Consider the following 55,244-nt stretch of genomic DNA (forward strand, 5'->3'; position numbering starts at 1 on the left):
GTAAGTCCATCTTAAACCTCAGCTATCTCTAGTTTGATTGTTCCAGTCTCTACACCAGTCGGCCTTTCCACATTGAGTACACGTATAATCACCAGTGGCAGCACCAAAATTGTACTCTTTACTAAGGTTTGGATGATCACAAGGCTTATCCCACAAGTTTCTTTTACCTTTTTTGCTTCTTCCAATTGCATGAGTTAATCCTTACTTTTTGATTGCGGGAGCATAACGCCCTCCACAAACGCGAGCTACTTGTTGCGAGTCAAGCGCCCAAAGGGCGCGTTTTTGACGGCGCTTGTTAGCCACCAGTAAAAGATAATTCATAGCGAGGAAAGCTAAACGATGTACCAAGCAACTGCTATTACGGCTACACCAAATACAAAACCATAAATAAAAGATTTAAAACGAAAATCTAGCGATGATTGTTTGTGTTCCATTTTAATGCTCCTTGAGAACAACAGGTCTAAATTCAAAATTAGGGCTAACGTCAGCCTAAACGGCGAGCAACTTGTTGCGAGTCCAGCGGTTGAAGGCCGTGATGTTTTAGACGTTTGTTATAGCGCGACATTACCAATAAACCCTATAACTACTAATACCATACCTATTAAAACAAGCTTTTCTGAGATTTTTTCCCTGCTGTTTTGCTTTCTTACTTTGAAAGCTTCAGAAAATTTTAAAAAAGCAAACTCAGGAATTAATGCAATCGACAAGACAAATAATACACTACCAAAACCTGAAACTGTTTCAAAAGACACAGCTCCATGCTCATCAATCTTTTGCACTACGCCTACAAAAACTAATACGGCAATAAAGAAAAATACTGCGGAAAAAATTTTATACTTTAATTTCAGACCTAACATTGAAATTACCTTATACGCTATAACGCCGCCAACATGGGCCGGAGCACGCAGTGCGGAGGTCCAGCACCTAAGGTGCGAAATGCTTGGCCTTGTTAGGTCATAGCCGGATTTGAAATCTTAGTATATTCAGCTTTTACCAATTCAAAGCCGTACTTCTTTTCAAGCCTTTTGATAATAAAGTGGCCTCGAGCCATATCTTGGTAATAGTCAGTGAACATTGTATTTAGCGTGGCGCCGGCAACCGCCCCAATAATTGGTACAGCTTGAGCTGCTGCCTTTTCCGTAATAACCACACCAAACCTAGCTGCAATTTTCTCTATTAAAGCAGCTAACCACTTGCCTGTTTGTGTCGGTGTCAGGTTTCTCACAGCATTTGCAGACGCTTGCTTCGCTGCTATTTCTGCAAGCTCCTTGGATAAAACTTGCATTGCCTCAGCAGTGAAGCTCCTTGTCGCATAGTACGCTGTATCGACGGCATCATCCTCCTCAGACGGTCCACCCAAGGCAAACACCTCCAAACAAGCTTGTTTTGTCTCTACTTTATCTAGATCAAAGCCCTCACTTCTTGCTACATCAGCAACCGAACGAAGCATAATTGTTGTTGAAATTGGTAGTTCTATTGCTAGTGCAGCAAAACCAAAAGCTCCACCGACAGCACCTGATATCGCTGCAAAAAGCTTATTTGTCTTAGTTGACGCTTCCCGATTTGGCTCATTGTCTAAACTCCACAGTGCTGCATCAGCAGCCTTGTGAAGTGCCTTTTCTACTAAATTGTGAATTTGTTTTTCTGCCCCCTTAGGAAGCTTCCCCATCAAGTAATCTATTGGTTTTCCTACAACCTGAGTCATTTTTTCTGTAATTGTATCCTGCTCCAATAGATTTACAGCTTTCTCCAAATCTCGCTGATCTCTTTCTTCAAGGCTCATATTATTAATCCTTTTTTGATGACCAGTGGCCTAACTTTTAGCGTCTTATCCGAAGTTCACGACGAATAATCGTCTTTTGAACTGTAGGCGCGTTCTTTATTGGTACAACTGATGCTAATAGAGTTTGTATATTTAGGGAACAGCTGCTTAGAAGATTATTTTGGACAATCTGAAGCCGTTTTTCGCGGGTATAACACCCCAGCTAGCGCAGCACGGTTCCGGATTAGTTTAAAACCTGGTGTCATTCTCACAAGGAATGCCATCATGATCTCCGTCCATTTTAGTGTTAGGGCAGTTTTTCAGAAAATACTCTGCTTCAGGTCGTGAACGCATTTGGCTGCAGTACTGGCGGCCATCACAAGAAAAGCCTGTGCTGGGTTCAAAGCGGATCAGTTCTGGTTCCTGATAAACCGGGGCGTCATGCTCTTCAACTACTGTCGGTTCAGGGGTGGCTTCAATCTCTGTGGGTACGGTGTTTTTTTGGTAGTAATGCCAGGCAATAAACACCAGTAACAGATATACCAGCAGTTTTTTCATCAATGCCTCCATAGCGAGTTTGTTTGCCTACGGTCTTCCATGGTGTTTACCATTAAGAAACTAGTGGTTATAGAGCGTTGTGGCAATAAATTCAGCAGAATTTTTAGTAGTTATGGCTGATAGGTTGGCTTTGGTGAGTATGTGTTTAGGGGGTATTCGAGAAAACGGGAGGGCGTAAAGCCCTCCCCTACGGTATTTTCGACGGGTTGATTACCTTACTATTTCCATTTCGGCCAACAAATTATCAGCGTTATCAACATATTGCATCATCCACAGCACGTAGCGGATATCCACATGGATAGCGCGGGTGATTTCCGGGTTGAAGTACCAGTCTTTGGTGATCGACTCATAAGTCGAGTCGAAGTTTAAGCCAACCAGTTCGCCTTTGCCGTTCATCACTGCTGAGCCTGAGTTGCCGCCTGTGGTGTCGGCGCTGGATAGGAAGTTCACTGGCACTGAGTTAAAGGCTTTTATTTCAGTTTTTGGGCAGCTGAAAATGCCGCAGAACCATGGTTCTTTGCTTTGGGCTGCTAAGTCGGCATAAAAATAGCCTGCAGTTTTACCAGACTGATACGCATCCACTAAGTTTTGTGGTGCGTTAAATGGGTAATCTGCCTGACGTTTGGCGATTAAGCCCTTCACTGACGTAAAAGGCGTTTTATATACACCGTCTTTGGCCGGATAACCGTCCACTGAGCCATAAGTGATACGTAAGGTGCTGTTGGCATCCGGGTAGACTGGTTTTCCCTGCGCTTTGTTGTAGGCAATAATGGCCTGCATATAAGCTGGGCGCACTTGTGACAACTGGCCTTTTAGTTCTTTATCCTGAGCTTCTAAAGCCAGGTTTTTGTCAGAAATAGCCACGGCGATCCGAATAAATGGATCTGCACTTTGGGCAAAATAAGCTGGTGTTTTACCCAACCAGGCTGTGCGGCCTTCGGTGCTGGTTAAGCTACTTTGTGGGTAAAGCGCTGTCAGTTTCTCTGCAACTTGTGCTTGCGTCATGCCAGCAGTTAAACCTAAAGCAGTGTCCAGTTCTGCTACACGCACCGCATCAGGCTGAGCTAAATACTCGGCTAACTGTTCCGACCAAATGGCGATATCCATAGTTGGGTGGAAGCTTTTTTCCATCCGGGCTAAACGGCCTTCAATCATTTTTAAGTCACGTTGCTGAAAGCCCATTTCCCGCTCTGCATCAGGCTTTTGATTTTCCTGCGCTAAGCGATACAGCAGCATAGCAGCTTGTAATAAATCGCTACGTTTAGCGGCTTCAAAGTAATAGGTTTGCTGGGTAAAGGCCTGTTCGGCGTCTATCACCTGCTTTAATGCCTCAATACTTTGCTGATAAGGTTTGCGGGCTTCATCGGCCTTAATCCAATCCAGCAAAGCTTTTTCCTGAGTCTCTTTGATGGCCTGAATGTCCGTTACTTTAAAACCGTCCAATAAACCCTGCAGCTTTTTCATGCGGTTATTGTGGCCTTTGACGGTAGAAGCGTATTTCACTTTTAAATCGCCGTCAGCCGCACCTAAGCTGTCTATGGTGTTGATCATTTGCTGATAGGTTTTAACCATAGCCGGATATTGCCAGTCGGCAGCAAAAGAGATTTCATCCGCTAAACGGTAGCGGCTGGTCTGGCCCGGATAACCGGCTAATAAAATGCCATCGCCCTGCCGTACACCGCTGGCATTTACTTTCAAGAAGTTTTTGCTTTGGTATGGCACGTTATCCACTGAATAAGGCGCTGGTTTGCCGTCTTTGCCAACATAACCACGGATAAAGGTGTAATCGCCTGTATGACGTGGGTATTCGAAGTTATCTATATCACCACCGTAATTACCTACAGATTCTGACGGTGCATACACCAAACGCACATCCTGCAGCATCAGCTGTTTAATCTGGAAATATTCCATACCATGGTGAAAACTCACCACAGAGCAGCGGTAGTTTGCATCGCTTTCGCAGTCTTTAATCAGCGCTTTGCGGTTGGCTTCAATGGCTTCATAACGCTCTTTGCCGGATAAACCCGCAGCCAGAGCACCCGTGATTTGTGCTGTAACATCTGTCACAGCTTCAGTGATATACAATCTTTCCTGCGGTCCTGCTGGCAACTCTTCAGCCATAGTTTTGGCTAAAAAGCCTTTATCAATCAGGTTATTGTCTTTGGTCGAATTATTCTGAATAGCGTTGTAGGCGCAGTGATGGTTAGTCACCACCAGTCCTTTTGGCGATACAAAAGAAGCAGAACAATAACCAAGACTGACAATAGCATTCATAGGGTACTGACTTAAATCAGCCAGTTGTTTACCCGGAATACTAATGCCTTTGGCGGTTAATTCATTTTGTAATTCAGCCAGTTGATGCGGCTGCCATTGGCCTTCGTCGGCTGTAGTGGCGAAACTGAGGCTAAGCGCCAGCGCGCTGAGCAGGTAGGCAGATTTCATAAGATCCCTTGGTTGTCGTTTTTATAATGCAAAAGTTCGGCGCAAATTATCCATGTAAAGCGTTCCAGTGCAACCTTGTTTAGTTCAGCGTGGGAAATTTAAGTCCAGTTGCAGACAAGATTCTTTTATCAGATGGATTGAGCAGCAAGCGGCCTCGTGCTAACAATAGCGACCATAACTACAATAACGCCCCCTAAGTAATTGGAGTTGTAGCGAGGCGACAAGTGCACGAGATCCCAGGAGCATAGTAGTCCTATGTGACTGGGGCGAGAAGCGAAGTCAACAAAGCTGCGGCTTCAAGTACGACGGGATAATATTTTCAGGAATTTAACTATGCAACCATGGAACGAGCGTTTCCCCCGTTTGGCGCAGCTGCATTTTGCGCAGTGGTGTTATTTACTGGCCACTGTATTTTTTCTGTTGTTTTTGCTACTGGGTGCGGATAACTATGTTTTCGCAAAGATTGGCTCAGTATTACTGCTGTTGGCAACAGCTAAAGAGATGTGGCAACGATTTGCGATTTGGTGGCATAGCCTGCTGGGCAAAGCCTGTATTCTGACCTTTTACGCCATAGTACTGAATTTCTCTTTTGCTTATGCCGAATCTATTGTCAACGGAGTGATAGGCATCAGGCCCAATGTAGTGCCTTATAGCGTGAACTTAGCTGCTTTGTTACTAGCCCCTGCCTGGACTTTAATTGGCAGTATGCTGACTCTACAGTTTTACTCCATGCTGCATTTATTTAAAGTCATGTTGTTATTGATGCTGCGGCCTTTTGGAGTTCCGTCCAAACATCTGCTGGATGACGAAGTCTTTCCGGTCTGGACTTTAGTCGCTCGCATTATTTATTTGCCTGTAGTCACCATCATTTTAACTTTCACCTTAGCCAGCTATTTCAGCGGTCATCCGGAGCAGTTTTTAAATTGGGGAGAAACCGGACAACAACAAAACACCGCTGAAGCGGTGCAAAAACAAGTAGAAGAAATAGAAAAACGCGAAGCAGAATTGCAGCAACAGCAGCCAAAAGGCCCTCACAGCAAAGTCCCTGAGTTTCAGGTCTTTATCGATGACGGCTATGTAATGGGCGATCGCGGTTTTAAACTGCCCACTATGCTGTGGCTAAATAAACTGGTAGCGTCTTTTAACTACCATATCGAAAGTATGGGCGCCTCCAGTTGCAAACTCACCCCACCTGAACATCTGGTGCATATCAACGATTACGAAGTACTGGTCATCACGCCTGATGCTACTCAGCCTGTAGGTTATAGCTACAAAGTGCGGGTTTGTGACTCGCCGGCTTTTCCTGCAGGCGTGACAGGCCGGACTTTACTTCCGTCTACTCAAACTGAAACACCAGAACAGAAATAAGCAGAAACACAAAGGCCGGATCTAACTCCGGCCTTTGTCTGCGTGCGTAGTTTAAATCATCAGTCGTTTTGTGCCTGACGAATCTGCTTATTTAACAGAGGAGTTAAGGCAAACATAAAGACACCACAACCTACGCCCACCCAACCTAAAATGGCGAACACATCAGCATAAATAGCCAAGGCTGTGCCTGTGTCTGTACCTGCCGGCATAGAAGCTAAGGTACCAAAACGACCCGCTAACATCTCACCAAAAGCAGAAGCTAAAAACCAGACGCCCATCATTAAGCTGACCACACGGCTGACGGACAAGGTAGTGACGGCTGATAAACCTATAGGGGATAACACCATCTCACCAATTTCCAGCACCAGATAGGCCAGAATAAACCACCAAAAACCAGCTAAACCGTTGGCCTCAGGGTTAAGCGCTGCGTATTGCAACACAAAGTGCGCAAGGCCTGCGAATAACAAACCAAAACCAAATTTGGCAGGGGCAGACGGATTCCAGCCTTTTTTATCCAACACAGGCCAAAGCCAGGCAAAAGGAATAGCCAACGCAAAAATAAACAAGGCGCCTACTGAGGTTAATTGCGAAGCGTTAGGAGTAAAATCGCTGACTAAAAGGTTGAAAGTGTAGCTGTTCATTACGCGGTCGGAAAACGCCAGCCAGGTACCGTAGGTTTGTTCGTACAAGCCCCAGAACACTGCAGAGATGCCAATCAACACCATCAGCACTATCATATTGGCGCGTTCAACTTTGCTGCACTCAACAAAAATAAACTTAAACCACCAGATGAGTAAAGCAATGGTCATCAGAATAGCCACCACTTCAGTGGCGGTAATTTCAGTGCCTTCCGCCAGACCTAAAATGGCAGCCAAAGCGCCAAAGTCAAAACGGGTTTGTAGAATTTGCTGAACCACAACAACACCAACCAAAGCACCAAGATAAATCAGTGTTTCGCGGCGAATGCCAAAACGTTTTTCGTCCAAAAGCTCCGGACGACCTGGTTCAGCCTGGCCTTGTAAATGTTTGGTTTGAGTGACAAACACCAGCCAGCCTAAAATCAGGCCTATACCGGCAGAACCAAAACCATATTCCCAGCCATATTCAATACCGACCCAGCCGACAAACAAGCTGGAGATAAAGGCGCCCATATTGATGCCCATATAAAAGATGGTAAAAGCAGAGTCACGGCGCGGGTCATTGTCTTCATACAAGCGCCCTACTATGGTGGAAATATTCGGTTTTAAAAAGCCGACCCCCACAGCCACCAATGCCAGCGACAAATACATAATTTGCACTGCTAAATGGTCAAAGCCCATTTCATGGGTAGCGGCATGACCACGATAGGCCATACCCAGCATACCCAAGGCCATTAAAGCGCCACCAAAGGTGACGGCTTTTCGCATACCCAGGTATTTATCCGCTAACAAACCACCAACTACTGGCAAGGCATAAGCTAAACCAGCATAAGTACCGAGCAGGATGTAACCGTCGTTATCAGAAAATAAATGGTGTTTGGTCAGGTATAAAAACAACAGGGCTTTTAAGCCGTAGAAAGCAAAACGTTCCCACATTTCTGTGAAAAAGCAGACATAAAGGCCAACAGGATGGCCCAACAGCTGTCGCTGTACAGGAAGAGTTGTAGTAGTCATAGGGATCCGCGGATACTGTAGTTATTAGTTATAAAGTCTTAAAACCGCACTATTAAAGCCGTTGTCCCATGTTGCAGCAAGCTTTTCCTGCCAGCTATTCAGCAAAGCCAGCGGCGAAATTCACTATTAAATGGTGGTTTTTACTGTTTAACTTCCAAGTAAAAACCTATACCACTGATTTATATAACAATTAAAACTGGCCTTAATCTTGTAACCCTTTTGGCATAAGTGAAAAAAGGAGAACGACCATGGGTGCTTTAAGACTGATATTTAATCTGTTTTGGTTTGTGATGGGTGGCTTTTTAATGGGGCTGGCCTGGTGGTGTATTGGCTTGTTGTGTTTTTTAAGTATTGTGTTTATTCCCTTTGGCCGCGCCTGTTTTGTGATTGGTGAAATGGCCTTCTGGCCTTTTGGCAACGAACATGTCAATCGCGAACGTTTAAACCGCATTTCTGATATTGGCACTGGCCCGCTGGGTTTTATTGGTAATGTGATTTGGTTTGTCTTTGCTGGGTTTTGGCTGGCCTTGGGTCATTTGTTCCATGCCGTGGCTTGTTTTATCACCATCATCGGCATTCCATTTGGCTTAGCTCACTTAAAACTGGCAACTTTAAGCCTGGCGCCTATAGGTCGCACAGTGGTCAATAAAGCCTATTAAGCTGTTTTCGAACATGGATGAAATAATTTAAGTTGGGCACTGGTCTTCTTGGCGTTCATTCCTCGGAAAGCCTATTGTGAAGAAGAAAGTGGAGAAGCCTGTGCCTTTATTATCTATTGCTGTTATTGCTTGTATTAGTCTGAGTTTTGCATTGCTTGCATTATCCAGTTTCGCAGGAGTAGATGCTGGGCTGGTGAAAATTCTTGGGTTTTACCAGCTGACTAAAGAAGCAGATTTGCCACTGATTCGACAATTAAGTTCTATTTTGTTTAGCCTGCTAGCACTGCTGCCCTGGCTGACGTTGCACTTTGTGTCGCTGAAAAAACCTCTGGCTTTGTTATTAGTGCTTTGTGCTGTTCCGCCTTTAGTATCACTGACAGGTTCAATCCACTGGATTGAAAGTCTGGGTGGCTTCCCTGCTATTGGTTCTGGTCAGGGCATTATTAAATATGCCACCTTGTTGGCATTAGCCTGGCACTTCTGGCTGCCTGACAATAAGGTTCAGCACTGGGTGCAGTACGCTCCTGTGGCTTTAGTTTTGGTATGGATTGGCGGTATGAAGTTCACTCAGATTGAAGCTGAAGGTATAGCGGATCTGGTGCAAAGCTCGCCGCTGATGAGCTGGTTGTATCTGTGGTTTGATCAGCAAACGACTTCGAATCTGATTGGTATTTATGATCTGCTGGCTTTACTGCTACTGGGCGCTGGATTGTATTACCGCTGGTTATTTTTACCAGGCTGGCTGATGTGTCTGGCGGTGTTTTTGACCACTCAGACTTTCCTGTTCAGTTTCCCGGGAGCATTTTCAGCCCATGGGCTACTAACAGCTTCAGGTCAGTTTTTAATCAAAGATTTATGGTTTATTGCCTCTATGCTGTTACTGCTGCAATGGTATTTAACTACAAAGCAGCCACAGCAGATCAAGCAGAGCTAACCTCAGTTTCGGCAGCTGTATCTCTGGCCAACCATGCTTTTTGCTCTGCACGGTAATAATCCCAGACACAAGGGCAACAGCTGCCGCTGCCACAACAATCGCTGCTCTCTGGCGCTACAGGTTCTTCGGTGGGGATACGCAGCCGAATACCGTCAATAGTGGTAAACATGAAAAACTCCGGCAAAAAAGGCGGCGGCATTGTAGCATTGTGCTTTAACATTCAGCCACTGATGTGCTTTTAAAGCAGAGATTTGATGCAGCAACAAAGCCCTTCTAAACAACAAAAAATCTGGCAAACGGTATTACAAATTCCGGCCGGAAAAATCGCCAGCTATGGTCAGATAGCTGATTTAGCGGGTTTACCCGGCCGTGCTCGCTTAGTGGGTAAAACGCTGGGGTTAGCACCGGATGAACTGCAACTGCCCTGGTACAGAGTGATGCGCTCTGGCGGTCAACTGGCGTTTGCTGCAGGTACACCCCAAGCTTTAGCACAACAACAATTGCTGCTGGCCGAAGGTGTGGTAGTCAGAAATGGGCGGGTTGCTAAAGACTTCTGGTGGCAACCTGATTTATCAGAACTGCTGTTTAAACTGCAGTATTAGTGATACATATAACCCAGCATACCAGTGACAAAACCTGCGATGGCCCCCATAGGAGGAGCCCAGTGCTGCTCTAACCTGACCTGTGGCGCTATATCCTGAAACAGCGAATACAAAATACCACCAGCTGCAAACAACATAATCATAGCCACCAGTGCTGGTGATTCTGCCAGCCAGAAATAACCAATCAGCCCCGCAAGCGGGCCAAAACATGCCATAGCTGTAAAACTTGCCACTATGACCCAGCCTGAATACGTCGAAAATTGTCTGAGTTCACGGTAAGCGTTAAAGCCTTCAGGGACATTTTGCAACGCAATTAAAGCACCCAGTAATAAAGCCTGAGAGCCGCCTGCCGCAACAGCTGCACCTAAAGCCAATGATTCAGGTAAAAAATCGGCCAGCATGGCCATCAGTTGACTGGCAGAGGTTTGGTTTTTGCTGAGCCAGATATCCAGCAACATAAAAACAGCAGCGCCGCCAATAAACCAGCTACAAGCCACTACAGGTGAAAGTGCCTTCATGCCTTCGGGAACCAGCACTAAAGCAATAGCAGATAACAAGGCGCCGGCACCAAAAGCCATAATGCTGTGCCTGAACTCCTCTTCCAGCCAGTCCGACTGAATATGCTCAAACTTGGCCAGCAAAGCCCCTAAAGGCATAGCAAGGCCTGTAGCCAAAGTAAGCAGAATTACATTGAGTAGATCCGACATAAGAATGACAACAACCCTGTCCTGATTTGAATAAAATCAGCCTAGCCGTAAGCGCTTGATCAGTACAGTATTTTGTTGGCGTTGATACCAGTCATTGCCGACCAGTTCCAGCTCTTCAATCAGGCAAGTACCAAAATCAACTGAAGCTAATGCTTTTATTTTCTGCAGGAACAGCTCGGGATTTGTAGGCTGTTGGCTAAAACGTAACACCGTCATATGAGCCGTTTGGATGGCATAACGCTGGTCAATCGAATGCTGTAAAGTCGATTGCCCAAAGGCAGAGCGCAGCTTCGCTCTTAACTGATTTAACTCTTGATCATCAAAAAAGCCCTGCACCAGCACACAAGAAGGCGATGCGGTGATCCCCTGAAAATGCAGACGGAATGGGCCTGTGTTTTTAATCACTTGTTGTACCAAGTCCACATAAGCCGCTCTATCTATCTGCGATAAAGCAAAGCCTGAATAACAGGAAATCAGCGACAAGACCGTCAGGTGTAAATCTGACGCCGGATAATAATACTGTTGTGGCTCTAGCTGCATCAGCTCTGCGAGACTATGCTGGATTTGCTGTTTTACCTGCTCTGAAGGACGGGCCAACAAAGTGACGCCATAACGGCTGTCATCTTTAGCAGTTAACAGAGGGTCAGTTTCAAACTGATGCTGTTCAAACTTGAGCAAAGACTGCTGCCACAAGGCTTGATAGTGCTGTTGCTGCTGCTCTTGCTGCTTAGTCATCATCAGTTGATTAAGTAAAAGCTTTGGAGCGCAATAACCAACGCAGTGGGAGTTGGGATACCAGCATACCCAGTAGCATCAGACCACAGCCTGTCAGCGCCCTGCTACTTAGCTCTTCTCCCAACATCCAGACACCACCTATAGCGGCAAAAACGGTTTCTAAACTTAAGATAATGGCAGCATGAGCCGGATGGGCATGCTTTTGCGCCATCACCTGCAAAGTGTAAGCAATACCGACAGACACCACACCAGCATAGAGCACTGACTTCCAGGCCAATAATGCATTGGTGACAGTGGGTGTTTCAATGCTAAAAGCCACCACCATGCTCAAAGCGCCACAGACCACAAATTGCAGACAAGCCAATAAAATGGGCGGTACTTTTTTACTGTAGTGATCAATAGTCAGTAAATGTGCAGCCCAGAAAAATGCACCTATCAGCTGCAATAAATCACCAAAATTCACTGAAAAGTTGTCACCAACACTCAATATATACAAACCAGAGACAGCAATAGCGCAGCCTAGCCAGATATTGCCACTGATTTTATGTTTCAGAAAAATACCCAACAGCGGCACCAGCACTATATAAAGCCCGGTAATAAAGCCTGCATTGGCGGCTGTAGTGTATAACAGCCCAACTTGCTGCAGTGATGCGGCGATAAAGAGCAGAACTCCAACAGGTAAACCAGCCCACAGCAGTAGTTTCCAGTCCACATCTTGTAGTTTACCCTGATGCCGATACCACCAGATCAAGGGCAATAAACTGAAAGCCCCGATAAAAAAACGTAGGCCGTTAAAGGAATAAGGCCCTAAATGGTCCATGCCCAAACGTTGGGCGACAAAACCTAGCCCCCAGATTGCAGCGGCCAGCAATAACATCAGATTGGCTTGCATGCTCGACTCCCTGAAAAAGCCTATTGAAATTTTGTGCTGTAAAGCACCGGATTAAAGCGTGTCGCCATCGCCATCAACAGCACCGCAATAGCGGCTAATAATAACCAGCTAATGCTAAAGCTTTGGCTAAAGTCACGAATAAAACCAGCAATCAGCGGTGAAAAAGCGGCAAGCGTATAACCTATGCCCTGCACAAAAGCCGTCAGACTAGCGGCTGAAGAAGGCTGATGCTGATGATCCATAGACACAATCAAAGACAGTGGAAACAAACCGCCAATACCTAAACCTAAAAGTGAAGCCCAAACTAAACCCAGCGCAGGTGCAACCACTAAACCTGCAAAACCTGTCGCCATCAACACCAATAAAACCAGCATCACAGGGCGACGATCGGCTTTACGACTGGCAAGCCATGGGCTAATAAAACCAGACACCACTTCCATGCAAAGCAACAACCCCAGTAGCAAACCGCTTTTTTGTTCACTCCAGCCCTGCTCCACATAATAGGCAGGTAACCAGGCCAGCACACAGGTAAAAGCACAAGTGACCAGACCAAAAAACATCGCTAAGGTCCAGGCTCTGCCGTATTTACGAAAGCTCAGAGGTTTTTGTTGCGACTGCACCACAGGCAAGTTTTGAATGGCGTTTTTTTGAGAAAACCACAACACCAAAGCCACTACAGATAAAACCACCCAACCAGATAAAGCCACCCGCCAGCTCTGTGCCCAGTCAGCCCAGAATGCAGCTAAAGACGCAGTTAAAGCAGCACCAGCAATAATGGCCGATATATACCAGCCCATAACTAAAGGTGCTTTGGTGCTGAATTTTTGTTTAATGACACCAGGCACCACAGCCTGCACCATGGCAATACCTAAACCCACCACTATGGCACTTAAGGTTAAATCTAAAGCCCCTACAGCCCAATAACGTTGCGCTGTGGCACCAGCTATGGCGATGGATGCCCAAAAAATCACCTGGTAAGAGCCAAACCATACCGCCAGCTGATGCGCAAAAAAGATGCCTAAACCCATAGCCAGTACAGGCAACATGGTCAGCAACGAAGCCTGAGTAAAAGACAGGTGCAGTTCAGGTTGCATCAAAGGCAATAAAGGCCCGATAGAGGCCATAGAAGGCCGTAAGGTGAGAGCGATCAGCACTAAACTCAGGATCAAAATCCAGGTTTTCGTAGTAAATTTTGTGGTTTCAGTCATATCAGTACCATAAGTCAAATCAGCTGCCCTAGTGCAAAGCAAATCACCTATACAGGGCGGAAAAGCCGCGCACATTAACATAATTCTTACGCCCTGATCGACTCGGAGTAAAAGATCAGAAAACTCTGACTTTATCCTTGCGATCCAAAACAGATCTTTTATACTGTTTTTATATACAGTATTTTGAGATGAAAATCATGAATGCTCTGCTGCAACAACTACAGAACAGACAACTGATCTGGCAGGCCAGTCAAACTGAAGCACCTTATGAACATTGCCAAAGCACAGGCTTTAGCGCTTTGGATAAGCTTCTGGGCGGCGGCTGGCCACAGCATAACGTGATTGAATTACAAAGCCATGGCGCTTGTGCTGAATTGCAATTGATCCAAAAAGCACTGGAAAGATCCGGATCTGAGCTGCTACAAATCTGGATCAATCCACCAGCCACTCTCTGTGCTGAATACCTGCTGCAACAAAAGCGGTCTTTGCATCAGGTATTACAACTGACTGCCCCCCGCTCTGCTGATGCACTCTGGGCGGCAGAACTCTGCTTAAAAAGTGGCAGTTGTATGGATGTGCTGCTCTGGCAAAACAACTTAAATTTAACCCAGCTCAAACGTTTGCAATTAGCGGCGGCACAAGGCCAAAGCCAGTTGTATTTTTTCCGTCAGGCAATGACGGAACAACAACTGCTGCCCTGGGCTTTAAGTTTGCAACTGACTCCGGCCACAGCGGGCTTACAGATCCGTATTCTGAAACGTAAAGGCGGCTGGCAACAACAGGAATTAGTGCTGCCATGGGCAGAGCTGTATCCGCAGTTTATAAAGCCAGAGTTACAGCAAAAGCACTATTCCAAGCCACCTTTATCCAGAGTCAGCTGAGGCTATTTCTCATGTCCGCCCGGATGGAATTTTGGTTGTATTTATATTTCCCGCAATTGCAGCTGGATAAATTACTCTTGCTGCAAAACACAACAACAGCCTTATCTGGTCAGGGCAAAAGTCATCATCTTGATTTAACAGCTCCGCTAGCGATAGTAGGCGCTGACCATCAGTTGCTGCAACTCAACTCTGCAGCAAGGCAGGCGGGTTTAGCTTTGGGTATGGGATTGGCGTCCGCTGCCTCGTTATGCCACCAATTGCAATTGGTGCCCCATCAGGCTGAGCAAGAACAGCAGCAACTACAGCAATTAGCTCAACTTTTATATCAATACTGCGGTGATATAGCGCTGCAAGAGGATTCGGGTTTAGTGCTGAAACTAAGCCCTATGCTGGCCTTGTATGGTGGTGCTATGCAGTTCTGGCAGCAGCTACAACAGGTGCTGCAACAAGCAGGTTATCAGTATCATTTTGCCACAGCGCAGCAGCCCTTAGTTGCGCGTTTACTGGCACAGCAAGGCTGGGATCAATTTTTACTGCAAAACGATCAAATTCAGCAGCAACTCAAAGCTTTACCACTGCAACATGCCCAATTGCCAGACAAACTACAGGAACAATTACAGCGGCTTGGGCTGACGCAGCTTGGTGATGTACTAAAGATCCCACAAGCCGAACTGGTGCGGCGTTTTGGTGTTGAAATGCTGCAGTATTTACAACAGCTGACAGGAGCAAAACCTGCGTTACTGCAGTTTATCCAACCCGCAGAACACTTTGAGCAGCAGTTGGAACTGCTGTACGAAATGGAGCGCAGCGACCAGCTGCTTGGGCCTTTACAGCATTTATTTGGCTTGCTTCAGCTGTATTTACAACAGCGGGATCAATTGGCCTATCAACTGGATCTTTGCTTACTGCAGCGCCAGGATCAGCAGCAACAGCTGCAATTGCATTCAGCTCAGGGCGAATATCAAAGTAAAGACTGGCTGAAGATCAGCGAATTGCAGCTGGAACGCTTAAAACTGAAAAAGCCCGTGATCCAGCTGAAACTGATTTTAAGGCGCAGTGGGCCGCGTTACGCTCAATACAAAACCCTGTTTGCTGGCCATTTGGAGGCAGGTAAAGCACAGCTGTACTCGGCCCTGCAGCTCTTATCACTACTGCAGGCTCGTTTGGGTAAAAATCAGGTCACAAGCCCTTGCCTGCACAATGATCTGTTGCCTGAGCAGGCCAGTAGCTATGCTGGTGCTTTAGAGCCACAAGCTGCTATTGCCGGTACTTTAGCTGCGGTGCGGCCAGCATTTTTAGTGGATCCACCTTTGGCTCTGGATACAGAACAACAGCACCAATTGCAGCTGCATTATGGCCCTGAACGGTTAAGCAGCGGCTGGTGGCAACAGCACAGCCAGCACCGCGACTATTATGTCGGCCAGAATACGCAAGGCCAGTGGTTATGGTTATTTCGTGATTTACAACAGCCGGAACAGCTGTACCTGCAGGGGTATTTCAGCTAATGAAAAGCCAAAACTCAACCACACACAGTGACTATTCTGAGCTGGTTTGCCAAAGCCACTTCTCCTTCCTGCAAGGCGCTTCCAGTCCAGCTGAATTGGTGCAACAAGCCGCTATTTTAGGTTACAAGGCACTGGCTATTACCGATGAATGCTCGCTGGCAGGCGTAGTACGCGCTCACCATCAGATCAAAGAAAAGCAGTTGCCACTGAAGCTGATTATTGGCTCTTTATTGGTACTAAACCCACAGTTACGGCTGGTGTTGCTCTGTCCGGATAAAACCGCCTATAGCGAGTTATGTCGCATTATTACCCAGGCCAGACGTCGCGCCGAAAAAGGTTCGTACCAGCTGGCCGAGTGGGATATTCAGCGTGTTCAGCATTGTCAGATCCTTTGGCTACCCAGTGGCGATCATCAGACCGATCAGTACTGGGGCAACTGGTTAAATCAACATCATGCAGAACGGTTATGGCTGGGAACCAGCCGCAAATTACAAAGCCAGGATCAGTTTTATCTGCCCTATTGCCAGCAACTGGCAGAGAAGCTCCAACTGCCTTGCTGCGCTACAGGTGAAGTGTTGATGCATCAGGCCAGCCGCTTGCCTTTGCAACATGCACTAAGCGCTATTCAAGCAGGTAAAGCTGTGCCTGATATGGCGCGGCAGCTATTAAGTAACGCCGAGCAAAGCTTAAGGCCCATTAAAAAACTACAGCAGTTATTTCCGGCAGAGCTTCTGGACAATAGTCAGAAACTAGCTGATTTATGCCATTTTTCCTTGGATGAATTAAGTTACCAGTACCCGACTGAACTGGTGCCTAAAGGCAAAACAGCCATGCAGCATTTACGTGAATTGGTGAAAGCTGGCGAGAAACAACGTTTCCCTGAAGGTGTGCCTGCTGATATCCAGCAGACCATCAACAAAGAGCTGGATTTAATAGAGCAACTGAATTACCCCTTCTACTTTTTAACTATTCATGATTTGGTGGTGTTTGCGCAGAAACAGCAAATTTTATATCAGGGCCGTGGCTCAGCAGCTAACTCAGTGGTCTGTTATTGTCTTGCTATTACTGCTGTGGATCCACGTCAAATTCAGGTCTTAATCGAACGTTTTATTTCCATAGAGCGGGCAGAACCTCCTGATATAGATGTAGATTTTGAGCATGAACGCCGTGAAGAAGTGATCCAGTATATTTACCAGAAGTATGGCCGTGAGCGCGCAGCCCTGGCTGCTACTGTCATTTGTTATCGCTTTAAAAGTGCCTTTCGCGATATCAGCAAAGCGTTGGGTTTTGAGTTGCATCAGGTGGAATTTTTCTTAAAGAACCTGCACAGGCGGGATAAAAGCCAGCACTGGAGCAGCCAGCTGACTCAGTTGGGACTGGATCCTCAAGCCAAAAAGGCTCAGCTGTTGGTACAACTGGTGCAGCAATTGGTGGGCATGCCACGGCATTTATCTCAGCATGTCGGAGGTTTTGTTATATCCCAAGGGCCTTTGTACGAACTGGTACCGGTGGAAAATGCAGCCATGGCCGATCGCACAGTGATCCAGTGGGATAAAGATGATCTGGAATCGTTAAAGCTATTAAAAGTAGATGTGTTGGCTTTGGGCATGCTGAGCGCCATACGCAAAGCTTTTGATTTAGTCAGGCGTTACCAGAACACAGAGCTAAGTATAGCGGCCATCACCAGAGCAGGTGACGACCCCAAGGTCTATAAAGCGATTCAAAAAGCCGACACTATAGGTTTATTTCAGATTGAATCACGGGCTCAGATGTCAATGTTGCCACGGCTTCGCCCACAGACCTATTACGACTTAGTGATCCAGATTGCCATAGTACGGCCAGGCCCTATTCAGGGTGATATGGTGCATCCTTATTTAAAACGCCGTCATGGCGAAGAAGCAGTGTCTTACCCTTCCCCTGCAGTACAAAGCGTACTGGAACGTACTTTAGGTGTGCCTATTTTTCAGGAGCAAGTAATTAAACTGGCGATGGTGGCTGCAGGTTTTAGTGGCGGTGAAGCAGATCAGCTGCGCCGCGCTATGGCCAGTTGGAAAAAAACCGGTGAATTGATTCAGTTTAAACAAAAACTAATAGATGGCATGTTAAGCAGAGGCTATCAGCAAGACTTTGCTGAACGTATTTATCAGCAAATTTGTGGTTTTGGTGAATATGGTTTTCCTGAATCTCATTCGGCCAGTTTTGCCGTGCTGGCTTATGTCTCGGCTTATTTAAAACATTATTACCCTGTAGCTTTTTATGTCGCCTTACTAAACAGCCAGCCTATGGGGTTTTATGCACCCAGTCAGTTGATTCAGGATGCCAGACAACATGATGTGGAGGTGCTGCCTGTTTGTGTTAATCAATCCGATTGGGACCATTTAATGGTGCCAGCCTCTTCTACTACAAATTCAGGTTTTGCGATCCGCTTAGGGCTACGACTGGTCAAAGGCTTAAGCCAGCAAGGTGCTTTGCTTTTGTTAAAACACAGACCAGAGAGCGGTTATCACCAACTTGCTGAACTGGCGCAATCTGGACTGAGTGATGGTGATTTAACGGCTCTTGCCAGTGCCAATGCCTTGCAACAACTGTCGGGACAACGCTATCAGGCACGCTGGCAGCTGTTGGATCAACAGCATAAATTACCTTTACTGGCTGCCGAACCTTATCAGACGCACTACCAGTTGCCTCTGCCTTCAGAACTAGCTGAAGTGGTGGAAGATTATCAAAGTACAGGCTTGAGCTTGCGTACTCATCCGGTGCAGTTATTAAAACAACAAGGAGTACTGGGTAAATTTGCGCAGGCGGCAGAGCTTTCTGCACTGAACCATAAGTCGGTGGTGACTGTAATAGGTTTAGTTACAGCACGACAAAGCCCTGGCACTGCTTCTGGTGTGACTTTTATTACACTGGAAGATGGAACAGGTTTTAGTAATTTAGTGGTTTGGTCGGCTACAGCTTCGGCGCAGCGTCAGGCCTATTTAAAATCTAAACTATTGAAGGTCAATGGTATTTTGGAGAAAAAAGACGGTGTGATTCATATTATCGCCGGTCGCTTAACCGACCTGACGCCGTTGTTAGGCTCGTTGCGCAGTTACTCCAGAGAATTCCATTAAGTTAATTAGCATTAAAGAATACAAACGATGTGGACACCTAAAAGTAATAAAAGAGACAGACCCTACAGGGTGAAAAAAACCGGTATTAAAGATGAAAATATCGACCGGCAAATTTTGGTGCTGCATCAGGCTATTGCGGCCAAACTGCTGGCAGAGCCTGCGTTACTGGAGCAAGTTAAAGCCAAGCTGGACGAGCGGCGTGATAACGGCCAACTGGGTTATGGGGCTTATTTGCATTGGCTTTCAGTATTAGAGTTGTACCAGCAACCAGAACAGTTTTGTGAGGGCATCACAGAAGACAGCCCTTATTTGCGTAAGTTACGCCGCCGCACACCTTTTGTGGGGATTTTAACTGAGCAGGAACGGCAACAGGCCTTGTCACAGCACAGCCTGGGGACTTTGGATCAGGTGCTGACAGGTTTTTAACAGCGACGTTAAAGATAACCTTGCTATATCAAGCTCTTGCCGAGACAATTAACCAAAGCTTTTCAACCTGGTGTGTTATGCACGATCAAAGCCTGTTACATCAACTCCGCTCCCGTCTGGCGCATCAGCTCGACCCTGTGCTGTATTCAGGCCGCGGCATGTCTCCGCTCAATATAGCCATAGCACTGGTGATACTTGCAGGTATTCTTCTGGCCATTATTCAGACCGAACCCAATATCAGCAAAGGGCATGAACATTGGTTTCGTTACACAGAGCTGGCTTTAGGTTCGCTGTTTTTGCTGGAGTATATGGCGAGGCTTTGGACTTGCATTGAAAACGATTCAATAAAAAGTCGCTGGCAGCATTTCTTTTCCTTTTTTGCTTTGGCCGATTTATTGGCGATAATAGTCGCGTTTTCGCTTTATCTGGGCAATGGCGGCGTGATTTTACGTCTGGTGTTATTAATACGTGTATTACGACTGGCACGACTTGGACGTTTTTCCACTGCGCTGGAATGTATAGCGGAAGCCATCCGCAGCCGTACTTATGAACTCTTGGTCAGTGGTATTTTTGGTCTGATTATTTTGCTGTTTGCCGCTACCTGCCTGTATCTGGTGGAAGGCGATATTCAGCCAGAAGCTTTTGGCTCTATCCCCCGGGCCACCTGGTGGGCTGTCGCCACTTTAACTACTGTAGGTTATGGCGATGTCTACCCTATCACTGTGCTTGGCCGTGTTTTGGCGGGCATTACCGCAGTCACCGGAATTTGCATGATTGCAGTACCTACAGGCATTCTGGCATCCGCTTTTAGTGACGCCATTAAAGAAGCCAAAGAAAAACACCGCCGCCTGCCGAAGGTGATGGATAAAGAGATTTAAATAAGTAGGCAAAATCTTATTTTTGCAAATGCACTAACAAATCCAATAAATCGTCGATCACTAAATCGGCTTGCTCAGCGTAAATATGGTTATCGCCATAACGGTATAAACAGCAATAAGCGCCAGCATTACGGGCGGTTTGGATATCAAACAGATAATCGCCGACATAAAGCATTTCGTTGGGCATTACACCCAAACGTTCGGCTATTAGCCATAAACCTTCAGGCTGAGGTTTAGCTGGCGCATCGTCGCGGGTGAGTACCAAATCAATAGGGATATTCAGGGCCTGCATACAAAGCTCTGTGGCCTGACGCATATTGCGGGTCAAAATCGCCATCGGCATTTGTTTTTGATTTAGCTGCTGCAACAGTAGATCCGCATTGGGCATCCAGCTGGCTTTGCGTGCGCCTTCCAGTTCAAAGTCGACAATAATTTGCGATGCTTGTTGCCTCTCAACCGCGCAGCTTAAAGTCGCTAAATGCTCGAGGATAAGGGTGTGTTCAGACCAGCCCAAACGACGACGCAGCTCGCTAAAATCAAGCTGCGAATCCACTAGCGTGCCGTCTAAATCAAAGACGACAGCTTTAATCTGATCCAAAAAATCAGACATGCTCCTGACCTGTGTGCGCCATTTCACCTCTGTGTAATTTGTCATGCACAGCGTGATCGTGCTCAAGGTACTGCGGCATTAGCGAACCAATCAACATACCGGCAATACTGGCCAGTAATCCGGCGAACTGAGCGGGCACATATGGGTCTTCAGGACCTAAAAAGATAATACCTAACCAGGTACTGACACCAAAAGCGATCGCCATTAAAGCGCCCTGATTGGTGGCTTTACGCCAGTACACCCCAAATGCCAGCGGCACAAAAGCAGCCACTAAAGTTACTTGATAGGCATCTTCCACCATGCCAAAAATGGTGGATTCGCTGTTCAGTGCATAAGCCAGAGTACAAGCAGCAAACACCAGGGTTACAGCCTGCATCAGCCGCAATAATTGTTTATCTTCCAGAGGTGGCAACAGAGGTTTGAGAATGTTTTCGGCAAAAGACACCGAAGGTGCCAGCAAGGTCGCTGAAGCACACCCCTTAATAGCGGATAACAAAGCTCCGAAGAAAATGACCTGGGCAATCAACGGCATATGCTGTAATACCAGCTGTGGCAGAATCATCTGCGAATCGGACGCCATCAGGTTTTTCACCATATCCGGCGCTACTATAGTGGCGGCGTAACCAATAAAAAGCGGAATAAAAGCAAATAGGAAATACAAAGAGCCACCAAGGATAGAGCCCCAGACTGCGATTTTTTCTGACTTAGCCGACTGCACCCGCTGAAATACGTCCTGCTGTGGCATAGAACCTAACATCATGGTGCAGGCCGCAGCCATAAACGCAATAATGGCTTTTAAATCAGCTTCAGGCCAAAACTCCAATTTACCCGCCGCTGCCGCGTGGTCTACCACCACGGACACGCCACCGACCATATCCGACACTTCGCCGCCTATATATAAAAGCCCAAGCACTATCACTATCATCTGCACCAGATCGGTAATAGCCACAGCCCACATACCACCAAAGAGGGTATAAATCAGAATGCTGCCAGCGCCAATCCACATACCAGCCGTCATGCTGATGGCACCGTCTGATACCACATTAAATACCAGACCCAAAGCCGTTAACTGCGCGCCGACCCAACCCAGATAGGACAAGACTATGGCTAAAGTGGTCAGCACTTCAACAGAGCGGCCGTAGCGTCTTTTATAAAAGTCACCAATGGTCAGCAACTTCATCCGGTACAAAGGGGCCGCAAAAAATACCCCGACCAGAATTAAACAAAGCGCAGCCCCAAAAGGATCGGCCACTATGTCGCGTAAATTGCCATCGATAAAAGTAGCGGGAATACCCAGCACAGCTTCGCTGCCAAACCAGGTGGCAAAGACTGTTGCAGTCACCATATAAAAAGGCAAATGCCGGCCAGCGACGGCAAAATCACGGGTGTTTTTTACTCTAAGTGCAGCCCACAAACCCAAAGCTACAGAAAACACCCAATAACAAATGACTAAGGTTAATAACATAAGGCGGTAACCCTTCTTACCCAGCAGTAAAATTGGCGCTACTTTAACCAATCAATTTGTTGAAATACAGCAAAAATATGCTGTTTTGGCTGAAGTTTTTTCACTCTTTAATACCCAAAGTAATTGGCGTTGCAGGGAGGCGACAAGTGCGTGAGACCCCAGGAGCATAGTAGTCCTATGTGACTGGGGCGAGAGTACGCAGTCAACAAAGCTGCAGCTTCAAGTACGAAGGGTATTCTCTGTCCAGACTGGCGCCCATGGATATTGACTAAAAGCTTCGCTAAACCATTGCAGCGCCTTGCCTTGACCTTGTTTTTGCCAGGCCAGATACAACATGGATTTATCCCGTGGAATGCTGGTTTTTTTGGCTATTAATAAACCTCTGGCCAGCTCATCCCGGATCAAATGTTTAGGCAAAAAACCCACCCCTAAGCCCTGCACCTGAGCGGCAATTTTGGCTTGCATTGAGCTGACTCTAAGCACCCGGCGGGTAGCAAATAAACCTGTACTACGTTTAGGTGCATCTAAAGCTGAGTCTGAAACCACTATGGCGGTTTCCTGCTCTACATCAGCTAAATCAATCTGGCGGTTAATATTAGCCAGTTCATGCTGCGGTGATAAAGCAAATACAAACTCCACTTCTCCTATAGGCACCAGCTCGTATTTACCTTTGGGCATATCAGCAGACACTCCTACCGCAATTTGCGCACGCCCTGTTTCCAAAGCCTCCCAACCACCACCTAAGACTTCCTCACGCATGCTAACTTCGGTCATTTTGCCAAGTAGCATAAATTCATTGATCAAACTCAGCACAGGCGGATACGGCACTATGCTGTCCTTGGCTATCACAAACTGGGTTTCCCAGCCGGTATCCACTTGTTTAATCGCATCCTGCAACCGGCTGGCGGCTTGCAATAATTCACGGCCCTGCTGTAATAACAGCTGACCTGCTGGTGTCAGTTGCGCTTTTTGTTTGGAACGATCAAAGAGTTGCACATCGAGATCAGACTCTAGTTTGGCTATGGTATAGCTTAAGGCTGAAGGCACTTTATATAAATGTTCGGCTGCTGCGGCAAAACTGCCCTTGCGGTCGATAGCGTCCATGGCGCGCAAAGCGTCCAGCGTCAAAATAGGATGATTAGCCATAAAAACCTTAATGTGGATCCTTTACGGATTGATGTTCAAATATTTTGAATATTAAACTCAGTTTATTCCGCTTTTTTAAAAATGCAAGCCGTTCTAAAGTACACACATCGGAACTGACAAGCGGTTTAAAGCAGTCTGACAACCCTAATTAACGGTCAATTTATTTAAAGGTGAATATTATGAACAAAGCAACTTTACAGAAAATTTTTGGTACTAACGCAGGTTTTGGCGCTTTAGCTTTACGAGTTCCAGTCGGTATTATTTTTGCTGCACACGGTGCACAAAAATTATTTGGCTGGTTTGGTGGCTACGGCTTAGAAGGCACTGGCGGCTGGATGGAGAGCATAGGTCTGGCACCGGGAGTACTGATGGCGTTTTTAGCTGGTGCAGCTGAGTTTTTTGGTGGTCTGGCCTTGGTGTTTGGTGTTTTGACCCGCCCTGCCGCAGTGACTTTAATTATCGCCATGTTAGTGGCCATCTTTAAAGTGCACTTCGCCAACGGTTTCTTTATGAGCACCAACGGCTACGAATTTGCTTTAGCCCTGTTAGCGGCAAGCGTATCTCTGCTGTTCAGCGGTGCAGGCAAAGCTTCAATCGACGCCATCATCGCGAAGAAACTGAACTAATAATCCACTCAAAGAGACTCTCTCTGCAACAGAGAGAGTCTGCCGGAGTACAAAAATGATTGAATTAAGACGCTCTGCCGACCGCGGCGTAGCCGCTTTCGGCTGGTTAAAAAGCAAGCACAGCTTCTCTTTTGGCCGTTATTACGACCCGGCTCATATGGGTTTCTCAGCGCTTAGAGTGATTAACGATGACGAAGTAGATGCAGCGGCAGGCTTTGATACTCATGGTCATCAGGACATGGAAATCATCAGTTATGTGCTGGAAGGGCAAATTGCTCACAAAGATTCAGCCGGTAATGTAAAAACTTTACCAGCAGGTGAATTCCAGTTAATGAGTGCAGGTAAAGGTATTTATCACAGCGAGTTTAACGCCAGTGATAAAGACAACTTAAAGTTTTTGCAGATCTGGATCCAGCCGAACCAATTTGGTGGCGTACCAGGTTATCAGCAAAAAGACTTTAAAGCTGAACCTGGCTTAACACTGGTGATATCACCGGACGGTCGCGACGGCACCTTGCAGATCAAACAGGATGCCTATTTATCGCAACTGTTGTTAAGTGAACATGATGTCATTGAGTTGCCAGTGACTGCCAAACGTAATTTCTACCTGCATTTAATTACAGGCGAATTAGAGTTAAACGGCACCACAATGCAACCAGGTGATGGCGCAAAGATCAGTAAACAAACTGAACTAAAAGCCTTAGCCACTCAAGGTCCGGTCAAAGCCTTATGGTTTGATTTGCCTTAACTTAATAAAAGAAGGGAGCATTTTGCTCCCTTCTTTTATTGCTATGACTATCGCCATAAAAATGATCTAGTCCCTTTTATTCAGTTTGTTTAAGGTTTCAGACAAACTATTGAGCAACGACTGATTTTTCCCAACCACCGAATTGATCTCACTGGCTGAAGCACTGGCTTTAGAAGCCAGATGCCTTACTTCATCAGCGACCACAGAAAAGCCCCGACCCGCTTCACCGGCCCTGGCCGCCTCAATAGCAGCATTCAGCGCTAACAGATTAGTTTGATCAGCAATGGAGTTAATAGAGGACACCATATTGTTGATACTCTGGCCTGAGCTCACCAGTTCAGACATCACAGAATCACTGGTTTGCACCACCAATAAACGTTCTGAAATATCGGCTCCAAACATAATAATTTTCTGTAACTCACCATAGGTATCCCTGACGGCACAAAAGGTAGCAGCAATGCCTAATTGCTTGCCACTGACCTGAATATGAATATCCGTCACCACACTTTGTCCTGCAATCACTTTCGCGGCCTGATCCTGATTTAAAAAACTACGCCAATCGGCTACTGCACGACTGAACTGCTCGTTATTGAGCTTAAACTGGCGCTGCGGATAATCATTGATATCCATCAGCTGCCCGGCGTTATTCCACTCCAGCATCAGATTTGATTGGCTGATCGCCTGAAAACGGGTTTGATACTCCAAAGCTGAAGATTTTACTTTGCTGATATCAGCTAAAATCGCAATGTAATTGCTGTGCTGACCATTTTCATCGTACACCGGGTTGCTGGTGACAGAGATCCATAAGGACGAGCCATCTTTACGATGTATTTCAATCTCATCATAAAAAGCCCGTGGTGCATTTAATTCAGCTTCAATGCGCTCCTTGGTGACAGGATCCGTTTTAGGCCCCACCAAAAACTCCCGGGCTCTGTGGCCCAACACCTCATGTTGTGCATAACCTGTCATCTGGCTAAAGCCTTTATTCACATACTGGATCTGACGATCTGAATTAGAAATCAACACGGCATTGTCAGTTTCATTCGCCACCATAGAAAGCAAACGAAACTCCTTTTTCTGCTCCACATCATGGCTGATATCGTTAGCAAACTTCACAATTTTCAGCACTTTACCATCAGGCCCTTTGATAGGGTTGTAAGTGGCGTGGATCCACACTTCCTTACCACTTTTAGTCAACCTTTTGTATTCGGCGGTTTGGTAACTGCCTTCCCTCAAACGACGCCAAAAATCTGTGTAGCTGTTTGATGCGGCTTCTTTAGGATCAACAAAAATTCGGTGATGCTGCCCAGTCACTTCTTGTAAGCCATAACCCATTAAATTCAGAAAGTTAGGGTTGGCAAACAGAATTTTTCCATCTAAATCAAATTCAATCACTGCCTGAGCTCTGTGAATAGCTTGCAGCTGAGACTCAAAGTCAGCCTGTTTTAAAACCTGTTCTGTGATATCAGAAGCAAATTTAATCACATGATGAACTTTGCCATTTTTGAGAATGGGAGTGTATGACGCCTGGATCCAGACTTCTCTACCACTTTTAGTAATACGCTTAAATTCAGCAGTTTGAGGTTTACCGTTACGCAAATCAGCCCAAAATTGCTGATAGGCTGCCGAGTTGGCAGTATCAGGTTCAACAAAAATACTATGGTGCTTGCCTTTAACGTCCTGAAGCTGATATCCCATCAGGTTCAGGAAATTATCATTGGCGTGCTCTATACGCCCATCCAGCGAAAACTGAATAACAGCCTGAGTTGCATTAATCGCATTGACGATATTGTCCGAATTTGAATTAAAACCAAACATAACCACACACTCCCTTGCTGTAACAGTATCCTGAATTGGTACTTTGTTAACTATAGGCAGGTGATTGATTTAGTACAGAAAATTCAGCTATTTTTTTGCCAGCAGGCTAAAGATCCTTGTTTTAGTGAAAAAACTCAAGGTAAGAGTCCTTTATTTCCTGGCGTTAAATAACCACAAAACTGCAGTTTTAAATTCATTCCGCCATGCAGCTTCATTATGCTCTGCATCCGCGACCAGGTGATACTGAGTCTGCTCTGTTGCATGCCCTTTGCTAATTACAGCCTGATAAACCCGCTCGACATCCGGCACCATAGAGTCGCCTTCTTTGCCACCCATATAAAAATACAAAAGCGCCTCTTGTGCAGCAGGCTGATTTTCAAACCAACTGACCTGTTGGCCAGCAGCCCAATAAGAAGGAGAAAAAATACCCGCTTTACCAAATACCTGTGGGAATTGCAGTATGGCGTAATGGCTGATTAAGCCCCCCATAGAACTGCCCATAATGCCAGTGTGCTCAGCATCAGCCAAAGTTCGGTAGTGCTGATCGATATAAGGTTTCACTGTGTTGGCTATAAACTCCACATAAGCTTTGCCTTCAGCTTTACCAAACTCAGCATGATCCGCAGGGTTCAGCTCCGTCATACGCTTTTCAGCACCATTATCGATAGCCACCACTATCAGCTCAAGCTGGCCTGAGGCGGCCAGATCGTTCAGTGTTTCATCCACACCCCATTCACCAGCGTACGCTGTCGCATTATCAAATACATTTTGGCCATCATGCATATAAAGTACAGGATAGCTTTTGTCTGATGTGCCGTAGCCCGGTGGTAAATACAAACGCACTTGCCTGCTACGGTTCAAGCCCGGCATCTCAAATGCTTCCTTCAATACCGTCACTTCCACTGCTGCAGTAGACACTTTGTTTTGTTGCTGTGGTTCAGTACAGGCCATCAACACCAAGGGGAGAGCTAAAACAAGTTGACGCATCACCACAACTCCTTAAGTAATCACAATATGCAAAAAGCTGAGCCTAACCAGCTTCTTTCAAAACACCAAATAAAAAATGTTACAGAATGCGGCCTGCTATCTCATCTTGAATTGCGCAAAACAGCCAGCTAAAGTGGCGGCCTCACTCCCATTCCCGTTATGGCCCTTTGATGAATTTCTCGTCCTACCGCTATTTTTATATGGCCGCTTTAGCTGCCGCTATGATGGGCACTATTGGTGTAATTGCCCGTTACAGTGAAATAGACCCTGCCAGCCTGACCTTTTACCGCTTAGGTTTAGGTGCTTTGATTCTGGCCTTATATTTAGCTCCTACGGGACAGCTGCGATTGTTAGCAGGAAAACCACCCGTTTTAGTGCTGCTGAATGGCGTCTTGTTGGCCAGTTTTATTTTGTGTTTTTTATCGGCTATTCAGACGATTTCACTGACTTTGGCTATCTTGCTGGTGTATCTGGCGCCGGCGTTATCGGCCATCCTCGCCCACTTCTTGTTTGCCGAGCGCTTAACAAGCCGTACTTTATTGTTGATTGTATTGGCATTTTTTGGTTTCGCTATGCTGCAGGAATTTCAAATCGATAGCCGCATTGAACAACAACAAGGGCTTTGGTATGCGATGGCATCTTTGCTGACCTACACTGCTTTTATCTTACTGAATAAAAAAGTGCCAGAGACTGTGCCTTTGTATCACAAAAGCTTTTATCAGTTGTTGGTGGGTTCTTTGTGTGTTTTACCTTTGATGCTGGGCCAACCCTGGCCTGAATCTCATCAATGGGTCTGGCTTATTGTTGCAGGTTTATTTCCGGGGTTTTTAGCTTTGATATTTGCGCTGCAGGCCATTCAACATTTACCCACACGGGTATTTGGCACCCTGGCTTATCTGGAACCTGTGGTGGTGATTATTGCGGCATGGCTGTTATTCGCCGAACCCATGTCGTTATTACAATGGCTAGGCGCACTGCTGATTTTAGCCTCTGGCGTAGCGCAGTCCTGGTTAAATCAAAACCCCAAAGCCAGCTAATTTAATCTGCGACTTCCAATGACAACCTGTTACGCAACACCACATCTTCACCAGGGCTGAACAGGTTGGTGTTGTGCAGATGCAACTCCAACCTCATGCCCGGCGTAATGCGTAAAGGCCGCTCCAACGCATAACGTTTAGTACAGGGTAAACTAAGCAACAGCTCTTCCTGGAGTTTAATTTCAAGCTGGCATTTCACCCCGTCTGGCACCACGCCTGTCATACCGTAAGCAACCAGCTCGGCTTGTTTGACGGGCCATTCAGGTTGATGAGGGATACGACTTTGTTGTCCGGCGATCAGCAGTTTTTCGGTCGTCCAGAGTAGATCCAAAGGCGCAGCTTGCATAAGCAAAGGAATCATAAGTAGCAAGCTGAGCGAAAGTTTCATTGGCTAGCCACCTTGCTGGATCAAACTAAATTGTAATTCAGCCTGCTTGAAATCACGCTGCAACTGACCTTGCATCTGATTTAACTGACGTAACTCCTGCTGTAAATTGCGATTTTCATCCAGCAGATTTTGTTTCTGCTGCTTGTCTTTCAGCACACTCAATTCTCTGCTGTTGTCATCAATACGCTGTTCCAGCTTTTCTATAGTACCGGCATTTTGCTGTAAGGTTTTTTGTAAATTCAGTAAGGCAGATTCAGCCTGATACCATTTGCGACCACGGTCATAACCTAGCCTGAACTGAGGTTCCAGAGCGCCGGTACAGACTTTGTTATAAGCGCCGCCACTTTGCCCCAACTCCCGGCCGGCATCATAAGTACAATACAACAGAACCCCTTCAGCATGGCCTTGTTCGTAGGCTTTAAAATCAGAACCTACGCCATGTTCAGCACATTCTTTTTGGTAACTGCGAAATTTGCTGCTGGCAATACCTTGCTGGCCATCAGTTTTACCTATAGCAAACCAATCACCTACCTGACATTCCTGTGGACTGATGCTGCTACAGCCGCTAAGCGCCAACATTGCTATCAGTAAAACACCTTGTTTCATCACACCTATCCCGTTGTATTCTCTATAAACTTCAGACCCCTACTTATAGCGGATTAGTTCAGCAAATACATCTTTTTTGCCTTAGACTAAACAGAGTTTTTGCAAAGACCCTTAGCTGTAATGAATTATCTGGCTCATCTGCTATTCGCACAACCAAGTTCTGATTCCCGTATCGGCAATTTATTGGGCGACTTCTACCATGGTACAAAACTGGAATTGTTAAGCCCTGCTGTTGCTGCTGGTTTATATAACCACAGAGCAGTGGACTGGTTTACCGATCATCATCCGGAAGTAAGGGCTGCCCGGTTGTGGTTCAGCCCTGATATGCGTCGGTTTACACCTATAGCTTTGGATATGTTGTTTGATTTTTGTCTGATTAAATACTGGAGGCATTTTTACGATTCAGATTTTACAGAGTACAAAGCTCAGCTGTATCGCAGCTTGCAAAATGATTTGCCATACATGCCGGACTCCATGGCCAACACTTTTAAGGCTGTGACCGAACAAGACTGGTTTGGCAACTATGCACAACTTGAAGGTATTCAGTATTCACTGCGCCGTATGGCATCCCGTGGTCGCTTTACCGCACGTTACGCTGCGATAGCAGACGAGTTGCCAGAGCTTCAGCAGCAAACCGAACTACTATTTCTAAGTTTTTTTCCGCAGTTACAGCGTTTTATTCAACAAGCAGCGATAGAACAAAACCCACTTCTGGCCTTTGAGCGTTACAGCAAAGCCACCGGCAAAGACCAAAGTAATACCGCCTGATCCGGCGTTAATTCAAGGGCTGTTATAGAGGCCTTTTTAATAAAAAAATGCCCTGCGTCTGTATTTAGTAACAAGGCCAACAAAGCAGAAATATCGGGTTCATGACCTACACAACAAACAGACTCCACCCCTTGTGCCATTAAGTCAGTTAACGCCTTGAGTTGCACTTCTGCGAGGGTCTCAATAATCAGCCATGCCTGTTTTTGTGGTTCAGGCCAATCGGCATGCTGATGCAGTAAAAGTGCAGTTTGTTCGGCGCGAACCAAAGGGCTGGTCAGCAGCATCTGTGGTTTTAACTGCTGCTTTTTACAAAATTCGGCCAGCTTTTGGCTTTGTTTAATGCCTTTATCCACCAAGTGGCGACTTGGGTCGGGGACGCCTAAAGCTCTGTCCTGCGCTGTAGCATGACGCACTAAATACAGCAGCATCAGGTGTTACTTCTCTTGAGGTGCAAAATCTGCACTTTCAAAATACAGTTGTTCTGCAGCTTTGCCTTTTGCCTGATACAAAATTTCATCCACTGCGCCCTCTCCTGAAATGGCTTTCACCAGCAGTTCACCTTGCTTAAGCGGTATGTGATAAACACCGTTCTGCTCAGCCACTGCGCCAACTGCTTTATCCAACAGTTTTTGCTGTACCTGCACCGTCACAGTACCAGCATCCTGACCACCCCGTTCAAAATGACCGAGATAGACTTGAGCATTAAAACTTTTCAGCTTGCCTTGCTGCAAATCCTTTAACGCAAAAGGCTGCGGCTCTAGCGTGACTAAACGTTTTTCTTTTAATGCTTGAGCAACAGAAGCCGGCATATCACTGCTCACATGCAACACAATCTGATGCGCATGTTTACCTGCAGGAAAAGGTAAATGGGAGGCAATTAGCTGGTTTTCTACCTGCAATAACACCATGCCGTGAATACCATGACTGGCATGCAGACAGGCCCAAAGTGGTGAGCTCATACAAAACAACATAAGCCAAAGTGCTTTCATCGCCAACATCTCTTTAATTCTGTGATTCAGGAGTCTGAAACTATCTATGACATAGGTCAAGTTCCGCACCATATTACGATACACAGACTACAGAAAATATTGCTATAATCCGGCCACTTGCCGCACTGGGCCTACCAGGTCGGCCTATTAAACTGATGTGGAGAGCGGACCATGCAATTTCCTGATGACGGCAATGGCGATATGCTGCGTGCCTTAATGGACGCCGGAATAGATTTAAGCCAGCCTCTGGCCATTGATTTTTATCTGGTATTCAAAAACAAAGACCAAGCAGAAAAAGCCATGGCGGCTTTAGTGGCGTCCGAGCTGCAAGGGGAAGTGGAATTGCACTTCAACGATCTGGAACAGTGGGAGCTGATTGTTAGCCAGACCATGGTACCAGAGCATGCCGCAGTGACAGCTCGTGAAGCTGAACTGGATAAGTTCGCGAAGAAATTCGGTGGTCACAATGATGGCTGGGGCGTGATGCAACATCAGGACGGCGATGACGATTTTGATGATGAACACAGCGAAGACTGTGACCATGACTGTGGTCACCAGCATTAATTTTTACTGATACAGATACGAGAGAGAAGCAATGGGCGCTCAATGGAAAGTTAAACATAAGGCCGACGCCTCGGCTGCCAAAGGCCGTATTTTTACTAAATTAGCCAAAGAAATTATGGTTGCAGCCCGCAACGGTGCCGACCCGGATATGAACTCTAAATTACGTGTTGCAGTTGAAGCAGCAAAAAAAGCGTCGATGCCACGTGAGACTTTAGAACGCGCTATCAAAAAAGGTGCAGGTTTGCTGGACGGCCCAGCTAACTATGAAACTGTAGTTTATGAAGGTTTTGCGCCTCATCAGGTGCCTGTGATTGTTGAATGTTTAACAGACAACAAAAACCGTTCAGCCCAGAGTATCCGCGTACTGTTCCGCAAAGGCCAGTTAGGCGGTGCAGGTTCAGTGTCATGGGACTTCAAATACTTAGGTGAAATTGTGGCTCACGCCGTGACACCTGATGCCGACTTAGAAGTAGCAGCTATTGAAGCCGGTGCTCAGGATTTCGAAGAAGGTGAAGAAGGTGACAGCGTATTCTTAACAGAACCTACAGATCTGGATGCTGTCAGCAAAGCTTTACCTGCTTATGGTTTTAATGTCACCTCAGCCAAGCTGGTGTATCGTCCAAATAACCCGGTCACTTTGGATGACGCTGCCCGCGCCGAAGTAGAAGCTTTTCTGGAAGCTATTGACGCCGACGATGACGTACAACATGTGTACGTAGGTTTAGCAGGTTAATACTGCAAATTGAAAACAAAGGCGGCAGTGGCCGCCTTTGTCTTTTGTGTCATTCGGAATTGTTGATCTGTTGATAAGCAGGTGTTGTGATGTTAACTATTAAAGTAGCCTCGGCCAATCCGGCAAAAATTAACGCTGTTGCCTCTGCTTTTGCTGAAATTTTCCCAACTGAAACTCTGGATGTAAAAGGTATAGCTGTGCCAAGCGGTGTTGCCGATCAGCCAATGAGCAGTGATGAAACTTTATTGGGCGCCATGAACAGAGTGGCTGAACTGGCACGAGTCGAAGCTGATTTTCGTGTCGCTATAGAAGCAGGTTTAGACGGTGATTTTACCTTCGCCTGGATGGTGATTGAGCATCAGGGCAAGATGGGCAAAGCCCGCTCTGCCAGTTTAATGTTACCGCCGGCGGCTTTGTCGCAATTGCAACAAGGTAAAGAGTTAGGTGATGTGATGGATGCCATGTTTAATCAGGACAATATTAAACAAAAAGGCGGAGCCATTGCCCTTCTCACCCAACACAAACTGAGCCGCAGTTCTGTCTATCATCAGGCTTTAATTCTGGCGATGATCCCCTTTTTAAATCCGGATTTATTTTAAACTTTTTCTGATAGAAACAAGGTTAAGATTGTCATTTGACTGGTTCAGACTTAGTGTAGAGTAAGACTCAACATCAAGGAGAATCCAATGTCCGGACTAAAAGTACTGGCCCTCTGTGGCAGCTTAAGAACTAAATCGACCAATAAAGCCTTAGTAGAGTATGCAATAGCTCATGCACCACAAGGCATGCAGATTGAACTGGCAGATTTAACTGATGTGCCTTTTTATAATTCTGACCTCACAACCAAACCCGCAGCAGTTGAACGCTTGCTGGCCCAATTCGCTAAAGCCGATGCCTTGCTGCTCGCTTGCCCTGAATACAACTACTCTATTGCGCCCGCGCTGAAAAATGCGCTCGACTGGGCTTCACGTGAACCCAACAATGCGTTAATGGCTGGTAAAGTAGCGGCTATTATGGGCTCAGGTGGCGGTATGGGCACATCCAGAGCTCAATATCATTTACGCCAGGTCTGTGTATTTCTAGACCTGCATTTGGTCAATAAACCAGAAGTATTTTGCAACGCTTTTGCCAATACCTTCGATGCCGACGTGAAACTGACAGACGAGCGTATCCAAAGCCTTATAGTGCAGCAGCTGGATGCTTTACAGCAATTGGCATTGCGTTTTAAAAGCTAAGCACATCACAGAACTAAGAGTTAAAAAAGCAGATAAAACAATAGAGTTGTTTTCATCTGCTTTCTTTGTCAGAGTAAAGAACCTGATAAGAATATTACATTTTTTTACAAAGCCACCATCCGAAGTGGCAAGGACTTAGGTAGAGCTTGTTACAACGCTTAAAAAATGATTTCCACCTGTCGATGATTACTCTGGTTGGCGTGATAGCCAGTGGTACCTTATTGCCTTACGCTTTGTACCGTATTGCAACAGGAAATTATCTGGTTGGTGTAGTAGACCTGTTAATGATTGCTGTCAGTACAGTTTCAGTTCTGATGGCCTGGCGCACTGGTGATACTGAAAAACCAGGCTTTTTGATGGCCGCCGTATTTTGTTTTGGCGCTGTGTTAGTGTGCATGAAACTCGGACAGGATGTGCTGTTCTGGATTTATCCCCTTATGGTGTTTATTTTCTTTTTAGTGGCGCCTATCAAAGCCTTATTGCTGCTGTTACTGATGGTCAGCGCTATTGTGTCGCTGCACTTTTCCGAGCACTCCGCTATTTTTGCCAACAACTTTCAGCTGCTGGCGTTTATTACCACCACTTTAATTACCAGTATTTTTGCTTATATTTTTGCCTACCGTACTCATCTACAGCGTCAGGAATTACGGCGTTTAGCCACTACAGATCCATTAACCGGAGCTGCCACCCGGCATTCCCTGACCGATGAATTAACTTATGCTATCCAGCAGTATCAACTCAAAGGTGTGGTCAGTGGTTTAATGCTGCTGGATTTGGATCATTTCAAACGCATTAACGATAACTTTGGCCATCAGGTCGGCGATCAAATTTTGAGTCAACTGGTGCCTTTGTTAAAACAAATGATCCGTCAGCAAGATTCGGTATTTCGTTATGGTGGCGAAGAGTTTGTATTGCTGATTAAAGAAATTCAGCTGGCTGATTTACATCGTTTAGCAGAAAAAATCCGTCATGCAGTCTGGCATCAGTTAAATTTACCCGACGGTTCAGCTCTGACTACCTCTATTGGTATAGCGACAGTGCAACATGCCAATGACTGGGAAAGCTGGTTACAAAATGCCGATATTGCTTTGTATCAAGCCAAACATCAGGGGCGTAATCAGGTAGTTATTGCAGCGCAGCCTGCTGAGCAGGCAACAACTCTGCCTTAGACTTAAGTCGAAGCGCCAATTACTGCACAATACTTTAAGCTTACTATCTTCATTCAGCGCAGGTGTCTTTTATGTTGTCTTTTATCATCAGCCGTTTTTTTGCTATTCAAATCCTGGTATTGCTCACTTTGGCGTTGGCTAATTACTTCTCAGCCATCAAACTTGGTTTTATTCAGGACTTGTTGTTACTGCCCTTACTAACTATTTTTCTGGTCTATCACTACTGTAAAAAACAAAATGCCCTTTTAACGACAGAGCAAAGTCAAAAGGTTATTTACGCTCTGATTTTAAGTGACGCGCTGATCCAGGCAGTGCTCACCTTCAGCAGTCCACAAGGCATTATTGCAGCACAGCACTTTATCAACGCAGCTTTAACTTATGCCGCAGTCATGGTGTTTCATAGCCTGATGATTTATTTTGCGGTCGGCTACAGCAAAACCTTATTTGAAAAACGTCAGGCGTTGAGCTAATAGCTAAAACCAGCCATCTCAACAATCCTTCTCACAAGGACGGCCATCGTTGTCACCATCAATCAACACATTAGGGCAGTTTTTTAAATAAAACCTGGCCTCGTCACAGGAGCTCATTTCAGAACAGTGTTGCTTACCTTCACACTGAAATTGCGGGTATTGTTGGGCTTGTATAGGTGGCCAGACCGGATTTTCAAATGAAGCAGTAGTACTTTGCGGGTCAGTAGTTTCAATCCCCCCTGCAACTGCTGGCGAAGAAACTTCAGCCCTGAGCAAATGCATCGATTGATAACCAAGCCAGGCGAGAATAGATAAAGTCACCACTACAGATAACAACTGCTGGAATGGCAAAGATGACAAAGCTGGTTTTTTCACTGCAGGTGCTGGTGCTGGTGCAAAATGCTGTCCGGCTCTATAAGCGAATACAGCTTTGGGTTTACCTTGGGGGTCGACTTCAATCTGAAAAAATATGCTATCGCCGTCTTGCAAATTCTCAGGTTTCTTGCGAAAACCACTGCTGCTGATGCGAATATCCGGCCCTGCTTTCTCCTGCTGAATAAAGCCACTGCCATTGCCGGGGTTCCAGTCTCTTAACTTTCCCTGATGTAACATCTCAACGTCCTGTTGTATCTATTTCAAAAACACCTTATTTAACCTAAATCACATTTGTTTTACAAGCATAAAAAAAGGCCACCTTTTTAGCGGCGGCCTTTTTGCGCAGGGTGAACAGTTAGTTACGGATCAGGTAGTCAAAAGCACCTAAAGCCGCTGTTGCACCACTGCCCATCGCAATAATAATTTGCTTGAACGGTGTATTCGTCGCATCGCCTGCAGCAAACACGCCTTTTAATGACGTCTGGCCGTGGCTGTCGACCATGATTTCACCACGTGGCGTTAATTCCACAGCACCACGTAACCATTCGGTATTTGGTACTAAACCAATCTGTACAAAGATACCGGCCAGTTCAACAGTTTTGCTTTCGCCGTTGGTACGGTCTGTGTATTGCAAGCCAACCACACGCTGACCATCACCCAACACTTCTGTAGTTTGTGCTTGAGTAATAATAGTGATGTTGCCCATAGACTGCGCTTTTTTGATAAGCACTGCGTCTGCACGCAATGCGCTGTCAAACTCCAGCACTGTGACATGCTGAACAATACCAGCCAGGTCTATAGCAGCTTCAATACCAGAGTTACCACCACCTATCACTGCTACTTTTTTGCCTTTAAATAAAGGACCATCACAGTGTGGGCAATAGGCTACACCCTTACCACGGTATTCTTTTTCACCAGGCACGTTCATCTCTCTCCAGCGTGCACCAGGAGATAACACTATGCTTTTACTTTTCAGTACTGCGCCGTTTTCAAGCGTGATTTCAAACAAATCGCTTTTGCCCAGTTTCACTGCCTTTTGGCTGTTCATAATGTCCACTTCGTAATGACGAACGTGAGACTCTAAGTTAGCCACCAGTTTTGGACCTTCAGTTTCTTTGACAGAAATAAAGTTCTCAATGCCTACAGTATCAGCAACCTGACCACCAAAACGCTCAGCAACAATGCCTGTGTTCAGGCCTTTACGGGCAGCGTAAATAGCAGCTGCAGAACCAGCAGGGCCACCACCAACAATCAGCATGTCGAAGTTGTCTTTGGTCTTCAGAGCTTCAGCCTGACGAGCCGCAGCACCGCTATCGACTTTGTTCAGAATATTGGTCAGGGTAATAGCGCCCTGAGAGAACTGCTGACCATTTAAATAGACTGTAGGTACTGCCATGATGTTACGTTTGCTGACTTCATCAGGGAATACAGCACCGTCAATCATGGTGGTTTTAATTTTTGGATTCACTGCCGCCATTAAATTCAGCGCCTGCACGACTTCAGGACAAGTCTGGCAGCTTAAAGACACAAAAACTTCGAAGTTAAATTCACCTTGTAAGGAAGCAATTTGCTCCAGTACAGCAACTTCTTCTTTAATGGTGTGGCCGCCTGAATGCAATAAAGCCAGAACCAATGAAGTAAACTCGTGGCCCATAGGCACACCAGCAAAACGAATTTGAGTGTTTTTAGCAGTAGAGCGCACCAACATAGATGGCTTTAATACTGCCGGGTCTGTCTCATCTTTTAAATGGATCAGAGAACTTAAACCGGCGATATCTTCGGCCAGGCTTTTTAACTCGGCTGCTTTATCGCTGCCGTCTAACGCAACTACCAGCTCCACCGGGCTTTTCAGGTTTTGCAAATAGGTTTTTAATTGGTTCTTTAAATTGGTATCTAACATATTTGGCCCCTTAGTTACAGCCACCTTCAGGTGGATTGCCACTGCCCTTTTGGACAAAGCTTCGCCGTACCAGTAAATTCTGGTGAGCAAAACTCACAAATTTCGGAATTAAAGGGGCTGAGAGTTCAGCCCCACACAGTCTTAATCAGACTTAGATTTTACCAACCAGGTCTAAAGATGGAGCTAAAGTCGCTTCACCCGGAGTCCATTTAGCTGGACATACTTCACCGTCGTGGTTTGCTACGTATTGTGCAGCCTGAACTTTACGGAACAGTTCTGCAGCGCTACGGCCGATACCTAAGTCGTGAATTTCAGCAACTTTGATTTCGCCTTGTGGGTTGATTACGAAAGTACCACGTAAAGCTAAACCTTCTTCCTCGATCATCACACCGAAGTTACGAGTGATAGTGCCTGTTGGGTCACCGATCATTGGGTAGTTGATTTTCTTGATAGTTTCAGAAGCATCGTGCCACGCTTTGTGAGTGAAATGCGTGTCAGTAGATACTGAGTAAACTTCAACACCGATTTCCTGGAACTTAGGGTAGAAATCAGCCAGGTCGCCTAATTCAGTTGGGCAAACGAAAGTGAAGTCAGCTGGGTAGAATACTACTACTGACCATTTGCCAGCCAGATCCTGTTCAGTCACTGGAACAAATTTACCGTGATGGAAGGCAGTCGCTTTAAATGGCTTGATGGTGCTGTTGATAATTGAAGACATTGTCTTACTCCATGTTGGTTGATTACTAAAAATGAACTCGCTTCGATGGAACAAAGAATAGCTGTTCCACACGATTTGAGATAACGAATTAAATCTATAAAGTTAATCTGTTTTTGTGATTGAAAAACTGAAAATCTTATCTGTTTTTCCACTTCATTCTACAGTGCCACTATGACAACTATAAAAACACAGTTCTGAACTGCACTCTCTCTTTGCTAACGAATACCACAAAAAATGCAAAGAATGACTATGCTGATTAAGTCAGCTTTAAGGTGGGGGCATAAATTGAAACTTCAAGCGGCTAAAGTTCTGACAGGCTGTGTTTTTTTAGTGCTGACGACAACAGTGGCCGCAGATAATCCGCCTGTGTATCGTTATCAGCAAGCCAATGGCGTGACCGCTTTTTCCGACAGAGCACCAAAAAACCGACCTTATCAGTTGGTGCGTTTTGATTGTTTCGCCTGTGAGCTGAAAAGCACTGTGAATTGGCACAATACACCATTGTTTCTGCAGAAGTATCAGCAGGAAATATCCGTAGCTGCAAAAAACCATCACCTGGACCCGGCTTTATTAAGAGCTGTGATCCATGCCGAGTCTGCTTTTAATCCCAAAGCATTATCCAAAAGCGGAGCTGCGGGTTTAATGCAACTGATGCCGGATACCGCCACTGAAGTAGGAGTAAAAAACGTCTGGCATCAACAACAGAATATTCAGGGCGGTGCTTTTTATCTGTCCTCTTTGCTTAAACGTTATAAAGGCAATATTAAACTGGCTATGGCGGCTTATAACGCCGGACCCGGTGCTGTAGATAAACATCAGGGTATCCCACCTTACGCTGAAACGCAGACCTATGTGGAGCGGGTTCAGCTCTTATTCTCGCGTTACCAAAAAGCTGTATACAGTTCCTGAAACATTTAAAGGCAAAGAGTAACAATTTATAAGCATTTGTTTTTAAATGATTTTAACTCTTACCGTTCTTTTGCAATTCGTCAGCACAACAGGCAGACTAACAGCACTATCAAGGAGTTGCTTTAAGGACCTGTTATGAAAAAATTGCTTGCTGTCTGTATTCCGACATTATTACTCAGTGCTTGTGTTATTCACGTAGGCAATAGTTCTGCGGCGGAGGATCTAAAACACGAGCAACTCCATTTGCATTTAAATGCCGCTGATTTGACTGAATTAAAAGCTGAAACTGAAGCAGGCGACCTGAAAATTATTGGTGTCAAAGGTGCCAGTCAGATTGAAGTGACTGCAGATCTGTATTCCAGCGAAGACCGCCCCTTTACATTGTCACTGGAAAAACAAGGCTCAGCAGCTGTGCTTAAATCTGTCGGCGGCTCCTGTATTGGTATGTGTACTGGTTCTTCTGCTTATGCAGATCTTATCGTCAAAGTACCAGCTGAACTGGCATTAGCACTGGAAGATGGTTCAGGTGATATCAGTATTGAAGGCTTAAGCTCTGATCTGGTGATTGAAGATGGCTCGGGCAATTTAACAGTGCAAGGTGGTCGTAATCTGGTACTGGAAGATGGTTCAGGTAATGTCAGTCTGACCCAGCTAACTGGCAATCTGACTGTGGAAGATGGCTCGGGCGATCTGTTTATTCAACAGATTGCAGGTGCTGTGCTGGTGGAAGACGGCTCCGGTGACACAGATATTCAGCAAGTGAAAGGCATGGTCAGTGTCAGTGATGGTTCTGGCGATATCCGCGTGCAACAAGCTGGTGGTTTTACTTTATTGGACGATGGATCTGGTGAGCTGAAAATTGACCAGATCAATGGTCCAGTCAGCTTAAACAAAGACTAAAAGCTACAAAGGCCAGTGCTCGACTAGTTCTGGCCTTTATCCGCTGCTGCGCGCAGTTGCCGCAATTGTTTATCATGTAAGCCTTTGAGGGTAAACCAGCCAATCAAAGCACCACTTAACGCCCAGGCCATATCAGACTGAGTATCCCAGACATACCCCTGAGTTCCTAAAAAAGCTTCTGCATTTTCACCGGATAACAAGGCGACCCACCATTCAATCAGCTCGTAGAAAGCGCTGAAAGCTAAGCAAAAACAGACACTGAAAAAACATTGCCAGCTTTGGCCAAAAATTAAACCTTTACGCAAAATCAGCTCACGGCAAATAATCACCGGGATAAACCCCTGAGCAAAATGCCCTACTTTATCGTAATTATTGCGCTCTCCGCCCGTCCAGTCCCGGATCCAGTCAAAGAGTGGAACCTCTGCATAAGTGTAATGACCGCCAACCATCAAAATTACACAATGCAGCAATATCAATACATAAAGCAAAGGAGTTAGCGCAAAGCGGCTTTTGGTCACAGCCAGCACCACTAAACCAATCAAGGCCGGTAAGACTTCCAGAAACCAGGTAAATTGATCTTTAGGTGCAATGCCAGACCAGATCAGAACGATAAAAAATACAGCCAACCATAACCCTTGCTTCATCCTGAGATCACCTTTTCCAACTCGTTACAGGTATCAAACCAATAAAGCAATCAAAATACAAGGCAAGACTGATGTAAGCCTGTTCCAAAGCCAAAATAACCTTCTATCCCCTTAAGTCACCGCTGGTCACTTTTTATAAAACAAATGCCAACAATTACCACAAACTAACACCAGTTCACTGGAGAGGATGAGAAGATGGAAAATAACAAACAACGATTGACGGGGTTTCTGCTGAGTTTTGCCAGCCTGAGCTGTATTCTGGCTATGGGGCCTTACCTGACATTAAAAACAGCACCAGCTTTAGGCACTTTGCTGACACTATTGCCCTGACCTCTTGTTGTTTTTTGTAAGCTGCGGTAAAACATCAAAGTTGCCTGCTTTTGGAAGCCTTATCTTGTCTGATTTTTTAAGTCGTGCTGTTGAGTTATCAAGCCGTTTTAGCAGAGCCTATCTGCTTGGCCAGCTGATTTTTATCACGCTGTTTTTTGCCAGCTATCTGGTGATGATGCAACCTTTTCTGGAATTAGCAGAAACCAGTTTAGCCTCACGCTTTGTGATCCGGGGTGTAATTGACTGTGCCAACATAGTACTTGTCACTCATTTGCTGTTAAGGCCTGTGCTGAAATATTATTTACTGAGTGTTTCACAGAAACTACTCCCTGCCCTATGGAGTTTTTTGTATTTAACAGCTTTGTCGTTATTTTGTTCAGCTATTTCGATGCTGACGACCAAGCTGGATTTATTAAAAACCACTCAAATTGATACCGTTAGCTTTAACCACCAAAACCAACAGGTTTTGATGGAGTTCTCTCAGTTTAATCAGTGGCTGCTGGGTGGTTTTAACACCCTTATCGTATTGCTGGGCTGGAGCCTGATTTATTTATTCTGGCATGGTCTGCAACAAAAAAAGCTGTTGCAACAACAGATGCAGCAAGCTCAAATTCAGCAATTGACTTACCAACTCAGCCCGCACTTTTTGTTTAACGCCTTAAATTCAGTGCGCGCCTTAATTTTTGAAAATCAGCAGCAGGCAGCACAAACCGTCACTCAGTTATCTGAACTCTTGCGTATTCATTTACAAAGCCAAATGCGCCCTGTCGCCACTTTAGCTGAAGAGTGGCAAACCGCAGAGTTTTACCTGCAGATAGAGCAGGTTCGATTAGAGCAACGGCTGGAAACCAGTATTGAACTGGCTGATGATTGCCTGACGCAAAAACTACCAGCGCTGACTTTACTAACGCTGATTGAAAATGCGATTAAACATGGTATCAGCCCCAATGCCGAACCGGGCTGGCTGAAGGTCAAAGCAGAAAAAATAAGCCACTCTCTTTGGGTGCTATCGGTCAGCAATAGCTACAAAGCTGCCAGCCCCTTTAAAGGCACTGGCAGTTCACTGGCTAACTTACAACAAAGACTGCAGTTGCAGCTGGGAGATAGTGTCCGATGGCAGCAAACAAAAACAGAGCATCAGTTTGAACTGAGGATGGAGCTGCCTTATGTTTAATACTCTGCTGGTGGATGACGAACGTTTAGCCAGAGCCGAATTGCGACGTTTACTGAGCCCCTACCCACAGATCAGTATTCAGGCAGAAGCCAGCACAGCGGAGCAGGCTTTAGAGCTGATGCAGCAGCAAGCTTTTGATTTGGTGTTTTTAGATATTCAGATGCCGGGTTTATCGGGTTTGCAGCTGGCACCACAATTACAGCCACACTGCCATTTTGTATTTTGTACTGCGTTTGAGCACTATGCGTTGGATGCTTTTGAATTGAATGCTTTGGATTATTTATTAAAACCTGTAGCACCAGAGCGGCTGGAACGAACCATTCAAAAGCTGGAGCAACAGCATTCTTCAGGCCAGCAACAAAGTTACCTGCCTGAACAACATGGCATATTGCTGAAGTTTGGTGAGATAAGCCGGATCAAACGACTGAATGAAATTCAACGTTTTGAAAGTATTGGCAACCACACAGCAGTCTACTGCGAGGACGGAAAAAGCTTTTTACATAGCTCCTTATCCAAAGTAGAGATGCGTTTAAACCCGCAGCAGTTTTTTAAAGTCAGCCGCTCCGACATAGTGCGTATTGATGCTATTTCACAGATTGAACCAGGTCTGGCTGCAGGTACCCTGATTGTTGTGCTCAAAGATGGCTCGGCAGTGGAAGTCAGCCGCCGTCAGGTGCAGCAACTAAAACAGTTATTTAATGCCTGGGGTTAACCGTATTTCCTCGTTATAGCCCGAAAATCACTTTTTTTAAGGCTTGGGCTGACCCATCTTTTACTCTGAAACTGTTGAATACAAACGTGGATCACACAGAGGGTTAAAAGATGAACGAAATGATGACAACATTAAGCGGCGCTTTTGCCAAAGCTTCACTGACACAATGGCTGATTTTTTTACCCTTGTTTTTGGGGGTCTACTTTTTGCCAAGCCTGCTTGCGTTGGCTTTTAACCGCAAACATTTGAAACTGATTTTAATTGCCAATATACCAGCTGGTTTTTCCTTTATTGCCTGGGGTGCATTAATAGTCTGGGCTGTAACAGGCAAAATGATGGAGAAAAAGCAGCCAGAAAAAAGCCCTGTTTAATCAGGGCTTTTTCATGCTCAGACGCTTCGTGTTGTTTACTGCTGCTGACGATACCATTCGCCCAAAATCAGGCTGGCAGCCACGCTGACGTTTAACGATTCCACTTTGCCTGTGCCAGGAATTTGTAAGGCGATATCGGCAGATTTAGCCACAGACTGAGATACACCAAACATTTCTTCACCAAAGACGATCACCACTTTAGCGGGCAACTGGCTGCTGTACAGTGATACGCCACCATGGCTTGAGGTGGTCACCAGGGTATAGCCCGCTTGTTTACATAGCTGCAATGCCAAAGGCAGGTTGTCACAACTTAAACCTTCAACAAACTCTACACCGCCTTCAGCTGTGCGGGCTGCAGCGCCATGTGCCAGTAAATCCGGGTCTTTCATTACAATGCCGCTAATGCCAAAGTGAGCGCAACTGCGGGCTATAGCACCTAAATTATGCGGATTACCTACGCCATCTAACGCCAGCAAACAATCCTGCTTTTTACGGCCGTTTTGAGTTAAATAAGTGGCCAGTGATACCACTGGCTTACGTTTAACCAACAGCACCACACCACCGTGATGCTGACTGCCTGCTACTTTTTCAAGCTCGGCTTCAGATACCACATGGTAGGCTTTTTTATTGGCAGCCAGATATTTCATTAAATCCGCAAACTTAGGTGCCATTTGCTCGCTTAAATACAAACGTACCAGGGCCTCAGGGCGCTGCAAAAAGGCCACCCGGCAGGCATTTTCACCATAAATTTTGGCTTCTTCCTGACGATTTTGTTTTAACACTTTGGCAGACACAGCTTTAGGCGTAGCAGTTTTTGCTTCAGATGTTTTGGACGATGCTGGTTTTGCTTTAGTCCATGGCTTTTGTAGCTCTGATCCAGACTGCGATTTTTTATGCTGTGGTGTTGAGGTTTTGCGATTCAAGGGAGATCCTGTGCTTGCGGTGTCGCTGATGGCACAGATTTTAACACTGCAAAGCGCAGAAGCCCAAACAACTTCTGACTTGCGGCGGCTCACAGAATACTTGCCTTTCTGCTCTGGCGCAGTATGCTTGCGCTTTTAGTGCGCATCGACGCGAAAAGCATCTTAAAAACGATCCAAAAAAGAGTGGGCTTATGCTGAGTTATCGTCATAGTTATCATGCAGGTAATCACGCCGATGTGATTAAACATCTGGTGCAGATTTGTATCCTGAATTATTTAAAACGCAAAGATAAGCCTTTTTGCTATCACGATACGCATGCAGGAGCCGGTTTATACAGTCTGCATAGCGAACAAGCGCAAAAAACTGCGGAATACCAGACAGGTATAGGCAAACTCTGGAACTACCAGGGCAGCAATGCTGATATCAAAGCTTATGTGGAGACCATCAGGCTGGTGAACGACAGCGACGATTTAGCTTTTTATCCGGGTTCACCAAAAATTGCCGATTTGTTATGTCGTGCTACAGACACCATTCAAGCCACCGAATTGCACCCTAGCGATCATCCTATTCTGGCCAGCCAGTTCCAGCGTCGCCGCCACAGTCGTATTGAAAAAATGGACGCCTGGGCCGGTATACGAGCTATGTTGCCCCCTTTGGCTAAACGCGGCTTAGTGTTGATTGACCCGCCTTATGAGTTAAAAACCGAGTATCAGGATTTGATCAAAGGTCTGGAACAGGCAGTGCAGCGTTTTCCACAAGGCACTTACGCCATCTGGTATCCGGTGATCGAACGTCAGGCGGTCGAAAGCTTTATTGATGCCATTGTCGATACACAAATTCGTAATCAGCTACGGATAGAATACTGCCCACAGCCAGACGCTGAAGGTTTTGGTATGACAGGCAGCGGCATGCTGGTGATTAACCCGCCTTTTACGCTGAAACAGGATATGGAAAGCTGCTTAAAAGAGTTGGCGCCATTGCTTTCACAAAGCCCGCTCGCCCACTGGCAAGTCACTCAACTCGTGGATGAATAAGGAAATACTTTATGCGTAGTCTGGCTTTAGCTTTGGCTTTGTTTTGTAGCCCTGTGTTTGCTTTTGGTGAATTAGGCCACCAGATGGTCTGCTCTATGGCTTATCAGTTATTAAGCCCTGTCAGCCAGCAAAAAGTGCAACAACTGATGCAATTGCACGAACAAAACGATTTTACCAAAGCCTGCTCCTGGCCGGATCAGGTACGCTCCTTGCCTGAATATCAGCACACCAAAGTCTGGCATTACGTCAATATTCAGCGCTCTGACACTAAGCTCACTATGCAGCACTGCCCTGCAGAAGGTTGTGTCTTGTCGGCTATTGAACAACAGCGGAAAAAGCTGACGCCTTTTGCGCCGTCAAAAACTCAGCTAGAAGCTTTGCTGTTTGTTGGTCACTTTATTGGCGACTTACATCAACCTTTGCACGCTGGTTATGCTGATGATTTAGGTGGTAACAGAACTGCAGTGTATTTTGCCGGTGAGCCATCCAATTTACATGGCGTCTGGGACAGTCGTATTTTGGAAGCCGCCTCTTATCAGGATGATGCGAAACAACAGGCTTTGTATCAGACACTAAAGGCTAAACAACAGCAGTGGCAAACCGTCAGCGTATTGGATTGGGCCAATGAATCGGTGTTGTTGGTGAAACTGATTTATCAGGGTTATAAACCGGGCATGTTAATAGACGAGCGTTACCAGCAACAGCATCTGCCACAGCTGGAACAAAGGCTGCAACAAGCTGCTGTGCGTCTGGCTTTAGTACTGGAACAAAGCTTTAATCCCCAAGCTAACGGCGGTTAACTTCAGCGCTGGTTAAATTCTTCCAGCACAAAAGTTTTAAACTTGCTTAGCTTTAACTGGCTTAGCAAGTTTGCTAAATGCTCCTGATGGGTTAAATAACCAGGTTCTGCCAGATACGCCTTATAATACATTTGAGCTGCAGGGCGTAATTCACCTTCTTTTTCATGTCGTAAACCCATTTGGGCATAAACCTGCCCTCTGTCGGCTGCAGCATAAATCAAATAAAAGGCCTGCTGATGCACACAAGCTGCATACACTTTATGTATGCTGTGCGGCAGCAAATTTAAGGCTTTATTGGCCAGATACATTAAATCAAAAGCTGCATTCATCTTACCAAGGCTGGCCATCAGGCTGGCACCATGACACTGACTGGCGACAGACATCTGCATAGCAGCTAAATGCTGTTTTTGTTTTTCTAAAAAGCCAATAGCAGCATCTTTACCATCGGCCTGACAGACTAAACTGCCCTGCAACCAGATAATATCAGCAGCAAACTGACTGGCTTCTTTGTCAGTGATCAACTGGCGAAAACATTGCTGTAACATCGCCTGATACTGAGCGATACGCTGCTCTGCCATCGGCTGGGCCATTAAGAACAGCAACAACTTACACAAAGTAACAGTCAATACACAAAACTGATAACCGCTGCCGGAAAGACGTCTTTTACGCTCAATCAGTTCAATGGCTTGTTCTGTTTTGTCCGACACCATCATCACCAGTTGCACCAACTGAGTAATATAGGTCGACATACCGGCAGCAGGGAATTTAACCGCCACATTAAGAGCGGCAGCGTAATCTTCGTTTTCCAGAGCAAGATAAACTTGCCAGACTTCTTTTCGTTCCTGATAACGCAGTACTTCTTCTGTCACATTCACTAAAAAGCTGTTACAGGACTGCAGATCACCTTGCTCGTAATCAAGTAAGAACTGCAACCACAGAGCCCAGCCCTGCTGTTTAGCACAAGCCGATTTAATCAATGCAGAAGCAGCATCACAAACGCCAAGCTCCAGCAACATTTCAGCTTTTAATTGCAACACTGCTAACGGCGTGTCAGCACCGGCTTTTTGTTGCAGTTCACTAATCAATTTAAAAGCATCGACATAACGGCGTTTATGTACCAGAGGCAGTATCTGATCCATAAAAGGTTTTAAGCGTACATGCAGTTTGAGCTGCTCGTCCATATGGAATTTATTGCAGGGCTGGTCGAGAAAATCAATCTGATGAAAAGGATAATCCACAGCATACTTCTGCCGCTCTGTCGCAGTGGATAACACCACCAGACGGCACAAGGGACTAACAATGTGTTTGTGCAGCAACAACTCAATCAGATCGGCCCCTACAACAGAGGGTTCGGCATCATAATCAAGAAAAATTACATCGTAAGGGGCAGTACCTTCACAGCTCAACAGATCCTGAGCTGTACGGCTGAGCTCTACTTTTTTGATGCCAAGGCCAGTCAGTATTTGTTTTAACTGATGACCAGACGCAGGATCAGACTCAACAACTAACACATTGAGATCAAATAACTTACTAAAATCAAATCGGGTAAGACTCAAACCTATGCCTCGTTTTTTCTCAGATCGATGATCCGGCCACTCACACCCCTTTAGTGTAGGCGGAAGATGGCCAGTCGCAAAAGAAAAATTTAGAAAAAACGATACAAAATCCGAGACTTGGCTAATTTTTTAACCGATTTTAGTCTTGTCCACGCCAACGGGCATGGCATAAAGTCTCAAACTTTTCTTTGCTCAGTAAAATTCTGGCAAGAACTATCTCTGCAACATTGTTGATATCAGCCAAACCAATATGAGCTTCTACATGCAGTTCAGGGTCAATATCCATGGCGATCATATCCACCCAGTCGTCTGTCGCTGGAACTAAATCCACATAGGCGGAGGCAGCTGCATGCTGTTGATACAACGCATAATCCTCAGCGGACAAGTTGTCTTCTGCTAACTCTTCAAAAATAGCAAACGCATGATCGCACAACTCATCCAAAGTCCAGAGTTCAAGTTCTGAGCCAGACATTCTTTTCTCCACACAGATAAATCAAAGGCCGCAGTATACCAATTGCATACTTAGTCTGCCCAGCCAAAGCCGGGTCAAACACGAATATTTACTGGTATCCAAAGCTGCGGGTCGGTAGCATAGCGCCACTTTTTGATCTGCGCTAAGTGAGTATGATGAAACAACGTTTAGGTTTAATTAGTTTATTAGTTGCTGACTATGATGAAGCTATCGAATTTTATACACAAAAGCTTGGTTTTGAGTTAATGGAAGACAGCCCACAAGGCGAAAAAAGATGGGTAGTTGTGCGGCCTAAAGGCGCGACTGAAACAGCTATTTTGCTGGCCAAAGCCAATAACGAGCAGCAAAAACAACAGATAGGCAATCAGTGTGGTGGCCGCGTTTTTCTGTTTTTAAATACCGATGATTTCTGGCGTGATCATGCCCTGATGCAACAACAAGGCGTGAAATTCCTCGAAACACCACGCGAAGAAGTCTATGGTACTGTTGCTGTATTTGAAGACTTGTACGGCACCCGCTGGGATTTGCTGCAACTGAATTAACAGAGTTTTTTATCGTGACCGGAGAAGTTTGTATGTATCGTTGCCCCCTTTGCCAACAAAGCCTGATTCAACAGCAGAACAGCTTTGTTTGTGCGTCAAACCATAGCTTTGATCTCGCCAAAGAGGGCTATTTGCATTTATTGCCGGTGCAGCAAAAAAACTCGAAAGTCCCAGGCGATTCGCCGCTGATGATGCAAAGCCGCCGCGACTTTTTAAATGCAGGTTATTATCAGCCACTATCCGATGCGGTGAATCAGTGTTTTGCCGCAGAGTTACCGCTACAGCCTGTGGTGCTTGATCTCGGCTGCGGCGAAGGCTATTACAGCAACAGGCTAATGCAAGCTTTGGCAGACAAAGAACTCAGATTGTACGGTCTGGATATTGCCAAAACAGCCATCAAAAAAGCCGCCAAAAGCTACCCCGCTATCAAGTTTTGTGTCGCCAGTGCCTGGCATCTGCCTTTTGCCGACCAAAGCTTTGATGCTGCATTAAAACTATGTGCTCCTTGTGAACCAGACGAATTAGCACGGGTATTAAAAGCAGATGGCCAGCTGCTAACTGTAACGCCTGCACCAGAGCATTTACTGGAGATTAAACAGCAGGTATACAGTTCGGTACGCTTGCATAGCGATCAGATTGAAACCATTTCGGGTTTTGAACATCAACAGCGTCAGGAGTTGAAGCTACAACTGACAGACCTGCCTGCTGACATGGTGTTAAATCTGTTGGAAATGACCCCTTTAGCCTGGAAGTTTAAACCAGAGCAAAAACAGCATTTTGCCGCAAGTTCGCCGCAAATTAGCCTGAATTTCTATTTAGACATGTATCGAAAAAATCGTTGAGACAAACGTCTGACAGACTGGCAAAGCCCTTGCATTGATCCCTGCGGATCCATTGGAGGGCATTAGCTCAGGCGTTGGTTGTACATGCAGTTTTTTTTCGAACACCATAAAAATCATCTGAAACCTCACATGAGTGGCGTTTTACAGTACGAACAAAAGTTAACTGAACTGGACAGCTGGTGGAGCAAAGTCAGTTTAATAGGTAAAATCAATAGCTTACGTCTTGGCTCTACCATACTCGACAGCATGGATCAGACTAAAAAACGCTTCACTGAGCTACAACAAATTCTGATCGACAACTTACTGCTGGAACAAACCAAAAAAACACTATTAACAGACAAAACCTGCTGCCAGATTGCTATCGACGTGCTGATCCGTAACTTATTTGAACGCACAGCAGATATAGGTTTTCTGGCAACTGACAGCCAAATCCGCAGCTTTTTAGCAGAGCCTTGCGCTGAAGCAGTTGGTGTTATACAGCAGCATTTAGCCAACTATGTCAGTTATTATTCGGTGTATCAGGATGTAGTGTTAGTTGGCCCTGACGGTCAAATATTGTTAAGGCTTGACCAGTCGCAGACGCAAAAATACAGCCGTGATCCCTTAGTGCAGCAGTGCCTGCAACAGCCCCAACAATTTAGCGAAACTTTCAGGTATTCCGACCTGCAACCGGAGCAAAAACAAAGCCTGATTTATGCCCAGGCTGTGCTTTCCGACGAGGGTATTGCTTTGGGGGTGCTGTGCCTTTGCTTTAAATTTGATGATGAAATAACGACGATTTTCAAAAACTTACTGCCAGAACATAGCCAAAGTATATTGTTACTGCAATCTGAAGATGGCAGCACTGTATTTAGCTCCGACGCTGAGCTGTTACCGCCCCAACAAACCACAGGACGACAGCAGCAATTGGGGCTAAGAAAAGTAGAAAGCCGGGATTACTTGCTAAGTTTTGCGCAAACTCAGGGTTATCAGGGTTACTTTGGTCCTGCCTGGCAAACCCAGATCTGGACACCGGTAAAAAGCTTGTCAAATCAGCCTAAACCAGCCCAACAAGAGCTGGATATGAATAACCTCAAGTTATTTCCTGAACTATTTAATATTCATCGCTCGTCTTTGCAAGTGAACGATGAACTCAGTCTGATTGTACTCAATGGAGTTATTTCAGCGGCCCGCAACGACGCCGTAGAGTTTGTGCCTGTGCTTGATGCCATACGTGGTATAGGCAAAGAAATCCATCAGGTGTTTTCTCATTCAGTGGAAGAACTGGCTCATACCGTATTACACAGTCAACTGGAAGAGTTGGTGATGCTGGCACGGCAAGCTCTGGATATTATGGACAGGAATCTGTATGAACGCGCCAATGACTGTCGCTGGTGGGCTCATAATAAAAAGTTTCAGGAGTTACTACGACAACCAGACTCAGAAAAACAGCAGGAAGCAGCAAAAGAACTCGCCTACATTAATGATTTATATACTGTTTATTCCAACATCTATCTCTACGACAAAGCACAGCGTATTTTATGCAGCGCCAGAGATACCACAGAACAGCTGCAGCAGATGCCAGACAATAGCGGCTCTGCAGATTGCCTGTTATTAAATTCTCCTCATCAGTATGCGGTCAGCGATTTTGAGCCCAGTGCTTTGTATCAGCAGCAATCGACTTACATCTACCATGCGCCTGTCTTTACCGATGTCACAGCAGGTAAAGCTCAGGGAGGCATAGCGCTGGTGTTTGATAGCGCGCCACAATTTAGTGCAATGTTGCTGGATATTTTGCCCAAAAATGAGCAAGGAGAAGTGAAGGCTGATTTTTCCGCCTGTTTTATCGATGAGAAAGGTGCCATTTTGGCATCCAGCACTGCTGAACTCTGGCCAACAGGACATAGTGTGCCTTTGCCGGTCGAATTATTTCGCTCTGCAAAACAGCACCCTGTCAGTCAGCGTATTACCCTGCACGGGCAGCCTTATTGGCTTGCGCTGGCGCATTCTAAGGGCTATCGCGAGTACAAAACCTGCGATGGTTACGACAACCCGCTGTATTGCTGCGTACTGCTGCACTGCTAGTTTAAATCCTCACAAAGCAGCCTCATCAATTAAACCGATAGAGGCTATTGAGTTAAAGCGTTATCTTTCACCTGCATCCATCTTTATGCTGAGCACAAATCAACACAAGATGGATGCAGCGATGAACATATCTGTCACAACTTCAGTTGCTGCTCTGCCTGTTGGTCACCCATTATTTATGCAAAAGACTGGTACAACCTGACACGGAACCAAAGCCAGAAGCTATGGTCCATGTGTTTAAGATCAGTGCTTATCGTTATTACCCGATGATAAGTTTTAGCAAATAAACAGTTTTTTGCAGTGAGGAGTTCTAGCGCAAGCGGTTTTATTCATCTCCCTGAACCGCTGTTTTTCGCCCGGCTATATAGCCGGGCTTTTTTATGTACAGGAGGTACGGTATGTCGACACTGCAGGAGCATTGTGTCGACGATGTACAGGATGCACGGGATCCCGAAAATGCAGGAGCATCAATTCTGAATAGTGGTCACTTTATTCCATAAATTCTGATTTTTACTGTAAGAGAAATACTCATCAGGAAACCAACATTTAGGAATTAATTCCATATTCTTACGTTCTTCAAAATTAGAGACCAGCTTACTCAGAATTTCCAACAGCCGCTCTTCGCTCATTTTTTCCAGTTTCTTGCGTGCCGCAGGGAAATACAGATTATTGTCCACGCTGACGACTACATTAGTGCCAGTGTTACTGAAGGTCATGCTACGGGTTACCACTCTGCATATCGGCATATCTGTGGCAGGAGGATACAAAGACACCACCAGGGCATATTCGTATCTATCCAGATCGCGCTTGTCTGAGTCTTTCGGAATATAGGTCACGCCATAACCCTGTGGGAACAAGCCGGTAATTTTGATCAGCGCATCCACAGCCGCTTTATGGTAATAACCCCGCTCCACACCGCTTTGCAGCACCAGCGCCGCTTTAGGCAAAGACTCATAGCTATGATTTAATTTAGTCGACAACACAACAGAGGTATAAATCTGGGGAATTTTCAGCAAGTTACCTACGCCACCTTCAGGTTTTATGGCGTTTTTAAGCAAGGTGTAAACAAAATTCAGTTTGTCCTGCTCGTTTTGATTAAACAGCTCCCGCTCTTCTTTTGAATTGCCGACATAACGATCACAGGCTAAGCCTTTCGTGACGTAACTCAGTGTCTCCTGATAATTGATTTTTAACAGCGCAACACGGTTTTCATCATCCAGCACCCTAAACTCATCCAGATCGCCATCCGCACCTTTGAGAATAGCCAGAGCGTCAGGATGATAAGTGCCTATATCCTGTAAAATAGCAGCCATTAATAACGGTAGTTGTACATCATCACGAAAGGGCGAGTAATCGGCCTGATACGCTGCTTCTGCATTATCCAGCATTTCTTTCGCTGCACGCACCTTACCTTGCACATAGTTATTGTTCAGCTCATTATCCAATAGTAAGCGGTCAAGCAAACGCAAACTTAAAACGCCTTTGTATAAATGCTTAAACTTTTGATTCACCGGAGCAACATACTTGCCATTGCTTGGTGCCAGCAGCTGAATAGTGCCCAAAAACTTAGACGACATTTGTACTGTTTCATCAAAGCTATCACCTTCTGTCAGTTGTAACACCTGCAAACACAAGGCTTTTAACGCTCTGTAGCGCTCAACACGACTGTCATCCAACATACGGATATAAAGTTTTAAAGCAGACTGAGCTTCGGCCAGCTTTTTTTGTTCAGCGGAAGACGGCTCTGGTTTTTGTTCCAGCTTGCGCACTTGCAACTGTAATTGCTGAAGTTTTTCTTCCTGCTGTTTGGCATGACGAAAATAATCAGTGGCCACTTCATACACTGAATCATTCAATGCTGTGGCATCGTGAATTTTGCTAAGAATAGTTTTTACGGTTTTACTATACGAAGACTGACTTATGGTTCCCATCGACATATCGGGCATCTATCCTTTTCAGCGGGCCACTTAGGTTGTACCAAAACGAGTATAGCAGTCCTTTGCCTGGTTCGGGTTTAGTCCGCTAACAGCGGTGCTTGCCACTCAGCTTCTGATTCCATCTCCAGATCCCACTCTTGCTGCATTTGCGCAGCAATGCGTTTCTTTTTATGCGGTTTAACCGCCAGTAAGTTTGACCAGAACCAGGTAGACAAATCGCCCACCAGATTCGTTTCTGCGTTAATCAACACGACAAAACCTACGCCTTTTTCTTTGGAGTACGCCATTTCAGTACGATAGCCTTTCACCCAACCGCCGTGGTAATAGACTTCATGACCACCAAAGTTAAAAATACGCACACCTAAACCATAATGGGACGTGGTGACATACTGCCCCCAGGTGCGACCGCCTAAATCATCAGCCACTTTTACTCTTTTGGTCCGCACATCCTGCAACATAGCAGGGCTTAATACCGACGGGTATTGACCTAATTGCGCCATTAACCACTGGCTCATATCCATCACACTGGCATTGACTCCAGCCGCTGGACTGACCCGGTAATAGCTTGGATTAACCTTCGTTTCTGCCCAGCCTCGTTTTACCCGAACATGAGGCATGGCTCGATTTTTCGATGCTAAAAAAGCGGAATAACCCACTGAAGCTGTTGGCATTTTTAATGGCTTAAACAGTTTTTGTTCCATCAGACTTTCATAACTGCTGCCGGTGGTTTTTTCCATCACAGGCCGGATCAGGCTGAATAATACGTTCTGGTAACCATAACATTTACCTGGTGCACAACGTGGGTTTAAGTAACGAAACTTAGGTAAAATCTGGGCTGGGGTTTGGTTGGCTTCAATTAAATCATCATAAGTGTTAGGCACCAGGCCCGCACTTTGTGACAACAAATGCTCCACTCTTAAAGCGCCGGTATGACGAGGGCTTTTAAAGGAAAAAGCCGGCACATAACGCGTGACAGGATCATTCCATTGAAAACGGCCCTGATGCACCAACAATGACGATAATTGTCCAGCAAAGGTTTTGGATACAGAAGCGAGCCGGAATACAGTGTATGCATCAACATTGGATTTTGTGCCCACGGAGCGCACACCATAGGCGCCTACTTTCACCACTCTGTTGTCTTTGACAATAGCGTAAGCAGCGCCTGGAATATTGTTCTTTTTTAACGTCTGGCGAAAGTGCCAGTCAAAATTGGTAGCCAGTTCGTCAACATCAGCCGCCAGTAACTGGGGGGAAAGGACGAGGAAGGCGCCCACCAGTAATTGGATTAATTTCAATGTGTTAGTCCTCAGACAAAGGGGTTGCCTTTGTTGTAGTGCCACTGCTGGCATGTAAGTTATGA

At 45.7% G+C, this 55,244-nt stretch carries 60 protein-coding genes and 1 pseudogene (1 of these 61 running past the window's edge); 30 read left to right on the forward strand and 31 right to left on the reverse strand.

Annotated features, from left to right (window positions below; translation table 11 throughout):
* Nucleotides 1-11: 11 nt before the first annotated feature.
* The 5 genes from LSG34_RS17910 to LSG34_RS17930 all read right to left on the reverse strand — a co-directional run bounded on the left by LSG34_RS17910 (nt 12) and on the right by LSG34_RS17930 (nt 4,762).
* Nucleotides 12-191, reverse strand: coding sequence for a hypothetical protein (locus LSG34_RS17910; protein ID WP_233010504.1), 180 nt, complete (start codon nt 189-191; stop codon nt 12-14).
* Between the two features lie 360 nt (nt 192-551).
* Nucleotides 552-857, reverse strand: a complete 306-nt coding sequence (locus LSG34_RS17915; protein WP_233010505.1) for a hypothetical protein — start codon at nt 855-857, stop codon at nt 552-554.
* Between the two features lie 92 nt (nt 858-949).
* Nucleotides 950-1,783: an EcsC family protein gene (locus LSG34_RS17920; protein ID WP_233010507.1), complete on the reverse strand. Its 834-nt coding sequence runs from the start codon at nt 1,781-1,783 to the stop codon at nt 950-952.
* Between the two features lie 228 nt (nt 1,784-2,011).
* Nucleotides 2,012-2,320, reverse strand: coding sequence for an excalibur calcium-binding domain-containing protein (locus LSG34_RS17925; protein ID WP_233010508.1), 309 nt, complete (start codon nt 2,318-2,320; stop codon nt 2,012-2,014).
* 210 nt (nt 2,321-2,530) lie between these two features.
* Nucleotides 2,531-4,762: a S46 family peptidase gene (locus LSG34_RS17930; protein ID WP_233010509.1), complete on the reverse strand. Its 2,232-nt coding sequence runs from the start codon at nt 4,760-4,762 to the stop codon at nt 2,531-2,533.
* Nucleotides 4,763-5,095: 333 nt separating this feature from the next.
* Here LSG34_RS17930 and LSG34_RS17935 point away from each other — a divergent pair, with 333 nt between their 5' ends.
* A complete protein-coding gene (locus tag LSG34_RS17935) occupies nt 5,096-6,130 on the forward strand; it encodes a hypothetical protein (RefSeq protein ID WP_233010514.1) in 1,035 nt (344 codons plus the stop codon).
* A 59-nt stretch (nt 6,131-6,189) separates the two neighbouring features.
* On the opposite strand, the gene LSG34_RS17940 is transcribed toward LSG34_RS17935, so the two are convergent.
* Complete coding sequence (locus LSG34_RS17940) at nt 6,190-7,782, reverse strand: peptide MFS transporter (protein WP_233010515.1); 1,593 nt, start codon at nt 7,780-7,782, stop codon at nt 6,190-6,192.
* A gap of 248 nt (nt 7,783-8,030) precedes the next feature.
* Between LSG34_RS17940 and LSG34_RS17945 the strand changes: the two genes are divergently transcribed.
* On the forward strand, nt 8,031-8,441 hold the full coding sequence (locus LSG34_RS17945) for a YccF domain-containing protein (RefSeq protein WP_233010516.1): 411 nt from the start codon (nt 8,031-8,033) through the stop codon (nt 8,439-8,441).
* Between the two features lie 76 nt (nt 8,442-8,517).
* Entirely contained in the window at nt 8,518-9,375 is an 858-nt protein-coding gene (locus tag LSG34_RS20880; RefSeq protein ID WP_233010517.1) for a DUF417 family protein, read from the forward strand.
* Here LSG34_RS20880 and LSG34_RS17955 read toward each other — a convergent pair.
* Nucleotides 9,362-9,544, reverse strand: coding sequence for an oxidoreductase-like domain-containing protein (locus tag LSG34_RS17955; protein ID WP_233010518.1), 183 nt, complete (start codon nt 9,542-9,544; stop codon nt 9,362-9,364). The genes LSG34_RS20880 and LSG34_RS17955 overlap by 14 nt on opposite strands.
* 85 nt (nt 9,545-9,629) lie before the next feature.
* Here LSG34_RS17955 and LSG34_RS17960 point away from each other — a divergent pair, with 85 nt between their 5' ends.
* Nucleotides 9,630-9,977, forward strand: a complete 348-nt coding sequence (locus LSG34_RS17960) for an MGMT family protein (protein ID WP_233010520.1) — start codon at nt 9,630-9,632, stop codon at nt 9,975-9,977.
* On the opposite strand, the gene LSG34_RS17965 is transcribed toward LSG34_RS17960, so the two are convergent.
* From LSG34_RS17965 to LSG34_RS17980, 4 genes are read right to left on the reverse strand one after another with little or no spacing between them, the layout of a single operon-like run.
* A complete protein-coding gene (locus LSG34_RS17965; RefSeq protein ID WP_233010521.1) occupies nt 9,974-10,684 on the reverse strand; it encodes a ZIP family metal transporter in 711 nt (236 codons plus the stop codon). The two genes, LSG34_RS17960 and LSG34_RS17965, sit on opposite strands and share 4 nt — an antisense overlap.
* Nucleotides 10,685-10,720: 36 nt before the next feature.
* Nucleotides 10,721-11,419, reverse strand: a complete 699-nt coding sequence (locus LSG34_RS17970; RefSeq protein ID WP_233010522.1) for a 2'-5' RNA ligase family protein — start codon at nt 11,417-11,419, stop codon at nt 10,721-10,723.
* Between the two features lie 10 nt (nt 11,420-11,429).
* Nucleotides 11,430-12,311, reverse strand: a complete 882-nt coding sequence (locus tag LSG34_RS17975) for a DMT family transporter (protein ID WP_233010523.1) — start codon at nt 12,309-12,311, stop codon at nt 11,430-11,432.
* Between the two features lie 20 nt (nt 12,312-12,331).
* A complete protein-coding gene (locus tag LSG34_RS17980) occupies nt 12,332-13,519 on the reverse strand; it encodes an MFS transporter (RefSeq protein WP_233010525.1) in 1,188 nt (395 codons plus the stop codon).
* 188 nt (nt 13,520-13,707) lie between these two features.
* Between LSG34_RS17980 and imuA the strand changes: the two genes are divergently transcribed.
* The 5 genes from imuA to LSG34_RS18005 all read left to right on the forward strand — a co-directional run bounded on the left by imuA (nt 13,708) and on the right by LSG34_RS18005 (nt 20,322).
* On the forward strand, nt 13,708-14,400 hold the full coding sequence (imuA, locus tag LSG34_RS17985) for a translesion DNA synthesis-associated protein ImuA (RefSeq protein ID WP_233010526.1): 693 nt from the start codon (nt 13,708-13,710) through the stop codon (nt 14,398-14,400).
* Between the two features lie 11 nt (nt 14,401-14,411).
* Nucleotides 14,412-15,905 carry a Y-family DNA polymerase gene (locus LSG34_RS17990; protein WP_233010527.1) on the forward strand — a complete coding sequence of 498 codons (1,494 nt, stop codon included), beginning with the start codon at nt 14,412-14,414 and terminating at the stop codon, nt 15,903-15,905.
* Nucleotides 15,905-19,018 carry an error-prone DNA polymerase gene (locus LSG34_RS17995; RefSeq protein ID WP_233010528.1) on the forward strand — a complete coding sequence of 1,038 codons (3,114 nt, stop codon included), beginning with the start codon at nt 15,905-15,907 and terminating at the stop codon, nt 19,016-19,018. The genes LSG34_RS17990 and LSG34_RS17995 overlap by 1 nt, the downstream gene beginning before the upstream one ends.
* A gap of 27 nt (nt 19,019-19,045) precedes the next feature.
* Nucleotides 19,046-19,444, forward strand: coding sequence for a hypothetical protein (locus tag LSG34_RS18000; protein ID WP_233010529.1), 399 nt, complete (start codon nt 19,046-19,048; stop codon nt 19,442-19,444).
* Between the two features lie 77 nt (nt 19,445-19,521).
* A complete protein-coding gene (locus tag LSG34_RS18005; protein WP_233010530.1) occupies nt 19,522-20,322 on the forward strand; it encodes a potassium channel family protein in 801 nt (266 codons plus the stop codon).
* A gap of 16 nt (nt 20,323-20,338) precedes the next feature.
* Here the strand turns inward: LSG34_RS18005 and LSG34_RS18010 are convergent, their stop codons facing one another.
* The 3 genes from LSG34_RS18010 to LSG34_RS18020 all read right to left on the reverse strand — a co-directional run bounded on the left by LSG34_RS18010 (nt 20,339) and on the right by LSG34_RS18020 (nt 23,543).
* Nucleotides 20,339-20,932, reverse strand: a complete 594-nt coding sequence (locus tag LSG34_RS18010) for an HAD family hydrolase (protein WP_233010531.1) — start codon at nt 20,930-20,932, stop codon at nt 20,339-20,341.
* The gene (locus LSG34_RS18015) at nt 20,925-22,397 is read right to left on the reverse strand and encodes a sodium:solute symporter family protein (protein WP_233010532.1); all 1,473 of its coding nucleotides are present in this window, start codon (nt 22,395-22,397) and stop codon (nt 20,925-20,927) included. Before LSG34_RS18015 ends, LSG34_RS18010 begins: the two co-directional genes overlap by 8 nt.
* A gap of 219 nt (nt 22,398-22,616) precedes the next feature.
* A complete protein-coding gene (locus LSG34_RS18020; RefSeq protein ID WP_233010533.1) occupies nt 22,617-23,543 on the reverse strand; it encodes a LysR family transcriptional regulator in 927 nt (308 codons plus the stop codon).
* 179 nt (nt 23,544-23,722) lie between these two features.
* Between LSG34_RS18020 and LSG34_RS18025 the strand changes: the two genes are divergently transcribed.
* Entirely contained in the window at nt 23,723-24,169 is a 447-nt protein-coding gene (locus LSG34_RS18025; RefSeq protein WP_233010535.1) for a DoxX family protein, read from the forward strand.
* Between the two features lie 55 nt (nt 24,170-24,224).
* Nucleotides 24,225-24,917, forward strand: a complete 693-nt coding sequence (locus tag LSG34_RS18030; protein ID WP_233010537.1) for a pirin family protein — start codon at nt 24,225-24,227, stop codon at nt 24,915-24,917.
* Nucleotides 24,918-24,983: 66 nt separating this feature from the next.
* Here the strand turns inward: LSG34_RS18030 and LSG34_RS20915 are convergent, their stop codons facing one another.
* The 3 genes and pseudogenes from LSG34_RS20915 to LSG34_RS18045 form a co-directional block, all read right to left on the reverse strand.
* Entirely contained in the window at nt 24,984-25,577 is a 594-nt protein-coding gene (locus tag LSG34_RS20915; protein ID WP_408636176.1) for a methyl-accepting chemotaxis protein, read from the reverse strand.
* Nucleotides 25,578-25,640: 63 nt separating this feature from the next.
* Nucleotides 25,641-26,735: pseudogene (locus tag LSG34_RS20920) on the reverse strand (PAS domain S-box protein); the annotation flags it as partial.
* A 150-nt stretch (nt 26,736-26,885) separates the two neighbouring features.
* Entirely contained in the window at nt 26,886-27,722 is an 837-nt protein-coding gene (locus LSG34_RS18045; RefSeq protein ID WP_233010538.1) for an alpha/beta hydrolase, read from the reverse strand.
* A 170-nt stretch (nt 27,723-27,892) separates the two neighbouring features.
* Here LSG34_RS18045 and LSG34_RS18050 point away from each other — a divergent pair, with 170 nt between their 5' ends.
* Complete coding sequence (locus LSG34_RS18050; protein WP_233010539.1) at nt 27,893-28,759, forward strand: DMT family transporter; 867 nt, start codon at nt 27,893-27,895, stop codon at nt 28,757-28,759.
* A 1-nt stretch (nt 28,760) separates the two neighbouring features.
* Here LSG34_RS18050 and LSG34_RS18055 read toward each other — a convergent pair whose 3' ends face one another.
* Together LSG34_RS18055 and LSG34_RS18060 are read right to left on the reverse strand one after the other, a co-directional pair.
* The gene (locus LSG34_RS18055; protein ID WP_233010541.1) at nt 28,761-29,120 is read right to left on the reverse strand and encodes a hypothetical protein; all 360 of its coding nucleotides are present in this window, start codon (nt 29,118-29,120) and stop codon (nt 28,761-28,763) included.
* Between the two features lie 30 nt (nt 29,121-29,150).
* Nucleotides 29,151-29,753 (reverse strand): DUF2799 domain-containing protein, encoded by a 603-nt coding sequence (locus tag LSG34_RS18060; protein WP_233010542.1) that lies wholly within the window; start codon nt 29,751-29,753, stop codon nt 29,151-29,153.
* A 120-nt stretch (nt 29,754-29,873) separates the two neighbouring features.
* On the opposite strand from LSG34_RS18060, the gene LSG34_RS18065 reads away from it, so the two are divergent.
* Complete coding sequence (locus LSG34_RS18065; RefSeq protein WP_233010543.1) at nt 29,874-30,521, forward strand: acyl carrier protein phosphodiesterase; 648 nt, start codon at nt 29,874-29,876, stop codon at nt 30,519-30,521.
* Here LSG34_RS18065 and sixA read toward each other — a convergent pair.
* Both sixA and LSG34_RS18075 read right to left on the reverse strand, forming a co-directional pair.
* The gene (gene sixA / locus LSG34_RS18070; protein WP_233010545.1) at nt 30,479-30,949 is read right to left on the reverse strand and encodes a phosphohistidine phosphatase SixA; all 471 of its coding nucleotides are present in this window, start codon (nt 30,947-30,949) and stop codon (nt 30,479-30,481) included. The genes LSG34_RS18065 and sixA overlap by 43 nt on opposite strands.
* A 6-nt stretch (nt 30,950-30,955) precedes the next feature.
* On the reverse strand, nt 30,956-31,510 hold the full coding sequence (locus tag LSG34_RS18075) for a hypothetical protein (RefSeq protein WP_233010546.1): 555 nt from the start codon (nt 31,508-31,510) through the stop codon (nt 30,956-30,958).
* A 171-nt stretch (nt 31,511-31,681) separates the two neighbouring features.
* On the opposite strand from LSG34_RS18075, the gene LSG34_RS18080 reads away from it, so the two are divergent.
* The 6 genes from LSG34_RS18080 to LSG34_RS18105 all read left to right on the forward strand — a co-directional run bounded on the left by LSG34_RS18080 (nt 31,682) and on the right by LSG34_RS18105 (nt 35,681).
* Complete coding sequence (locus LSG34_RS18080; protein WP_233010547.1) at nt 31,682-32,074, forward strand: ribonuclease E inhibitor RraB; 393 nt, start codon at nt 31,682-31,684, stop codon at nt 32,072-32,074.
* Nucleotides 32,075-32,105: 31 nt separating this feature from the next.
* On the forward strand, nt 32,106-32,807 hold the full coding sequence (locus LSG34_RS18085; protein ID WP_233010549.1) for a YebC/PmpR family DNA-binding transcriptional regulator: 702 nt from the start codon (nt 32,106-32,108) through the stop codon (nt 32,805-32,807).
* Nucleotides 32,808-32,896: 89 nt separating this feature from the next.
* Nucleotides 32,897-33,406, forward strand: coding sequence for an inosine/xanthosine triphosphatase (gene yjjX / locus LSG34_RS18090; protein ID WP_233010550.1), 510 nt, complete (start codon nt 32,897-32,899; stop codon nt 33,404-33,406).
* Between the two features lie 87 nt (nt 33,407-33,493).
* A complete protein-coding gene (locus LSG34_RS18095; protein ID WP_233010557.1) occupies nt 33,494-34,042 on the forward strand; it encodes an NADPH-dependent FMN reductase in 549 nt (182 codons plus the stop codon).
* Nucleotides 34,043-34,188: 146 nt separating this feature from the next.
* Nucleotides 34,189-35,211 (forward strand): GGDEF domain-containing protein, encoded by a 1,023-nt coding sequence (locus tag LSG34_RS18100; protein ID WP_233010559.1) that lies wholly within the window; start codon nt 34,189-34,191, stop codon nt 35,209-35,211.
* Between the two features lie 71 nt (nt 35,212-35,282).
* Complete coding sequence (locus LSG34_RS18105; RefSeq protein WP_233010561.1) at nt 35,283-35,681, forward strand: hypothetical protein; 399 nt, start codon at nt 35,283-35,285, stop codon at nt 35,679-35,681.
* Nucleotides 35,682-35,699: 18 nt separating this feature from the next.
* On the opposite strand, the gene LSG34_RS18110 is transcribed toward LSG34_RS18105, so the two are convergent.
* The 3 genes from LSG34_RS18110 to ahpC form a co-directional block, all read right to left on the reverse strand.
* Nucleotides 35,700-36,293 (reverse strand): excalibur calcium-binding domain-containing protein, encoded by a 594-nt coding sequence (locus LSG34_RS18110; protein ID WP_233010563.1) that lies wholly within the window; start codon nt 36,291-36,293, stop codon nt 35,700-35,702.
* 118 nt (nt 36,294-36,411) lie between these two features.
* Nucleotides 36,412-37,956 carry an alkyl hydroperoxide reductase subunit F gene (gene ahpF, locus LSG34_RS18115; RefSeq protein ID WP_233010564.1) on the reverse strand — a complete coding sequence of 515 codons (1,545 nt, stop codon included), beginning with the start codon at nt 37,954-37,956 and terminating at the stop codon, nt 36,412-36,414.
* A 151-nt stretch (nt 37,957-38,107) separates the two neighbouring features.
* Nucleotides 38,108-38,674, reverse strand: a complete 567-nt coding sequence (gene ahpC / locus LSG34_RS18120) for an alkyl hydroperoxide reductase subunit C (RefSeq protein WP_127025081.1) — start codon at nt 38,672-38,674, stop codon at nt 38,108-38,110.
* 285 nt (nt 38,675-38,959) lie between these two features.
* Between ahpC and LSG34_RS18125 the strand changes: the two genes are divergently transcribed.
* Nucleotides 38,960-39,583 (forward strand): lytic transglycosylase domain-containing protein, encoded by a 624-nt coding sequence (locus LSG34_RS18125; protein WP_233010566.1) that lies wholly within the window; start codon nt 38,960-38,962, stop codon nt 39,581-39,583.
* A gap of 135 nt (nt 39,584-39,718) precedes the next feature.
* Nucleotides 39,719-40,483: a DUF4097 family beta strand repeat-containing protein gene (locus LSG34_RS18130; protein ID WP_233010567.1), complete on the forward strand. Its 765-nt coding sequence runs from the start codon at nt 39,719-39,721 to the stop codon at nt 40,481-40,483.
* A gap of 23 nt (nt 40,484-40,506) precedes the next feature.
* Here the strand turns inward: LSG34_RS18130 and LSG34_RS18135 are convergent, their stop codons facing one another.
* A complete protein-coding gene (locus LSG34_RS18135) occupies nt 40,507-41,127 on the reverse strand; it encodes a DUF2238 domain-containing protein (protein ID WP_233010568.1) in 621 nt (206 codons plus the stop codon).
* 195 nt (nt 41,128-41,322) lie between these two features.
* Between LSG34_RS18135 and LSG34_RS20805 the strand changes: the two genes are divergently transcribed.
* The 4 genes from LSG34_RS20805 to LSG34_RS18150 all read left to right on the forward strand — a co-directional run bounded on the left by LSG34_RS20805 (nt 41,323) and on the right by LSG34_RS18150 (nt 43,714).
* Entirely contained in the window at nt 41,323-41,457 is a 135-nt protein-coding gene (locus LSG34_RS20805) for a hypothetical protein (protein ID WP_269822959.1), read from the forward strand.
* 64 nt (nt 41,458-41,521) lie between these two features.
* Nucleotides 41,522-42,631 carry a sensor histidine kinase gene (locus LSG34_RS18140; RefSeq protein WP_233010570.1) on the forward strand — a complete coding sequence of 370 codons (1,110 nt, stop codon included), beginning with the start codon at nt 41,522-41,524 and terminating at the stop codon, nt 42,629-42,631.
* Complete coding sequence (locus LSG34_RS18145; protein WP_233010572.1) at nt 42,624-43,343, forward strand: LytR/AlgR family response regulator transcription factor; 720 nt, start codon at nt 42,624-42,626, stop codon at nt 43,341-43,343. The genes LSG34_RS18140 and LSG34_RS18145 overlap by 8 nt, the downstream gene beginning before the upstream one ends.
* Nucleotides 43,344-43,462: 119 nt before the next feature.
* The gene (locus tag LSG34_RS18150) at nt 43,463-43,714 is read left to right on the forward strand and encodes a superinfection immunity protein (protein ID WP_233010573.1); all 252 of its coding nucleotides are present in this window, start codon (nt 43,463-43,465) and stop codon (nt 43,712-43,714) included.
* Between the two features lie 35 nt (nt 43,715-43,749).
* On the opposite strand, the gene LSG34_RS18155 is transcribed toward LSG34_RS18150, so the two are convergent.
* Nucleotides 43,750-44,637, reverse strand: coding sequence for a tRNA/rRNA methyltransferase (locus LSG34_RS18155; RefSeq protein WP_233010575.1), 888 nt, complete (start codon nt 44,635-44,637; stop codon nt 43,750-43,752).
* A 191-nt stretch (nt 44,638-44,828) separates the two neighbouring features.
* Between LSG34_RS18155 and LSG34_RS18160 the strand changes: the two genes are divergently transcribed.
* Both LSG34_RS18160 and LSG34_RS18165 read left to right on the forward strand, forming a co-directional pair.
* Nucleotides 44,829-45,671, forward strand: coding sequence for a 23S rRNA (adenine(2030)-N(6))-methyltransferase RlmJ (locus LSG34_RS18160; protein WP_233010576.1), 843 nt, complete (start codon nt 44,829-44,831; stop codon nt 45,669-45,671).
* Between the two features lie 11 nt (nt 45,672-45,682).
* A complete protein-coding gene (locus LSG34_RS18165; protein WP_233010578.1) occupies nt 45,683-46,471 on the forward strand; it encodes a S1/P1 nuclease in 789 nt (262 codons plus the stop codon).
* Nucleotides 46,472-46,473: 2 nt separating this feature from the next.
* Here the strand turns inward: LSG34_RS18165 and LSG34_RS18170 are convergent, their stop codons facing one another.
* Nucleotides 46,474-48,027 carry a response regulator gene (locus LSG34_RS18170; protein WP_233010580.1) on the reverse strand — a complete coding sequence of 518 codons (1,554 nt, stop codon included), beginning with the start codon at nt 48,025-48,027 and terminating at the stop codon, nt 46,474-46,476.
* Nucleotides 48,028-48,166: 139 nt separating this feature from the next.
* Nucleotides 48,167-48,499: a DUF440 family protein gene (locus LSG34_RS18175; protein ID WP_233010582.1), complete on the reverse strand. Its 333-nt coding sequence runs from the start codon at nt 48,497-48,499 to the stop codon at nt 48,167-48,169.
* A 155-nt stretch (nt 48,500-48,654) separates the two neighbouring features.
* Between LSG34_RS18175 and LSG34_RS18180 the strand changes: the two genes are divergently transcribed.
* The 3 genes from LSG34_RS18180 to LSG34_RS18190 all read left to right on the forward strand — a co-directional run bounded on the left by LSG34_RS18180 (nt 48,655) and on the right by LSG34_RS18190 (nt 51,947).
* Entirely contained in the window at nt 48,655-49,041 is a 387-nt protein-coding gene (locus tag LSG34_RS18180) for a VOC family protein (RefSeq protein WP_233010584.1), read from the forward strand.
* A 32-nt stretch (nt 49,042-49,073) separates the two neighbouring features.
* Entirely contained in the window at nt 49,074-49,883 is an 810-nt protein-coding gene (rlmA, locus tag LSG34_RS18185) for a 23S rRNA (guanine(745)-N(1))-methyltransferase (protein ID WP_233010586.1), read from the forward strand.
* 129 nt (nt 49,884-50,012) lie between these two features.
* A complete protein-coding gene (locus LSG34_RS18190; RefSeq protein WP_233010588.1) occupies nt 50,013-51,947 on the forward strand; it encodes a hypothetical protein in 1,935 nt (644 codons plus the stop codon).
* Between the two features lie 467 nt (nt 51,948-52,414).
* On the opposite strand, the gene LSG34_RS18195 is transcribed toward LSG34_RS18190, so the two are convergent.
* The 3 genes from LSG34_RS18195 to LSG34_RS18205 form a co-directional block, all read right to left on the reverse strand.
* The gene (locus tag LSG34_RS18195) at nt 52,415-53,884 is read right to left on the reverse strand and encodes a hypothetical protein (protein ID WP_233010589.1); all 1,470 of its coding nucleotides are present in this window, start codon (nt 53,882-53,884) and stop codon (nt 52,415-52,417) included.
* Nucleotides 53,885-53,961: 77 nt separating this feature from the next.
* A complete protein-coding gene (locus tag LSG34_RS18200; RefSeq protein ID WP_233010590.1) occupies nt 53,962-55,179 on the reverse strand; it encodes a serine hydrolase domain-containing protein in 1,218 nt (405 codons plus the stop codon).
* 4 nt (nt 55,180-55,183) lie between these two features.
* Nucleotides 55,184-55,244: the 3' end of a gamma-glutamylcyclotransferase family protein gene (locus tag LSG34_RS18205; protein WP_233010592.1), read on the reverse strand. 440 nt of this gene lie beyond the right edge of the window; 61 of the gene's 501 nt are visible here — the last part of the coding sequence; its start codon lies off the right edge, out of view; it ends in the stop codon at nt 55,184-55,186.

Source organism: Rheinheimera faecalis (assembly GCF_021290965.1).
Classification (GTDB): Bacteria; Pseudomonadota; Gammaproteobacteria; order Enterobacterales; family Alteromonadaceae; genus Pararheinheimera; species Pararheinheimera faecalis.

What these genes read in the sequence shown, in the direction of transcription:
- LSG34_RS17990 (WP_233010527.1), top strand. Translation starts at nt 14,412, where the DNA reads ATGTCCGCCCGGATGGAATTTTGGTTGTATTTATATTTCCCGCAATTG.
- LSG34_RS17995 (WP_233010528.1), top strand. Translation starts at nt 15,905, where the DNA reads ATGAAAAGCCAAAACTCAACCACACACAGTGACTATTCTGAGCTGGTT.
- LSG34_RS17965 (WP_233010521.1), bottom strand. Translation starts at nt 10,684, where the DNA reads ATGTCGGATCTACTCAATGTAATTCTGCTTACTTTGGCTACAGGCCTT.
- LSG34_RS18190 (WP_233010588.1), top strand. Translation starts at nt 50,013, where the DNA reads ATGAGTGGCGTTTTACAGTACGAACAAAAGTTAACTGAACTGGACAGC.
- LSG34_RS17975 (WP_233010523.1), bottom strand. Translation starts at nt 12,311, where the DNA reads ATGCAAGCCAATCTGATGTTATTGCTGGCCGCTGCAATCTGGGGGCTA.
- LSG34_RS18080 (WP_233010547.1), top strand. Translation starts at nt 31,682, where the DNA reads ATGCAATTTCCTGATGACGGCAATGGCGATATGCTGCGTGCCTTAATG.
- LSG34_RS18085 (WP_233010549.1), top strand. Translation starts at nt 32,106, where the DNA reads ATGGGCGCTCAATGGAAAGTTAAACATAAGGCCGACGCCTCGGCTGCC.
- ahpF (WP_233010564.1), bottom strand. Translation starts at nt 37,956, where the DNA reads ATGTTAGATACCAATTTAAAGAACCAATTAAAAACCTATTTGCAAAAC.
- LSG34_RS17960 (WP_233010520.1), top strand. Translation starts at nt 9,630, where the DNA reads ATGCAGCAACAAAGCCCTTCTAAACAACAAAAAATCTGGCAAACGGTA.
- LSG34_RS17935 (WP_233010514.1), top strand. Translation starts at nt 5,096, where the DNA reads ATGCAACCATGGAACGAGCGTTTCCCCCGTTTGGCGCAGCTGCATTTT.
- LSG34_RS18150 (WP_233010573.1), top strand. Translation starts at nt 43,463, where the DNA reads ATGATGACAACATTAAGCGGCGCTTTTGCCAAAGCTTCACTGACACAA.
- LSG34_RS20805 (WP_269822959.1), top strand. Translation starts at nt 41,323, where the DNA reads ATGGAAAATAACAAACAACGATTGACGGGGTTTCTGCTGAGTTTTGCC.
- LSG34_RS18010 (WP_233010531.1), bottom strand. Translation starts at nt 20,932, where the DNA reads ATGTCTGATTTTTTGGATCAGATTAAAGCTGTCGTCTTTGATTTAGAC.
- LSG34_RS17915 (WP_233010505.1), bottom strand. Translation starts at nt 857, where the DNA reads ATGTTAGGTCTGAAATTAAAGTATAAAATTTTTTCCGCAGTATTTTTC.
- LSG34_RS18005 (WP_233010530.1), top strand. Translation starts at nt 19,522, where the DNA reads ATGCACGATCAAAGCCTGTTACATCAACTCCGCTCCCGTCTGGCGCAT.
- LSG34_RS17945 (WP_233010516.1), top strand. Translation starts at nt 8,031, where the DNA reads ATGGGTGCTTTAAGACTGATATTTAATCTGTTTTGGTTTGTGATGGGT.
- yjjX (WP_233010550.1), top strand. Translation starts at nt 32,897, where the DNA reads ATGTTAACTATTAAAGTAGCCTCGGCCAATCCGGCAAAAATTAACGCT.
- LSG34_RS18000 (WP_233010529.1), top strand. Translation starts at nt 19,046, where the DNA reads ATGTGGACACCTAAAAGTAATAAAAGAGACAGACCCTACAGGGTGAAA.
- LSG34_RS18095 (WP_233010557.1), top strand. Translation starts at nt 33,494, where the DNA reads ATGTCCGGACTAAAAGTACTGGCCCTCTGTGGCAGCTTAAGAACTAAA.
- LSG34_RS17910 (WP_233010504.1), bottom strand. Translation starts at nt 191, where the DNA reads ATGCAATTGGAAGAAGCAAAAAAGGTAAAAGAAACTTGTGGGATAAGC.
- LSG34_RS18060 (WP_233010542.1), bottom strand. Translation starts at nt 29,753, where the DNA reads ATGAAACAAGGTGTTTTACTGATAGCAATGTTGGCGCTTAGCGGCTGT.
- LSG34_RS17980 (WP_233010525.1), bottom strand. Translation starts at nt 13,519, where the DNA reads ATGACTGAAACCACAAAATTTACTACGAAAACCTGGATTTTGATCCTG.
- LSG34_RS18135 (WP_233010568.1), bottom strand. Translation starts at nt 41,127, where the DNA reads ATGAAGCAAGGGTTATGGTTGGCTGTATTTTTTATCGTTCTGATCTGG.
- LSG34_RS18180 (WP_233010584.1), top strand. Translation starts at nt 48,655, where the DNA reads ATGAAACAACGTTTAGGTTTAATTAGTTTATTAGTTGCTGACTATGAT.
- imuA (WP_233010526.1), top strand. Translation starts at nt 13,708, where the DNA reads ATGAAAATCATGAATGCTCTGCTGCAACAACTACAGAACAGACAACTG.
- LSG34_RS18105 (WP_233010561.1), top strand. Translation starts at nt 35,283, where the DNA reads ATGTTGTCTTTTATCATCAGCCGTTTTTTTGCTATTCAAATCCTGGTA.
- LSG34_RS20915 (WP_408636176.1), bottom strand. Translation starts at nt 25,577, where the DNA reads ATGCTGGAGTGGAATAACGCCGGGCAGCTGATGGATATCAATGATTAT.
- LSG34_RS18030 (WP_233010537.1), top strand. Translation starts at nt 24,225, where the DNA reads ATGATTGAATTAAGACGCTCTGCCGACCGCGGCGTAGCCGCTTTCGGC.
- LSG34_RS18050 (WP_233010539.1), top strand. Translation starts at nt 27,893, where the DNA reads ATGAATTTCTCGTCCTACCGCTATTTTTATATGGCCGCTTTAGCTGCC.
- LSG34_RS18020 (WP_233010533.1), bottom strand. Translation starts at nt 23,543, where the DNA reads ATGGCTAATCATCCTATTTTGACGCTGGACGCTTTGCGCGCCATGGAC.
- LSG34_RS18160 (WP_233010576.1), top strand. Translation starts at nt 44,829, where the DNA reads ATGCTGAGTTATCGTCATAGTTATCATGCAGGTAATCACGCCGATGTG.
- LSG34_RS17955 (WP_233010518.1), bottom strand. Translation starts at nt 9,544, where the DNA reads ATGTTTACCACTATTGACGGTATTCGGCTGCGTATCCCCACCGAAGAA.
- LSG34_RS17940 (WP_233010515.1), bottom strand. Translation starts at nt 7,782, where the DNA reads ATGACTACTACAACTCTTCCTGTACAGCGACAGCTGTTGGGCCATCCT.
- LSG34_RS17920 (WP_233010507.1), bottom strand. Translation starts at nt 1,783, where the DNA reads ATGAGCCTTGAAGAAAGAGATCAGCGAGATTTGGAGAAAGCTGTAAAT.
- LSG34_RS18110 (WP_233010563.1), bottom strand. Translation starts at nt 36,293, where the DNA reads ATGTTACATCAGGGAAAGTTAAGAGACTGGAACCCCGGCAATGGCAGT.
- LSG34_RS18015 (WP_233010532.1), bottom strand. Translation starts at nt 22,397, where the DNA reads ATGTTATTAACCTTAGTCATTTGTTATTGGGTGTTTTCTGTAGCTTTG.
- LSG34_RS17970 (WP_233010522.1), bottom strand. Translation starts at nt 11,419, where the DNA reads ATGACTAAGCAGCAAGAGCAGCAGCAACAGCACTATCAAGCCTTGTGG.
- LSG34_RS18145 (WP_233010572.1), top strand. Translation starts at nt 42,624, where the DNA reads ATGTTTAATACTCTGCTGGTGGATGACGAACGTTTAGCCAGAGCCGAA.
- ahpC (WP_127025081.1), bottom strand. Translation starts at nt 38,674, where the DNA reads ATGTCTTCAATTATCAACAGCACCATCAAGCCATTTAAAGCGACTGCC.
- rlmA (WP_233010586.1), top strand. Translation starts at nt 49,074, where the DNA reads ATGTATCGTTGCCCCCTTTGCCAACAAAGCCTGATTCAACAGCAGAAC.
- LSG34_RS18165 (WP_233010578.1), top strand. Translation starts at nt 45,683, where the DNA reads ATGCGTAGTCTGGCTTTAGCTTTGGCTTTGTTTTGTAGCCCTGTGTTT.
- LSG34_RS18075 (WP_233010546.1), bottom strand. Translation starts at nt 31,510, where the DNA reads ATGAAAGCACTTTGGCTTATGTTGTTTTGTATGAGCTCACCACTTTGG.
- LSG34_RS17930 (WP_233010509.1), bottom strand. Translation starts at nt 4,762, where the DNA reads ATGAAATCTGCCTACCTGCTCAGCGCGCTGGCGCTTAGCCTCAGTTTC.
- LSG34_RS18045 (WP_233010538.1), bottom strand. Translation starts at nt 27,722, where the DNA reads ATGCGTCAACTTGTTTTAGCTCTCCCCTTGGTGTTGATGGCCTGTACT.
- LSG34_RS18175 (WP_233010582.1), bottom strand. Translation starts at nt 48,499, where the DNA reads ATGTCTGGCTCAGAACTTGAACTCTGGACTTTGGATGAGTTGTGCGAT.
- LSG34_RS18055 (WP_233010541.1), bottom strand. Translation starts at nt 29,120, where the DNA reads ATGATTCCTTTGCTTATGCAAGCTGCGCCTTTGGATCTACTCTGGACG.
- LSG34_RS18195 (WP_233010589.1), bottom strand. Translation starts at nt 53,884, where the DNA reads ATGTCGATGGGAACCATAAGTCAGTCTTCGTATAGTAAAACCGTAAAA.
- LSG34_RS18065 (WP_233010543.1), top strand. Translation starts at nt 29,874, where the DNA reads ATGAATTATCTGGCTCATCTGCTATTCGCACAACCAAGTTCTGATTCC.
- LSG34_RS18025 (WP_233010535.1), top strand. Translation starts at nt 23,723, where the DNA reads ATGAACAAAGCAACTTTACAGAAAATTTTTGGTACTAACGCAGGTTTT.
- sixA (WP_233010545.1), bottom strand. Translation starts at nt 30,949, where the DNA reads ATGCTGCTGTATTTAGTGCGTCATGCTACAGCGCAGGACAGAGCTTTA.
- LSG34_RS17925 (WP_233010508.1), bottom strand. Translation starts at nt 2,320, where the DNA reads ATGAAAAAACTGCTGGTATATCTGTTACTGGTGTTTATTGCCTGGCAT.
- LSG34_RS18130 (WP_233010567.1), top strand. Translation starts at nt 39,719, where the DNA reads ATGAAAAAATTGCTTGCTGTCTGTATTCCGACATTATTACTCAGTGCT.